The organism is Pseudomonas sp. rhizo25 (assembly GCF_031931935.1).
In the GTDB taxonomy this organism is placed as follows: Bacteria; Pseudomonadota; Gammaproteobacteria; order Pseudomonadales; family Pseudomonadaceae; genus Aquipseudomonas; species Aquipseudomonas synxantha.
The window spans coordinates 1-46970 of record NZ_JAUJXA010000025.1 but is presented as its reverse complement, the minus strand read 5'-3'; the positions used below and the strand labels follow the sequence as shown (position 1 = coordinate 46970).

At 59.9% G+C, this 46970-nt stretch carries 29 protein-coding genes and 1 pseudogene; 13 read left to right on the top strand and 17 right to left on the bottom strand.

The genetic code is table 11. The features are described 5' to 3' along the window. Positions 1–169: 169 nt before the first annotated feature. From QZR30_RS26920 to tssB, 13 genes are all read right to left on the bottom strand, one after another. The gene (locus QZR30_RS26920) at positions 170–3496 is read right to left on the bottom strand and encodes a T6SS effector BTH_I2691 family protein (protein WP_311904668.1); all 3327 of its coding nucleotides are present in this window, start codon (positions 3494–3496) and stop codon (positions 170–172) included. Continuing rightward, positions 3493–4428 (bottom strand): hypothetical protein, encoded by a 936-nt coding sequence (locus QZR30_RS26915; RefSeq protein ID WP_059398319.1) that lies wholly within the window; start codon positions 4426–4428, stop codon positions 3493–3495. Before QZR30_RS26915 ends, QZR30_RS26920 begins: the two co-directional genes overlap by 4 nt. Further along, positions 4425–6455 carry a type VI secretion system Vgr family protein gene (locus QZR30_RS26910; RefSeq protein WP_274358285.1) on the bottom strand — a complete coding sequence of 677 codons (2031 nt, stop codon included), beginning with the start codon at positions 6453–6455 and terminating at the stop codon, positions 4425–4427. Before QZR30_RS26910 ends, QZR30_RS26915 begins: the two co-directional genes overlap by 4 nt. 27 nt (positions 6456–6482) lie before the next feature. Further along, positions 6483–6740 carry a PAAR domain-containing protein gene (locus QZR30_RS26905; RefSeq protein WP_059398321.1) on the bottom strand — a complete coding sequence of 86 codons (258 nt, stop codon included), beginning with the start codon at positions 6738–6740 and terminating at the stop codon, positions 6483–6485. A 76-nt stretch (positions 6741–6816) separates the two neighbouring features. Continuing rightward, positions 6817–7338 carry an Hcp family type VI secretion system effector gene (locus tag QZR30_RS26900; RefSeq protein WP_059398322.1) on the bottom strand — a complete coding sequence of 174 codons (522 nt, stop codon included), beginning with the start codon at positions 7336–7338 and terminating at the stop codon, positions 6817–6819. A 106-nt stretch (positions 7339–7444) separates the two neighbouring features. After that, a complete protein-coding gene (gene icmH / locus QZR30_RS26895) occupies positions 7445–8290 on the bottom strand; it encodes a type IVB secretion system protein IcmH/DotU (protein ID WP_059398323.1) in 846 nt (281 codons plus the stop codon). After that, complete coding sequence (tssK, locus tag QZR30_RS26890; RefSeq protein WP_311904666.1) at positions 8283–9629, bottom strand: type VI secretion system baseplate subunit TssK; 1347 nt, start codon at positions 9627–9629, stop codon at positions 8283–8285. Before tssK ends, icmH begins: the two co-directional genes overlap by 8 nt. 37 nt (positions 9630–9666) lie before the next feature. Next, positions 9667–11016, bottom strand: coding sequence for a type VI secretion system lipoprotein TssJ (gene tssJ, locus QZR30_RS26885; protein ID WP_311904664.1), 1350 nt, complete (start codon positions 11014–11016; stop codon positions 9667–9669). Continuing rightward, complete coding sequence (tssG, locus tag QZR30_RS26880) at positions 11013–12035, bottom strand: type VI secretion system baseplate subunit TssG (protein WP_311904663.1); 1023 nt, start codon at positions 12033–12035, stop codon at positions 11013–11015. Before tssG ends, tssJ begins: the two co-directional genes overlap by 4 nt. Continuing rightward, the gene (gene tssF, locus QZR30_RS26875) at positions 11999–13765 is read right to left on the bottom strand and encodes a type VI secretion system baseplate subunit TssF (protein WP_311904662.1); all 1767 of its coding nucleotides are present in this window, start codon (positions 13763–13765) and stop codon (positions 11999–12001) included. Before tssF ends, tssG begins: the two co-directional genes overlap by 37 nt. Positions 13766–13772: 7 nt before the next feature. Then, positions 13773–14186 (bottom strand): type VI secretion system baseplate subunit TssE, encoded by a 414-nt coding sequence (gene tssE / locus QZR30_RS26870; RefSeq protein WP_311904660.1) that lies wholly within the window; start codon positions 14184–14186, stop codon positions 13773–13775. After that, a complete protein-coding gene (tssC, locus tag QZR30_RS26865; RefSeq protein ID WP_311904669.1) occupies positions 14187–15659 on the bottom strand; it encodes a type VI secretion system contractile sheath large subunit in 1473 nt (490 codons plus the stop codon). A gap of 37 nt (positions 15660–15696) precedes the next feature. Further along, complete coding sequence (gene tssB / locus QZR30_RS26860) at positions 15697–16200, bottom strand: type VI secretion system contractile sheath small subunit (RefSeq protein ID WP_057024156.1); 504 nt, start codon at positions 16198–16200, stop codon at positions 15697–15699. A 316-nt stretch (positions 16201–16516) separates the two neighbouring features. On the opposite strand from tssB, the gene vasI reads away from it, so the two are divergent. The 8 genes from vasI (at position 16517) to QZR30_RS26820 (ending at position 30527) form a co-directional block, all read left to right on the top strand. Further along, the gene (vasI, locus tag QZR30_RS26855) at positions 16517–17176 is read left to right on the top strand and encodes a type VI secretion system-associated protein VasI (RefSeq protein ID WP_231989041.1); all 660 of its coding nucleotides are present in this window, start codon (positions 16517–16519) and stop codon (positions 17174–17176) included. After that, entirely contained in the window at positions 17164–18582 is a 1419-nt protein-coding gene (tssA, locus tag QZR30_RS26850; protein ID WP_059398329.1) for a type VI secretion system protein TssA, read from the top strand. Before vasI ends, tssA begins: the two co-directional genes overlap by 13 nt. A gap of 4 nt (positions 18583–18586) precedes the next feature. Continuing rightward, positions 18587–21109 carry a type VI secretion system Vgr family protein gene (locus QZR30_RS26845; protein ID WP_059398330.1) on the top strand — a complete coding sequence of 841 codons (2523 nt, stop codon included), beginning with the start codon at positions 18587–18589 and terminating at the stop codon, positions 21107–21109. After that, on the top strand, positions 21106–22902 hold the full coding sequence (locus QZR30_RS26840) for an esterase/lipase family protein (protein ID WP_059398331.1): 1797 nt from the start codon (positions 21106–21108) through the stop codon (positions 22900–22902). Before QZR30_RS26845 ends, QZR30_RS26840 begins: the two co-directional genes overlap by 4 nt. Further along, positions 22890–24143 (top strand): T6SS immunity protein Tli4 family protein, encoded by a 1254-nt coding sequence (locus QZR30_RS26835; RefSeq protein ID WP_068966860.1) that lies wholly within the window; start codon positions 22890–22892, stop codon positions 24141–24143. Before QZR30_RS26840 ends, QZR30_RS26835 begins: the two co-directional genes overlap by 13 nt. Beyond that, the gene (locus tag QZR30_RS26830; protein WP_235577347.1) at positions 24140–25432 is read left to right on the top strand and encodes a T6SS immunity protein Tli4 family protein; all 1293 of its coding nucleotides are present in this window, start codon (positions 24140–24142) and stop codon (positions 25430–25432) included. Before QZR30_RS26835 ends, QZR30_RS26830 begins: the two co-directional genes overlap by 4 nt. 79 nt (positions 25433–25511) lie before the next feature. Next, positions 25512–29153: a type VI secretion system membrane subunit TssM gene (tssM, locus tag QZR30_RS26825; RefSeq protein ID WP_311904655.1), complete on the top strand. Its 3642-nt coding sequence runs from the start codon at positions 25512–25514 to the stop codon at positions 29151–29153. A 51-nt stretch (positions 29154–29204) separates the two neighbouring features. Beyond that, a complete protein-coding gene (locus tag QZR30_RS26820; RefSeq protein ID WP_068966862.1) occupies positions 29205–30527 on the top strand; it encodes a hypothetical protein in 1323 nt (440 codons plus the stop codon). A 135-nt stretch (positions 30528–30662) separates the two neighbouring features. Here the strand turns inward: QZR30_RS26820 and QZR30_RS26815 are convergent, their stop codons facing one another. After that, the gene (locus QZR30_RS26815; protein WP_145916462.1) at positions 30663–31583 is read right to left on the bottom strand and encodes a ketol-acid reductoisomerase; all 921 of its coding nucleotides are present in this window, start codon (positions 31581–31583) and stop codon (positions 30663–30665) included. A gap of 302 nt (positions 31584–31885) precedes the next feature. Between QZR30_RS26815 and QZR30_RS26810 the strand changes: the two genes are divergently transcribed. After that, positions 31886–36700 carry a hypothetical protein gene (locus tag QZR30_RS26810; RefSeq protein WP_068966865.1) on the top strand — a complete coding sequence of 1605 codons (4815 nt, stop codon included), beginning with the start codon at positions 31886–31888 and terminating at the stop codon, positions 36698–36700. A 434-nt stretch (positions 36701–37134) separates the two neighbouring features. Continuing rightward, the gene (locus QZR30_RS26805; protein WP_068966867.1) at positions 37135–38220 is read left to right on the top strand and encodes a sensor domain-containing diguanylate cyclase; all 1086 of its coding nucleotides are present in this window, start codon (positions 37135–37137) and stop codon (positions 38218–38220) included. Here the strand turns inward: QZR30_RS26805 and QZR30_RS26800 are convergent. From QZR30_RS26800 to QZR30_RS26790, 3 genes are read right to left on the bottom strand one after another with little or no spacing between them, the layout of a single operon-like run. Further along, a complete protein-coding gene (locus QZR30_RS26800; protein ID WP_068966869.1) occupies positions 38204–40552 on the bottom strand; it encodes a TonB-dependent receptor in 2349 nt (782 codons plus the stop codon). The genes QZR30_RS26805 and QZR30_RS26800 overlap by 17 nt on opposite strands. A 1-nt stretch (position 40553) precedes the next feature. Beyond that, positions 40554–42956 carry a hybrid sensor histidine kinase/response regulator gene (locus QZR30_RS26795; RefSeq protein ID WP_081214421.1) on the bottom strand — a complete coding sequence of 801 codons (2403 nt, stop codon included), beginning with the start codon at positions 42954–42956 and terminating at the stop codon, positions 40554–40556. After that, the gene (locus tag QZR30_RS26790; protein ID WP_046072039.1) at positions 42956–43780 is read right to left on the bottom strand and encodes a response regulator transcription factor; all 825 of its coding nucleotides are present in this window, start codon (positions 43778–43780) and stop codon (positions 42956–42958) included. The genes QZR30_RS26795 and QZR30_RS26790 overlap by 1 nt, the downstream gene beginning before the upstream one ends. A gap of 684 nt (positions 43781–44464) precedes the next feature. On the opposite strand from QZR30_RS26790, the gene QZR30_RS26780 reads away from it, so the two are divergent. The 3 genes and pseudogenes from QZR30_RS26780 to QZR30_RS26770 form a co-directional block, all read left to right on the top strand. Next, positions 44465–44908, top strand: coding sequence for a CopD family copper resistance protein (locus QZR30_RS26780; protein WP_056846078.1), 444 nt, complete (start codon positions 44465–44467; stop codon positions 44906–44908). Between the two features lie 119 nt (positions 44909–45027). Further along, positions 45028–46413: a coproporphyrinogen III oxidase gene (locus QZR30_RS26775; protein WP_311904646.1), complete on the top strand. Its 1386-nt coding sequence runs from the start codon at positions 45028–45030 to the stop codon at positions 46411–46413. After that, positions 46397–46759, top strand: a pseudogene (locus QZR30_RS26770) (oxygen-independent coproporphyrinogen III oxidase); the annotation flags it as partial. The gene QZR30_RS26775 and the pseudogene QZR30_RS26770, both read left to right, overlap by 17 nt. Positions 46760–46970 lie beyond the last annotated feature (211 nt).

Here is a 46970-nt window from a genome sequence, read left to right as displayed (position 1 = left end):
GTGAATAGCATTGGAGTAGTTCCAGTTGGGGTTGAGAGCTGTTTTTTTACCTTCGCTTCAAGCGGGCAGCAGTCAACCAATAAGCAGGCACACTGTTGATGATCAACAGCGATTGTTGCTATGGGAAAAGTAGGCAAATGCCCATGCCGAGTTCACCCAAGGCTGTGGTTTACAAGCTATCCATCAAGATGAGCTCGGCATAGGCATCGTGAATGTCGCGATCGGGCCAGTAGGTTACCGACAAGGTCGCCGCTTCAATGTTGTGCCGACGGCGGTCGGGCAACAGTACAACCGCGCCTTTGATATCGTTGACCTGCGAGGTACGGTTATCGGGCAACGAGACGGTGCGAACTTCCTGCGTGGGCAGGGTGCTGTCGGCCCGGTAGTCAGGCTTGTTCGGACGTTTGGGCACAGCCAGCGCCGCTCGGCGTTCGCTGGCGGCGGTTGCCAGGGTGGGGGGATTCAACTCGCCTTCGGCCAGCACTTCGCCGCCGGTGTACTCGTTGGCCGAGCCATCGCCGTGACGATGAACCGTTAGTGACCAACGATAGGCCGACCGGTTGGCGTCGAAGAACGGCAGAACCAGGCGATATTCGAGGTGCTGTTCATGGACCTGTGCGCCCACACTACCCATGGGGCCGCCCCAGCCATGCGACCCGCTATCGACGATTCGCAAGCGGAAGTTGACGCCAGCCTCAACGCCAATGGTCGCGGCATTTAGGTCGGCGATGGCGATGTGGGCGTGTTCTGGTTTGTTCCAATGAACAGGTGGAACTTCGTTGTGCATTCCAAAGAAACAACGGCGAGCCCAGCGGTCGAGAGGTGTTGATTCTTCTCGCTCGGCCCATTTGTACAAACCGTATCCTGCTAGGCCGAGAAGTATGGCTATGCCCATTGGACCAAGTAGCGTACTGGTACCTGCAACGGCGGCCCAAATGCTGGCCCCCGCTCCCAGACCCGAGGCAATGGCAGATAGGAGATAACCTCCTGCTGCTGGAGTATCCCCTCCGTTCCGAGTGCGATTAAAAGCAAACCCCGCTCGCGTCGCATCGTACAGCCCCGCCACAGCACCAATACTCCCCCCGGCACGTACAAATACGTTGCCCACCCGTGCAGTCGCTTTTGCGGCAGTCATCGCCTGGGCAGACAAGCTGCCCGCCTTCTGCATCTGCACCGCCCCCTTTTCCAGGACGATGCCTACGATTTCCACCCCTCCACCCAACACCCCCAAACTACTTCCATACAACGCCAACCTGGCCTCAACGGCCTTTTCACCCATGGCTTTCTCCGCTTCCTTGAGACTTTTGTTCAGCGAGTCACTAAGCAGGTACATCCCGCCCATCGCCATCAAAAACTCGCTACTGCCGACCGCCCCACGCAGCCCGGTAAAGCCGCTGCGAACCCATCCAACCGCCAGGTACGAGGACACCTTGACCCCCTGCAGCACCTTGCGCGCCTGCGGGTCCAGGGTGCTAACCCCGACTGCGATTTCGACTAGCGCAGCGTGGGCACCTTTGCCCAGCTGATCCACGCCGAGGTTGGCCTGGCGCATCAGGCTGTCCTGCAGTTGGGTGACCTGGCCTTCCACCCAAACGCTGATGGTCACGCTGAGGTTGGCTATTTTAGGGTCCAGTACCGCCAGGCTGAGCAGGCCGCCCTGAATCAACGGGCGCACCTGTTTGCGCACCTTGCGGGCCTCTTCGTCGGTTTTGCCCAACTCGTCCTTGAGGCCTTCCCAGGTGCGGTCGATGGCATCAGCGGCTTTGCGTTGCAGGTTGCGCAGGTGCTCGCATTGCAGGGCGTAGTATTCGCCTAGCTTCATCTTCACCTTGAGTTCGGTCAGATGAATACCGTTGTAGAGCAGTTGGCTGGCACTGTTGATACGCGAAACCACCCGGCCCACGCCAGGGCCGAGTGACGGTTGCAAGCGGGCGGCAGCGGCATTGAGGGCGCCTAGAAGCTGCGCCATGGCATGCTGTAGGCGGGGGCGGACATGCTGCTTGAAGTCGTCGTTGGCGATGAGCTTGGTAATGGTGGAGTAGAGCTTTTCGCTGTCGTTCCAGTCGCTATCACCTGTGGCATTGAGACTGGGCAACAGATCGGCCAGCAAGCCTTTGTCACGCAAGAGAAGGGCGCGGTAGATCGGGCTCTGTGGGTCGTTCAGCCATTCACTCCACAGGGAGGCGGTATGGCCGTCATCTTGAGTCGCGGGCGCTTCACTGATACCACCTTCCAGGCACAGCGCCATGGCCTGGCTGTAGGCCTGTCCTGATGGGCGATCATCGCCGTCGTAGTCATTTTGCTCGACACATGCAAACAGACTGGAGCGACACGCTGCCGCGTAGGCGTGTGCGCTCTGGTCGATGTAACGCTGATAATTGGCCCATTCCTGCTCATACAGTTGGTGAAACAGGGCACGGCTCTGTTCATCGTAGCGCTCTTCCAGTTTCTGGTTGTTGGCGAGTGTGCGCTTCTGGACGATCCGCTCGCGTTGCTGCTCAGGACTGGAAAATACCGGTGGGCCATCACCGGTCATGGGCTCGACAGACGCCGCTAGGGGCGTCTGGCCTTCTGCCTGTTCGCGATGGACTTCGCGAATGGCCAACAGTAACTGAGAGGTCTGGTAACGATAAGCCCGGTCCGGGTCGTTTATCCAGGCCTGGCGCTGTTGGATCCAGCGGTTGCGGGTGTCGTTGAGCTCCTGCACCAGGCCGATGATGTCATCCAGTACAAATGCAAGGACGCCGTGTTGGAGTTGATGCTGTGGGATGGCGTTGCGCAGGAAGCCCTTCAGTGCGCTCAGGCGATGGGCCCGGCTATGGAAACCATGCACGCTGTCGAATCTTGGCGCTACCTCTTGCGGCGGATGCTCATAAAAGCGCCAGTCGGTTTCGGTAGAAAGGGGCAATGGACTCTTCGGGTGTTGTTGATATTCGTAGACCTGCTTGTCTACCTGCAGGTTTTCATCCGTCATGGCCAGGCCAACGCTGGCGGGGTTGTCGCGTGCACTGGCAAGGTCGAGCTTGTGGAATCGCTCTGAAGCCTGACCGGCCTTGTAGGCGTCCAGCACACTGGCAGGCCACGGGTCATTGGCAAAGGCCAGCCACGCTTGGGTGTGTTTGCTGGTGTCGATGTTGAGGAACGATGCCGGGCAATCGTGATTGGCCGAGACGCAAGCATCGGACAGCGGGGTCTCGTTGGCGGGCGACGGAGCGTATGGGTTGAATTGACGTAGATACCCGTCCGGGCTGACCTGATAGGCCTGCCAGATTTTGCGATCCAGCAATACATACAGGTAGCCGGCGCGCAACGTGCGTAAGCCCAGGCGCGTATCAATGTGCACGGTATCCGGCCGCACCGGCTCATTCGGTGAGCGCGGCACCAGGGCGTGGCGCAATGGCAGGATGGGCAGCCCTTTACGTTGACAGGCCTTGCATTGATCGTTTGAAACGGCGGTTTCGGCTATGGCGATGCTTAGTTGAGTGCCCAAGGTCATTGAAGTGCTCCGGCATGGGTCAGATCCGACACGGCCCGCTGCCAGGCGTTGTCGTTGTAGGGGGCCAGCAATTGGCTAAGCGGCGCTTGCCCTTGGACCGCTTGTTCAATCAACGCGCGAACGCCGGTGTGCTGGTGCAGGTGCGGATGCAGCATCAGGCGATGCAAGGCTAATGTAAGGATGTCGTCCTGGTGGCTAAGCCCAAGCTGGCGGGCTTGCTGGATCTGAATATAGGCCTGTGCCGCCGCTTGGGGCGGGAGTGCAGTAGGGCCGCTCCAGCGCGCAGGGGCATACGCCAGCGGCAAGCGAAGGGCGCGTCGCCAACTGTTTAGCAAGGAGGACACCATGAGGGCGTCCAACTGCACGGCCGCCGCGCAGATACCCATGGCGGTGCGATGTTCGGGTTTGCCCACCAAAACGCTGCCGGTACCGCTGCTGGTAGGCACCAGCCAGTGACGGATCGGCCACCAAGGCCCCTCATTGCTACGGAAGGTGCCAGCCAGCAACTCCAGGCGAAGGGGCTCATGGACCGGAAAAAACGCTTGGCCCTGCTCCACGGGAAGTTGTCCGAGCGACACGATGTGGGCACTTAGGTCTCGGGATGGAGCGTTGCTACTGAGCCAGCCGCACACGTAACGTTTGTAACGGTCCAGATCTTCATGAGCGCGTAAGGCGGATAGCGTCAATAGTTCTTGCGACGGTGAGGTCCCGGGCGTGGCGAGGGCCACCAGCACTGGGCAGGCCGATGGCGTATGGATTAGATCGGGCCGATTCAGAGGCATGACGGCGTCATTGCCCAGCGTTTGACGCAATGCCTCGATATGTAACGGATCGTCTGCGGCGCAGTCGGCCAAGGGGTCGAGTAACACGTACAGCGTTGCATCGGGTGCATGCTGTTCGGCCACGAACGCTTGGACGCTAGCCGGGGTCATCGTTTTTTCTCCACACAGCTCTGACCTGATTCAGGTTGCAACTGCAGCGCCAAGGCGTGGCCATTGCCTGGGGCCGTAGAGCTCACCGGACCACGTAGGGTTATCGCTACACCATTGAGGTGGATGCCTTGCGCATCCAACGTGAGGCTGCCGCCGGGACTTTGAAAAACCACACGCTCACTGGCTTGCAGTTGATAGATCGTGGTGGTGTGGTGCATGCCTTGGCCAGCAGTTAGACGATGTTGCCCTGAGATCGTTTGCTGGCTGTGACCGCCCACTTCGCTTTGATGGTTGGCCGTGGTGGTGTCGTAGCGATTATTGCCGACCTGCACACTGCGATCCCGGCCAATAGTTGCCTCATGGTCACGTCCGGTGGAGAGCGTGTGGTCTCGCCCGATCTCGTGGGACTGGTCGTTCCCGATTGTGATCTGTTCATCATTGCCTACTTGCTCTTTGCGGTTATTACCTACAAACGTTGTGTTGTCATGATTGATATGGACGTTCTTGTCCTTTTCAGCGTGGATGTACAACTCTTCCTGCCCCAGCTCATCCTCAAAACGCAGCTCATTGAAGCCTTCGCCCTTATGCGTACGGCTCTTGATGGTCATCCGCGTCTTGTGCTTGGGCAGCTCATATGGCGGCAGGTTGGTCTCGCGGTAGGTGCGGCCCGTGGCGATCGGCTGGTCAGGGTCGCCGCTTAGGTAGCTGATCACCAGCTCCTGACCAACGCGAGGGATGGCCATGGCACCCCAGGTCGCCCCGGCCCAGCCCTGAGCCACACGGATCCAGCACGAACTCTGATCGTTGTTTTTGTCCGAGCGGTCCCACGGGAACTGCACCTTGACCCGGCCCCATTCATCGCAATAGATCTCTTCCCCTGGCGGGCCGACTACGGTGGCGATCTGCGGGCCGTCGATGCAGGGTTTTTCGCACAGCGGCGCTTTCCAGTCGGACATCCAGTGGATCGCGCTAGCCTTCATTTCGTAGGAAGTGCCGCTGTCGCTGCCGAATGCTTCCTCCTCCAGACTGCTGTGCTGTTTGCCTTCGTGGGTAACAGCAATGGTGCGCCAGCGATCATTGAAATCCTCACGGGGATGCTCGTTGAGGTCGAACGCCAACCCCGGTTGCAGTCGCGCATCGTCACCGGTCACATGCGCAAGCTTGGCGTCGTTACGCAGCGCGGTCAGGCGGGTCTTGGTAAAGGGCTTGCCAGCGATGTCGCGCTTGTAGCGGCCAGGGTAGTCGTAGCGTTCGTAGTCTTTGTGCTGGTTATTCAGGTCCTGATCGCCGGTGACGGTGTGCTGTTGGTTGTAGCGGGGGTGGGTGAAGGTGTAGTCGCGCTGCACCTGCACGGCGGTGCGCACTTGTTCGGTGTAGTGGAAGCGAGTCAGTGCCGGTTCCGTGGCGTCGCCGCCCCCCATGGGTTGGTAGATCACCGGGCAGTCTGTGTGGGTGCCGATGGTGCCCAGGCCGCCGACGCGGTCGGTGAGGACGAGGGTGTGGCCATCGGCGCGGTGTTCGAAGGTGTAGAGCAGGCCTTCTTCGGCGGCGAGACGGGCGATGAAGTCGAGGTCGGTTTCGCCGGCCTGTACGCAGTATTCGCGGGGTTGGTGCTCGAAGCAGATTTCGCTGCGGATGTCGGTCAACTGCCTCTCGGTCAGCACGCTGGTGATGATGTCGGGAACGGTTTGGCCCTGGAAGATGCGCCAGTTGGAGCGCAGGTCGAAACGCGCCAACGTCGGTTCGACCACAGCGGTGTAGCGGGTGCGGCGAAAGCCGGTGTCACCTTGTTGGAACAGGCTGACCAACCCGTGGACGTAGCGCACCGGGGTATCGCCACGCCATAGGGTAAAGAGCCCCGCCAGATCGAGCACCCGATTGAAGTCGATGGCAGCGCTGTGACTGGCCAGTTCCAGTTCCAGTTTGAACGGCCGGGACAGTCCTTCTTCAAGGGTGAACGAGACCACGTCGAAGGCGTCGCCTTTCAAGGGTTCAAAGGTGAAACGCAGGTCGCTTTGGCGGGGCATGGAGCCTCCTTGTCGAGAGTGTGAATGTCAGTCGATCAACCAGCTGATATCACCGTTTTCCAGTTTTCCATCGTGATCGGTGGTATCGCCGACACGGGCTACTGGCTGTCCATTGACGGTCATCGAGGGCGAGCCACTGGTAATCACGGCACCGCAACTCAGGGTGTCGCCGACACGGGCGACGGCGCGGCCGTTTACGGTCACACTGTGAGTACCGCTGTCGACGGTAGTGGGGCCACACATCGGGCAATCATGGTCGTGACCGACCAGAACGACGGCAGGCATAGAGCCTCCTGATAAGTATTGAGTCAGTGAAGGCTCCGCCGCTGCACGAAGAGCAGCGGAGGAGCAGGGGCCGCGCTTAGCCGGCTTCTGCCGGGCTGCGCCAGTCGTCCGAGGCTTCGGTACCGGCCGCTACGTGAACCCAGCTCACCTTGCGGTAAGACAGGCTGGTCTTGATCAGTTGGGTGTAGTTTTCGTTCTCACTGTCCTGGGCGTGAGGCAATACGGTGTGGATGTCGACGACGGTGGCCTCTTCCAATTTGGTGGTGAAGAAGTGCTCCTGCTTGCCATCGGTGGAGGTGCGGAACCACCTGACCTCGACGGTCGGCAGCATTTCGCCGGTGGCCAGGGCCTGGTAAAGCAACGGCGAGGCTTTGTTCAGCGCGCTGGTGAAGGTCAGCGGTTTATGCACGCGCTGTCCGGTGGGTTGACCGTTTTGCGGATCGGTAGGGGCACCGATCTGATGGTCGATTTCCTGGGCGAGTATTTCGTCTTCGTGGCCTTCCACATAAACGTTGCCCACCGAATCGGCGGTGAAAGCGCCTTTGGTGATATGGCCCTGGTTTTTGCCGTGGATGCTGATGTACGCGGGTGTTGGCATGACAAGCTCCTTGTCGCGATCAAGTGAACGGCCCCAGAGGGCCGCAGGTTATGGCCGATACGGCCATGGCTTTGCAGGCGCTCGGGATGAGCGCGCTGAAAATCGGTTACAGGTGAAGCACCCGCTCCAGCGACACCAGCACCTGCTGGGTGATGGCGTTCAGGCGGATGGAGTAGATCGTGTAGGCGACCGTCAGCACCACGGCGGCCATGGCCCAAGGTGTCCACAATGGCCAGGCGCGTTTGATCCGGTAATTGCGCGGCGCGACGTTTTTCAGCGGGTCGGTCAGGCGCTTGGGCGTCTCGCCGCGCAGGGGGCGCAACAGGCCGTGCAGTTGGTCGATGATCTTCTGTATTTCGTCGTCGCCCTTGATATGCGCGCCGTATTTGCCCTTGAGACCAGAGATCAGGCACTGGTACATGAACTCCAGCACATGCTGATACCGGGCCGCTTCGGGGATCATGTTGTTCATGACGGTGAAGAATTTTTCGCCGCCCTGGGTTTCCCCGTGGAACTGGCTGAGCAACGAGCGTGCGCTCCAACTTGAGAGCCGGCCCCAGGTGGTGCGCATGACCACTTCGTCAATCAACAGGCACAGGCTGTAGGAGTAGGCCTTGAGCATGCCGGCGTCGTAGTCGAGCTGGCTGACTTCTTCCATGATCGTGGTGATCTGGTTGCTGACGCTCTGGTACAGCGCGGGCACGTCGTCGTGGTGGTCCAGGCGGCGCAGACGGATCACCAGGCCGATCAGTGGCGTGGCGGCATCGCACAGCGGGTTCCAGGCCACGCCGCGCAAGTCGTATTCAGGGTCGGCGAGCAGCACGGGCGGCTTTGGCTTGGCCGGCTCCTCAACAGGGTCCGGTTCTTTGCTGCCGGTTGCCTGTTGCAAATAACCCAAGAGCTGATGGCTGTCCGCAGGTGGCGGGGTTTCGGTGGGCGTTGCTTCACTCATCTCTCTCACTCCTGATCGCCCAGAACTGCAACTCCAGCTCCGGGAATTCACCGGCAATATGGAAACCGAACCCGCTGCCGCTGCTCAGGCTTTGCCAGGCCGGGTGATGGCGGTCGAGTTCGAAGTAGCTGAAGCCGGCATGGAACGGCAGGTGGCGCGGCGCCACCGGCAGCGGTCGCAATGGGATACCCGGCAGTTGCAGGCTGACCAGTTGCTCCAGCCCTTCGGTGGAGGTGATCTTGATCTGCCGGGGCAGTTGCTGACGCAGGGTCTCGGCGGGCAGTTCGGCGCGCACGGCGAGGATGAATTCGGCGTTCTCCAACAGGCGCTTGTCGTTCAAAGCGGCGCTGCGCACGCCGTATTGCTGATCGACGATCGGCAACGACACCGCACGCGGTTGCAGCACGGTGCCCAGGGCGCGGCGCAGGGTGTGCTCCAGCATCTGGAAGGATTCACGCAAATTGTCGTGCTGGTAGGCCGGGTATTCCTGGGGCAGGTGACCTTCGTCGGTAAAAGTCACCAGTTCGCCGCAGGCCTGGGCCAGTGCGATGTAAAGCCGTTCCGGGTGAACTTGGCGTTGGCGAGCCAGGTGCTGGAACAGTGGGAACAAGCGGTTGAGGGTTTGCAGCAGGTTGAAGTCGGTGACATCAGCCACCCCCGACTGCCCCGGTGAGCCGATACGCTGGGCCAGGTTTTTGGCGCGCTCGCGCATTAACCCGGCCACTTCACCCAGGTAGCGATGCAGCGCCGGCACCGCTTGCAGGGACAGGCTGGTGGGGTAGAAATGCTCGTCCATTACCAGGCTGCCGTCCGGGCGTTTGTCTTTGATTTTACCCAGGGCGATGCCGGTGAAGGCACTGCGGTCGCTGCGTTCGAGCATCAGTTGCAGGTTGGGCACGGCCAGGGCCATGCCGACCTGATCGCCGTCATCGCTGTGGGTGTCGCGGATTTCTTCGCGGCGGGCGATGTAGCGGCTGTTGCCGTACTGGTTGGGCCAGCGCACTTCTAGGGCACCGTTGGAGCGCAGTGGCAGAGCCAGGTAGACGATCTGGCCGACCGCGCTGCTGTCAACGATCTCCAGCGGGGAGGGCGGTGCCAGGTCGTGGGGAATGTCGAAGACACTGCCGTCGGGCATGATCCCGCGTGCCCGGGTAATGGCGATTTTGCCGAAGCTCAGGTATTCGTCGTTCAACGCCAGCTCGCTGAAGCCGTAAAGGGCGTCGTTGAGGCTGTGCAGGCGCTGGTGCACGGCGGCTTCGGCGGCGCGGGCCTGTTGCTGGAAGTGCTGGGGTTTGACGAACAAACCTTCATGCCAGATGACGGGGTTGCGTGAACTCATCGGTGATTACTCGGGGCAAAAGCGGCTGAAAAAGGCGTCATCGGGTTTCTCCCTTGAGGCTGACCTGGGTGGCATCCAACTGCACCAGTACGGCGTACTGGCGACCTTTGGGCTCGACGCGCAGGCGCTGTTTCCACTGGCCGACATCGGTGTTGTGGTAGTTGGCAATCACTGCGATAAAACGGGTGTCTTCATCCAGGGCGCGCAGGTCGATGAACTTGAATTGGCCGGGGTTGAGCAGGTAGTCGTCGGCGCGGATGTAGGTGCTGCCCAAAGTCTTTTTCAGGTCTTCGGCCATGGCCTGAGGGCTGGCGTTGACCAGCAGCGAGTCGTCGGTCAACTGCAAGACCTTGAAGGCAATGGGCGTGGCAACATGCGCCAGCGCCGGGTTGCCCCAGGGCGTGGTGAGGCTGACGCCTTGGGCGTCGTAGTCGCCCAACAGCGCGTCTTCGATAGGCGACATCGGCACGACGGTTGCTGGCTCCTCGCTCAGTGGCGACTGGGCCGGCACGCTTTCGTAAAGGTGACTGAGCAGGGTTTGTACTTTGTCCGTCAGGGCTTGCGGGCTGGTTGCCTGCACGTTGAGGGTGTAGGGCGAACGGCTCGCGTCTTCATCCAGTGCCGTGCCGGTGCTGATCAGGCGTGGGTTGACGTCGTCGCTGGCGTACAGGCTCAGGGAGTAGCGGCTGGGCTGGTCGTCGGGGCCGCCGACTGGGATGGAGGGCGTCCAGATCACCTGGCCGATCTTGCCGAGCATGGTGCAGCCGCCGAGGGTGAGGCAGGCGAGCAACAGGGTGCCCAGGCGCAGGTTGCTGAGCAGGCTGACGCTGCGCTTGTGTGCAGGCGCGCGAACATCCGCCAGCGGCTCGGGTGGCGGCGCCTTATGCATCGCTCGCAGCGGGTCGCCTTGCTCGGTTAAATCCACGGGTTGGCAAAGGCGTTCGAATTCCGGGCAAGTAGCAGGTCGCTTATCCACCTGTGGCCGACTCGGCAGATCTTCCTGGTGCCACACGTGCATGCCTTCAGGGTGGTCGCCGAGAAGCTCATCGAGCGAATGCTGCCCTGGGGCGTGCTCGCCCAACTGCACCGCAACCTGATACGCACCAATCTGCAACCGATCACCGTCGTTGAGGCTTATCGCAATATGGCGCTCAAGCGGCAGGTCGTGACCGTTGACGTAGGTTCTACCGCAGCGGTCGATCACGCAGAAGCGCCCTTCGATGACGCGGATGTCGCAGTGGTTAGGGCGTACGCTGTTGTGGCGATCTTCCAGGCGCCAGTCCACCGCGGCACTGCCGATGCTGCCGCCCTGTGGGCCAAACCGGTGAAGGGGCAAATACCCGTGCAGCAACTGCGCAGGATTATTGATAACCAGGGTCAGCTTCATGCGCGCCCCCGAATCCGCACCACGGCGGGATGACGTTGTTCCTGATGTTCGATAAAGCTGGTCCAGCCCAGGTGGGTGCCGCTGGCGCGTTGCAGGTTGAACGGCGGTACATCCTCTTCGCGTAGTCCCAGTTCCAGGTCGTAGGCGGTGGCATCGCGCAGCAGAAAATCCATCAACTGGCGCAATCGCCCGAACTGCTCGCCGCTGGGCAAAAACTGCCGAAAGCGCGCCTGGGTCAGGCTGGGAATGACGAGGGTGAACTTGCTGGCGCGGGTCTTGCTGCGGTCACCCACCACGAAATCGCTTCCGAGAACACCGTTGGCTTTGCCAAGTGACAGGCGCTGGCGTTGGTCCAAACTCACCGAGCGCGCCTCGAATTCACGGATATGCACGCCGTGCAGGTCGAAACAATGTTCGACGATGCCGGACACCACCGACGGCGAGCGGCTGCGGTTGGCAATCAACCCGGCAAAGCTCAGCAGGCGGCCCCAGGGCAGCGGCGTCGCACCGCGCAGGTCGTTGTCGTTCAGCCCGACCATGGAGAATACGTAGCGCGAAAACCGGTCGCTGGCCTCGGCCTGAAAGCGAATGTAGTAGCGGTACTTGCGCCAGCTGGTGTGCAGCAGGGTCAGCAAGCGATGATTGAAAAAGTCCATGAACGCCGGGCGAATCCCGCGCTCCTGGGCCTGCTCGTATGCCAGGCGGTCCAGGTAATAACCGGGCAAGGGCGAGTCGGTACCGTGCAGGCCAAAGAAACTGGTCTGCAAGCGATAGCGCACCTCTTCGCGGTCCTCCTCAATGCGTGCCGCCTCGACCACGTCGGAGGCCGGAAAGCCCAACCCCGCATGGCTTTGCAGGCGCACACGGCGTCTCGCCGCCGCACTCAAGGGCTGCGCCTCCAGGTCATCGCCGTGCAATGCGTGCAGATGCTCCAGCAAACGGTGAAACGAGTAGTTCCGCGCGTCGGCCAGCAGCACATCGGCTAAATCACGGGTTGTCTGCCGGTCAACAGTGGCCATTCGTAGCGCTCGTTGTTAGTGGTATTGATCACTTCAAGGCGATGGAAGGAGTTGATGCTCGCGTACAGCGCGAAGAAGTGCGAAAGCACGCTGGCGAACAGGTACAACTCGCCCTCGCAGAGAAAGGCGTTCTGGTCCAGTTGCAGATGGGTTTGCACGCCGCGCACCGGCTGGCCCTTCATCAGCCAGTCGATGGGGGTGGTCACGGCATTCTGGATACCGTTGAGGCGCTTGCGCGTGGCGCGGGCCTGTTGCAGGTCGTGCAGGGCGGCGAAGTCATAGGCGCGGATCACCGCCTTGAGCGGCTCGGCCGACAGCAACGACAGGTAGTTCAGCGACAGGTTGGAAATCAGCGTCCAGTGCAGGCTGCTGTCCAGCACGGGCCGGTAGCTGCGCGTCGGTGCGATCAGGTTGGTGTAGGTGGCGAACGACGGCGTGACTTCGGTGGACAGCGATACATCTCCCACGCCCAGCAACTGCGGCAAATCGCGGTTGCTGCAGGTCAACTCGATGGACGCTGCTTCATGCTCACCGATGTATAGGCTTTCGTCGCCGCGCACGAAAGCGATGCGATGACGCAAGCCCTCGCGCCCATGGGACTCTTCGATATGCGTGCGGAAGTACAGCGCGGTGCGGCCCCGCGCGTGTTCGATCTCATGCTGGAACGACTCGAACGGGGTAAAGCGCCGCAACGGATCGCCCTTGCGCTCCTTGTCGGCGGCATCCCAACCGGCCACCTTGTCGACGCTGAAAATCTCGTAGGCTTCGGGGCGGCTGCCGCTGGGGCTGATACGCCGTTCCAGGCTGCGCCCATCCAGCGCAATCGGATTGGCGTCGTGACGGAACAGGTTGACCGCCGGCGCGCAGTACAGGTGCAGATCACTGGTACGCAGACGGATATCAGGCGGCATGGGCCGGCTGAACTGAAATTCAAAGCGCAGGCTGGTGGCGCTGACCTCGGGCCAGACGCGCGCCAGCTGGGCCAGGCTGAAAAAGTGAAAACGCTGCGGGAACACAAAATACTCCTGCAGGATCCGGTAGCCATCGAACACATTGCGCGGGTAGGGCAGCAGCGCCTCGTCGGGTGTGAAACCGGGAAAGCCGATAGCCTTGGCCGGCAGGCGATAGCTTTGCTTATCAATATGCAACGTGACGCTGTCCAAGTAGTGGGCGAGCCACAGGTACAACGTCAGTGCAGTGGCGTTATCTCCACCCAGATGAAAATCCAGCTGGTCGCAGGCCATGCTGGTCAGCGGCTGCTCGGTCAACACCTTGAGGTCGATGCGCATCACCGAGGCCTCACGGCTGTGGGCGTCACTGACTTCCTGCAAGGCCAGTGGGTACAGGTTGACGTCAGTGCAGGTGCGAAACTGGCAGGAGATGCCATCCACCGGTTTGGCAAACAACGGCGTGCCCTTTGGGATCACCTGGCGCTGGCTGATCGCATCCGGCAACGGTGTAAAACGGATGATGGTCGCGCTGGGCAACGGCCGCAGGTAGTTGGGCCAGAGCATCTGCAGCAGCGGATGGGTCAGCTCCGGCAAATCGTCGTCGATCTTCATGCCGAGCTTGGCGGTGAGGAAGGCAAAGCCTTCCAGCAACCGCTCCACATCCGGGTCACCGGCCTTGTCGCCAAGAAACTGCGCCAACTGCGGGTTGTCCTCGGCAAACTCGCGGCCGAGCTCGCGCAGGTAGCGCAACTCCTCGGCAAAGCGTTGTTTCAAGTCCATTGCATTCTCATCTCACGCGGGTGTAACCGTCGCGGCCGTGCATAGCCACCTCGATCTGCACCTGTTCTTCCTTGTGGTTGACCTGCACCTGGCAATCCAAGTGAAAGTTCAGCTCCAGCGGCAGGTCCGGGTCGGGCTGAAAGCGCACGCCCGTGACCTTGATGCGCGGTTCAAAGGCTTCCACCGAACGCCGGATATCGGTGCTGATGGCCACCACCAGATCACTGCTGGCCTGGGTGACGCCGTTGAAATCGCGCAGGCCCAGCTCAGGGTTGCTTTGCGAGCAGCCCTGGCGTGAGTTGAGCACCTGTTCCAAGTGGCGTTTGATCGCCTCGACACGCTGGCGCGCCTGTTCATCCGCGCTGTCGGGGCGGTAGCGCGGTGCGTCGGGTTCCAAGCGTTCGAACAGGCTGGCACCCACTTATTGGGTGTCCAGCCGACCGACGAGGGATATCTCGAAGTTGGCGCCCATGTACTTGAAGTGCGGGCGCACGGCCAGCGACACCTGGTACCAGCCTGGATTGCCTTCCACGTCCTGCACCACGACTTTTGCGGCGCGCAAGGGGCGACGGCTGCGCACATCGGACGAAGGGTTTTCCTGGTCGGCGATGTATTGTTTGAGCCAGTCGTTCAGCTCACGCTCCAGGTCCTGGCGTTCCTTCCAACTGCCGATCTGTTCGCGTTGCAGCACCTTGATGTAGTGGGCCAGGCGATTGACGATAAACAGGTACGGCAACTGGGTGCCGAGCTTGTAGTTGGTCTGGGCTTCCTGGCCTTCGCGGGTCTTGGGGAAGCTCTTCGGTTTCTGTACCGAGTTGGCAGAGAAAAACGCCGCGTTGTCACTGTCCTTGCGCATGGTCAGCGGGATAAAACCGGCTTCGGCCAGCTCGAACTCCTTGCGGTCGGAGATCAGCACTTCGGTAGGAATCTTGGCCTGCAATTGGCCGAGGGATTCATACAGGTGCACCGTCAGATCATCCACCGCGCCTCCGGATTGCGGGCCGATGATGTTCGGGCACCAGCGGTAGCGGGCGAAGCTGTCGGTGATGCGCGAGGCCATCAGGAACGCGGTGTTGCCCCACAGGTAATTGTCGTGATTGCCGTCGACGGTTTCGTCGTAGCCGAAACTGCGGGCCGAATTGTCGTCGGTGCTATAGGGCGCGCGCAGCAAAAAGCGCGGCAGGGTCAGTGCAAGGTGGCGGGCGTCTTCTGATTCGCGCAGACCGCGCCATTTCGTGTGGCGTGGGCCATCGAAAATGTCGCTGACTTCCTTGAGATCAGGCAGGCCTTGGAAGCCTTCCAGGTTGAACAGCTCAGGCCCGGCCGCCGACACAAACGGCGCATGGGACATGGCGCCGATGGAGGCAACGTAGCTGAGCAGTTTGATGTCCGGCGAGCTGGGGCCAAAGGTGTAGTTGCCAACGATGGCGCCCACCGGTTCGCCGCCAAACTGGCCATAGCCGGCGGTGTAGACGTGCTTGTACAAGCCGCTGCGGGTGATGTCGCCAGCGTTGTCGAAGTCGTCCAGTAGTTCCTCTTTGGTGACGTGCAGCATTTCCAGCTTGATGTTTTCGCGAAAGTCCGTGCGATCCACCAGCAGCTTCAGCCCACGCCACGCCGATTCCAGTTGCTGGAACTGCGGCTGATGCAGGATCACGTCCATCTGCTTACCCAGGGCGCGGTCGATTTCAGCAATCATCTGGTCGACGCGGCGCTTGTTGACTGGTTGCTGGTGATCACCGCTTTGCAGGATCTCGCTGATGAACGCGGCCACGCCTTGGCGGGCCACGGCATAACCTTCCTGGGACGGACGAATGGTGGTGTTGGCCAGCAGTTGGTCGAGCAACGACAGGGGTTCGTCAGCCACCAATACTTGGGCGGCGGCGCTTTCCATAGGCATGGGGAGTACTCCGTTGAGAAGGGCGTTCAAGTCAGTTGTTGGGCGCGTCGAGCACCAGGTTCAGCTCACTGGCAAGGCGTTGACGGGCGGTTTCATCGGTCAGCAGGTTTTGCAGGTGTTTACGAAAGGCCGGGACATTGCCCATGGGGCCCTTGAGCGCAACTAAGGCTTCGCGCAGTTCCAGCAACTTGTTCAACTCCGGTACTTGGCGGGCGACCGCATCGGGGCCGAAGTCATTGATGTTTTTGAATTGAAGTTGCACGTTCAAGTCGGTGTCTTGGTCGTTGTTAAGAACAGACGGAACCGCCATGTCCAGAGCAACTTCGGCTTTGCTGAGTACTTCATTGAAGGTGTCTTGATCTATTCGAACGGATTGCCGGTCCTCAAGGGCGCTTAGTTCACCGTGGCCTTTGAAATCACCCGTGATCAACAGCTTCAGTGGTAACTCGACTTCGGCTTGTTGATCACCTGTGGCTGGGACGTACTTGATATTGATGCGTTCTTTAGGCGCGACGGAACTTTGAGATTTCGACATGGGAAAAGTCCTTTTTTGAAGGTGGCGCTATTAAAAGCCCATGTTTCATAAAAAGTCATGTCGGACGAAGTCGATTCATTTCGTGGTCTCGGGATGTAAGAAAATTCCATGTTTAATGGTTTTATTGTTATGGTGAAAATTCGTACGCTATTTGGTTTTATTGTCTGAGGGGTGCATCTGATATTTAAGTGCTTTGCAGAAAAGTAGTGCCTCTGGCTTGCCTGTCCGTTATTTAATAGTTCGCGAAATTGCTGTGGTCGAGGGTGGGTTTTATCTTCGTCAATAGTAAAAGTTGAATAGTTAGAGGGAGGCGCTGATGCGCAAAGGATGGCAACGTTGGCGTTGGATTGGGGGCCTGTGTACGGTACTGATTGCCCCGCAAGTAAATGCACAAGATTGCCCGGCGATCGTGTCTCCACTCAAACGCCTGGAATGCTTTGACCTGGCTGCCGGCACGCCCATCTATCATCCGCCTGCACCGCCGCGCACCCTGAGTCGGGTGCTGCCGATTGTCGATCTGGTGCAGCGCAATGAGGCCAAGCGCCCGCCCGAGGACCAGCGCTTCTTGTTATCGTCATTCCCAGCGCCGGACAACGCTCAGCCACCCCGGCTGGTCATCTCGGCGCCCGCCTTGGGCGCATTACCGCCCCGGCCCTATTTGGCCATCAGCTGCGAGTCAAAAATTTCGCGGTTGCAATTGGTGTTGGATGAACCGGCCAAGCCCAACAAAATTCGCATTCAATTGTTCAAGGACGAACGTCCGGTTTCGGCAGCTTATCAATGGCAGGTGTTGGACGACGCGGGCCTGGTAGTCGATGCCGGGCGCGGCCTGCAGGCGATTTCCTTGTTGCGCAACATGGGCGGTGGCCAGCGCCTGCGATTGGAGAGTGACTATCCGCGGCTGCACGGCCTGGTATTCGATGCCGAGGGGCTTGGCGAACTGATCGAACAGGAGCGTCAGGCATGTCGCTGGTAATCGATGTTCCGGTCGATATTGTCGAGCGGCTGTTGGCCCCCATCGACGCCGAGCAGCCTGCTGGGCATTTCGATGTGGAGGACGAGACCTACCAGGCCATCGACCAGGAGATGGTCAAGCTGGGCGGCTTGCGCGAGAGCGATATCGACTGGCCCTACATCGACGAAGCCTCCCGCGATTACCTGGCGACCCAGTGCAAGCACTGGCGCATCGTCGGCCATTTGCAAGTGGTCTGGTTGCGTACCCGCCAGTGGGTACGCTGGGCCGATGCTCTCGGGCTGATTGCAGGTATGGTCGAACAGTATTGGGACAACGCCTACCCCAAACCCGGCCCCACCGGTTACCTGAACAAGCGCAAGCAGGTTCAACGCTTGCTGGAGGATCTGGGTCAGGTACTGCCGACCCTGGAACGCAGCAGTTTTGAACCGGCCTATCAAGTGGCGGCGCAACGGGCGCTGGCTAACCTGCAACAGTGCGTCGACAGCGCCAAGCTCGACGCCGCAGCGTTGGACACGTTGCAACGGCAGTTGGACAAATACAGCGAGCCGGCCGTGGTGAACGCGCCTGCCCGTACGCCCACTGCCAGCGGCGCTCTGGACGCGGCCTTTTTCAGCCCGCCTAAACCGCAAGCGCCAAGTAACGAACGTGAACAACGCCGCACCGTGTTGAACATGGCCGAGCAGATCAATCAACAAGACCCCTACGACCCCACCGGCTACCAACTGCGCCGCTTCGGCCTGTGGTCGCATTTGCGCACAGCGCCTCCCATCACCCGCGACCGTCGCACTGAATTGACCGCCGTGCCCAAGGACATCGTCGACGGCTATCAGGACGCGCTGAACCACAACGCCATTGAGCCGAACCTGCTGCTGCGCATCGAAAAAAGTGTCTGCGCCTCGCCGTACTGGCTGCGCGGCAGTTACCTGGCCGCCGAGGTCGCCTCGCGGCTGGCGATGGAAGAAGTGGGGGCCGCGATTCGCCAGACCTGCGAGCGGTTTGTCTGCCGTTTGCCGGCCGTGCTGGAGTTGTGTTTCAGCGACGGTACGCCGTTCGTGGATGCGCAAACCCAGGCCTGGATCACCGGCGCCGATCAGGCGCAAGCCACCGGCAGCCCGGTGCAGGAATACGCCGGGCTGCGTGACGAACTGGCCAGCCAGCTCAATAGCGAAGGCGTGGAAGTGGTGCTGCTGCGCCTGCAGGAACTGCACGCCACCCATGACGCCCCGCGCCAGCGCAGCTACGCCACGGTGATTGCCGCTGACCTGCTGGCATCCCGTGGCCTGTCGTGGCTGGCGGATGACCTGTACGCCAGTGTGGCGCGGCTGATGCGCGAGACCACGGCGCAGGGGTGGGAGCCGGAGTTGTATCGGAAAGTGGCAACCATTATCAGTGAACGTAAGGACTAGTCACGTGCCCCGCCAAAGCGATCTGCGTTTTACCTTCGAACCCCTGAAAGACGACGCCTTCGACGTTGTTTCGTTCAAGCTCGATGAAAGCCTGTCCCAGCCGTTCAAGCTCACCCTGGAACTGGCCAGCCACAACGCAGCCATTGACTTCAATAACGTGCTCGACCTGGCGGGGCTGTTCACGATCTGGCGCGGTGAAACTCCGGTACGTTACGTGCACGGACTGGTCAGCCTATTCACTCAGGGCGATACCGGCTTTCGTCGTACCCGCTACAGCGCGGTCGTCGAACCCACCTTGGCGCGCTTCAACCTGCGCTCCAACTGGCGCATCTTCCAGGCCCAGACCGTGCCCGACATCATCACCAGCATGCTGGCCGAGCAGAAACTGACCGACATTCGCAGCGAAATCTGCTTCGAACACCAACCCCGCGAATACTGCGTGCAGGCCGGCGAAACCGACCTCGACTTCATCGACCGCCTCGCCGCCGAAGAAGGCCTGCTCTACACCTTCGAACACCGCGCCGACGGCCACACCCTGGTCCTCACCGACCGCGTCGGCGGCCTGGGCACCATCTGCACGCACACCGATTGTCCCGTGATCTACCAGCCAATGGCCGGAGGTGACTCGATGGAACCGGCCTTGAGCCGCTTCCACTACACCGAACAGGTGCGCACCGCCGTACAGGTGCAGCGCGACTACACCTTCACTCACCCGCGCTATAACCAGCAGCACACCGCCACCGGCGACCAGGACCTGAACAACCAGCACAAGGATTACGAGCGCTACGACTACCCCGGCCGCTATAAGCGCGATATCTCCGGCAAGCCCTTTACCAAGACACGCCTGGCTGCGCTGCGCAACGACGCCAAGCTGGCGCATCTGGAAGGTGATGACGCCCGCCTGCAACCGGGGCTGGCGTTTGATCTCAGCGATCACCCACGCGAGGACTTCAATGATCGCTGGCGCACTATCGCCATCACCCACGAAGGCAAACAACACACCAGCCTGCAGGAAGAAGCATTTGGCAGTGACAGTGGCACGTTCTATGAACTGAAGGCCACAGCCATCCGCTGGGCCTCCGACTGGAAAGCGCCGATAGGCAACAAACCACGCATCGACGGCCCGCAGATCGCCACCGTGGTCGGCCCGCCGGGTGAGGAGATCTATTGCGATGAATGGGGCAGGGTCAAGGTGCAGTTCCCGTGGGACCGTTCGGACAAAAACAACGACCACAGCTCGTGCTGGATCCGCGTCACCCAAGGCTGGGCCGGGGCGACCTGGGGCTCGATGGCCATCCCCCGTGTGGGGCAGGAATTAGTGATCAGCCATCTGGACGGAGATCCCGATCAGCCGATCGCCATTGGACGAGCGTACCGGCAGACCAATTTGCCGCCCTATGAGCTACCCAAGCTGAAAGCTATAGCAACAACCAAAAGCCGCGAGTTTGGCGGCACCCAAGCCAATGAGTTGCGTATTGACGACACTACCGGGCAAATCAGTGCGGCATTAATGAGCGAGCACACGCACAGCGCGCTGCACCTGGGTTACCTCACGCATCCACGTCACTATGGTGGTGGCCGGCCAAGGGGCGAAGGCTTTGAATTACGCACGGATGGTCATGGAGCGTTGCGTGCAGCAAAAGGATTGTTGCTGACTGCCGAGGCGCAACTGAAGGCCGGTGCGGGCCAGCTAGAGCGCCAGGAGGTGATTGATGTATTGCAAGCCGCTCTGACATTGGCCAAACAGCTGGGAGCATCTGCCGAAAATGCCCAGGCAATTGTCCTGAATGCGCAGCCGCAGCAGTCCCTGACTGATGCCGTGAATGCGTTGGGCCATGGTGCCAATGATCAGGCCAATGGCACCGGCAATGGCGCGCAACCCATCATCGCGTTAAGTGGGCCTGCCGGCATCGCTGCCGCGACGTCCCGCAGCATCGTCATGGGCGCAGGCGAGCATATCGACAGCGTTGCCCAGCAGAACCAGCAGCTCACCGCGGGTAAAAAAGTGGTCGTCAATGCGGGCGACGAAATCGGCCTGTTCGCCCAGGGTGGCGACATGCGCCATATCGCCCATAAGGGGCAACTGCTGTTGCAGGCCCAACACAACAGCATTCAGGTGCAGGCAGACCAGAGCGTGGAAATCAGCGCCAGCCAGCAACATGTGTTGGTCACTGCCGACAAGCACATCACCCTGTTGTGCGGTGGGGCCTATATCAAGATGCAGGGCGGTCATATCGAGCTGGGCATGCCTGGCAATTTCACGGTGAAAGCCGCAAACAAATACTTCGTTGATCCAAGCCATGCCGCAGCGCAACTCAATAGCTGGCCCAGCACCTCGTTCAACGAACGCTTTCAGACCTTCTTCGCCAACGGCCAACCCATCCGCAACCGTGCCTACGCGCTGGTGCGCAAAGACGGCGCACGGTTCGAAGGCCGCACCGATGGTGATGGCTTCGTCACCCTGCAACAGGGCATGACGCTGGAAGGGCTTGCACTGCAATGGCTTGAAAACGGAGAACCCGCATGACCGACAACCCATCGGCGCCTCGTGTTGCGCCCATGACCTACAACGCTCGGGGCAATCCCGTGCATACCTGGACCCTGACGCCCAGCCACATCACCGACCCGGTGCACTGCATATTGCCGCCGGACGGGATTCTGCCGGTGATTTTTGTGCCGGGGATTATGGGGTCGAATTTGAAGAGTAAGCCTGATAAGCGCAATAACAAGGAAAAGGCCGTTCCTGTGTGGCGCCTGGATGCGGGGCTCATGGGCAAAAATATGTGGCTGGCCCTGAACTGGATCAACAAAAAAGCCGGTATACGACAAAAACTTTTGCATCCGGCCAGGGTTGAGGTGGACAACCAGGGCGCAGTGCCTGAACGTGCTGCTGGTACAGTTCTGGCACAGCCGGGGTTGGACAGGAAAAATACCCTCCAGGCCTTGAGAAAACGCTATGAAGAACGCGGCTGGGGCGAGGTCAGTGAAACCAGCTATCACGCTTTTCTTCTTTGGCTGGAAGAAACCCTGAACAACCATTTCCTGCCTCACCAATGGCCGCAATTCGACATTCGGCCCGAGCACCTGCATACCGTCGCTGTCGAGCCTGGGCCGACTCATATCACCCGGTTAAAACCCGAAACCCCCATTGCCATGCCGGGATTGGGAGCCACCCTGGCCAGCCAGTTGCCGCCGGTTATCTCGGATGAGTTGTTGGCGCGCGGTGACTATCGAATGCCGGTGCATGCGTGTGGGTATAACTGGTTGGATTCCAACAAAGTCGCTGCACAGCGCCTGGCCGAACGCATTGACGAACTGATGCACCAATACGGTCGAAACTGTCAGCAAGTCATTCTGGTCACCCACTCCATGGGCGGATTGGTGGCTCGACGATGTGCGCAGTTGCCCGGCATGAGTGCAAAAATTGCGGGCGTCGTGCATGGGGTAATGCCCGCCACTGGGGCTCCGGTCGCTTACCGCCGTTGCAAGGTCGGTATGAGCGATGAAGATCCGATTGCCGGAGCAGTGATTGGTCCGACCGGCCAGGAAGTGACCGCCGTTTTCGCGCAGGCGCCTGGTGCTTTGCAGCTGCTGCCTACACAGGATTATGCCCCTGGCTGGCTGAGGCTGATCGACAACCAGGGTATTTCGGCGATGCCGCGCCAGCCTGTAAAAGACCCTTACGAAGAGATTTATCTACGCCGCGACCGTTGGTGGGGATTACTGCGTGAAGAGTGGCTGGCACCGAAGGATGGTGATCCGATTACGTGGGGAACATTTGCGGACAACATTAAAAAGGCAAAAGCCTTTCATCAACGTATCAGCGGCTCCTATCACCCTCAAACCTACGTCTACTACGGCAGCGAAGACAAGCACCCCAGCTTCGAATCCATCACTTGGCAAATGCAGCGCGGGTCTCGCCTCAACGGGCCCCACGGCTCGCACCCCGACAGCTTCACTGTTTCCAATCTCCAGATGCATCAGGTCAGGGATGATGGCCGCAGCCCTGTGTATGTCGGCGGCCACGAGCAACCCATACCGCCCCTGCGTGGCGATCCCGATGCGCCCGTCAAAACCGTGCAGACCAGCTATTGGGAGCTGCATTGCAAGATGCAGGATGGCTCCGGCGACGGAACTGTACCGGTCAGTTCGGGCGGCGCACCGGTAAAACAGGCGCGCAACGGTGGCGTCCGCCAGCAAATCAAGGCGCCCGGCTTTGATCATGAAGCGTCCTACGCCAACCCGCTAACACAGCAGTTCACCCTCTATTCGATCATCAAAATTGCGGCGAACGCCAAGAGGCCCCTATGCGTCGGCTGATCATTCTTTTTGTCTGCCTGGTGCTGGGCTCTCTCGCAGCATGTACTGCCTTCAAACAACCCAGCGAGCAGGAGAAACGTAACGTGAGCGAAATGATTACCCACATGCGCACTTGGGCGCTGGGCCGAGGCTTGATTGATTTGCCGGCCAACTGGAGTGGCGGCGGTGACGTGAAGCTCTACTACGGGCTAGGCGCCGATCATTCGTCGGTAGAGGTGCGAGTCTTGGGAGAGGGAGTGACGCAGCAGCGGTTTGATGCCGCATTGAACGAGCGTGCGCACCGAATCGCGGCGGTCAAGAACGATGAACAGCAGAACGCATCTATGTTGGTTTCAGCAAGTCGTGAAACCCCGCAGAAGATATGGCTGCAGTACTTTGAGAGCACCGAAGTCCCAGACACCTTCGTCCACGAATTCCATCTGCTGGTGGGTGACGCCTACGTCATGCTCCGCGCCGAATCCTATGACGGTGATACAGCCCCGGTTGAGGCCCGCCTGTTAAAGCTATCCAAGGAAATATTCAAAGTCGCACCTGAGAACGCCGGTGCAGGCTTCGCCCTGGGGCCGATTGTGATCCGAAGTCATCACGACCAAGAAATCGCCAGCTTCGATTTCAGCCCTCCTGCTTCTGACGTATCGCTGAACATCTACATCAACGCGCTCTCACCTGATGACGAAGAACGCTTGCACGTGCGCACCCAAAAAGACACGAAGATTTTTCTCGCCGGCGATTACCAAAATCTGCGCTCTGGAAAAATCACACTGGCCGACATGCAAGCTGAAGAGTCCTTGATTGGTTTCAGTGACGATACTCACCGTCAAATACTCTTTGTCAGCGAGAACTATCGAGACAACCCCTCCCTGAGCCGCCCTGCCATGAGCATTCGCCTTTCAGCAGGAGGTATGAGCGCAGGACCAATAGACCCCGATGAACCAGAAGACCTTGTGCGCTGGACACTTCCCCAATTCGCCAACAAAGGCTACGACCTCCCGCTTTGGCAACAGCCCGCCAGTCCGGACCCCGTCAATCCCTCACTCACCGACTACGAAGCCATGGCCGTGTGGGACGCAATCCTCAAGTCCGTGCGCATCCGCTACGGCTCGGTCGCGCCCAAGCCGGATCCCTGGGCCAACATTCGCGGGCCCAGTGCAGAGGAAGCCGCCGAAAGCAAACGCATCCTCGATGAGTTCATCGCCAGTTTGGAAAAGCGCAGGGCGTTACCAGGGGATAGCGATCAATGAATAGCGCCCGCCGGCTTTTTTTTAGCCGCCTTCACCGTCAACCCTCCCAACTCCTTTTGTGCAGGCGGCGCCTTTTTTTGATGTGCCTGACGTTTGCGTTGCTTGCGGGATGCGCCGCTTTCAAACAACCCAGCGAACAGGAGAAACACAACGTGAGCGAAATGACTACCCACATGCGCACCTGGGCGCTGGGCCGAGGCTTGATTGATTTGCCGGCCAACTGGAGTGGCGGCGGTGACGTGAAGCTCTACTACGGGCTAGGCGCCGATCATTCGTCGGTAGAGGTGCGAGTCTTGGGAGAGGGCGTGACGCAGCAGCGGTTTGATGCCGCATTGAACGAGCGTGCGCACCGAATCGCGGCGGTCAAGAACGATGAACAGCAGAACGCATCTATGTTGGTTTCAGCAAGTCGTGAAACCCCGCAGAAGATATGGCTGCAGTATTTTGAGAGCACCGAAGTCCCAGACACCTTCGTCCACGAATTCCATCTACTGGTTGGTGATGCTTACGTCATGCTCCGCGCGTCATCCTATGACGGTGATACAGCCCCCGTTGAGGCCCGCCTGTTAAAGCTATCCAAGGAAATATTCAAAGTTACACCTGAGAACGCCGGTGCAGGCTTTGCCCTGGGGCCGATTGTGATCCGAAGTCATCACGATCAGGAGATCGCCAGCTTCTATTTTCGCCCGCCAGCTTCGGATGTATCGCTGACCATCTACATCAATGCACTCTCGCCTGATGACGAAGAGCGCTTGCACGTGCGCACCCAAAAAGACACGAAGATTTTTCTCGCCGGCGATTACGAGAATCTGCGTGCTGGGAAAATCACACTGGCCGACATGCAAGCCGAAGAGTCCTTGATCGGTTTCAGCGACGATACTCACCGTCAGATACTCTTTGTCAGCGAGAACTATCGAAACAATCCCTCCCTGAGCCGCCCAGGCATGAGCATCCGCTTATCGGCGGGTGGAAAAAAACGCTCCGCCATTGATCCTGATAAGCCAAGAGACCTTGTCCGCTGGACCCTGCCCGAATTCGCCAACAAAGGCTACAAACTGCCGCTTTGGCAGCTCCCAGCACCTGCAGAACCCGTCAACCCCTCACTCACCGACTACGAAGCCATGGCCGTGTGGGATGCAATCCTCAAGTCCGTGCGCATCCGCTACGGCTCGGTCGCGCCCAAGCCGGATCCCTGGGCCAATATTCGCGGGCCCAGTGCCGAGGAAACTGCCGAAAGCAAACGCATCCTCGATGAGTTCATCGCCAGCTTTGCGCAGCGCAAGCCATGACACTGAGAAGGCCTTTAACGAGAGCAAAGGGGACCATGTCTGTGGGTAACGAATTCTACAAACACGCTAGGAGCGATTCATGAAAACGGTCTGGGGTTACCTCAAACGCTGGGGCCTGCCGGTGCTGCGGCAGTTCAACCAGGCGGTGCCGGTACTGGTGCTGCTGGGCGTGGTGTTTTTGTTGATCGCCATCTGGTGGCTGGGCCCGCAGTGGACCTGGCGCGAGCGTCAGCCGCTGGGTGAATTGGCGATGCGCGTGTCGGCCAGTGTCGTGGTGTTGGTGGTGCGGCTGCTGATCTGGGCGTGGCGGGTGCGTAATCGTTACCAGATTCTGCAGGTTGAACGTCAACATGAGGCGGCGGTGCAGGCCGATCCTTGCCTGCCGTATGTCGAGGCGCAGGAGAGGGCCTTGGATCGGAGTCTGGGCAACCTGCTGAACAATATGGAGCGCCGCCGTTCGCTGTATCAGCTGCCGTGGTACCTGGTGCTGGGCGAGGAAAATGCCGGCAAGACCAGCCTGATCACGCGTTCCAACCAGAGCTTCGCTTTGTCCCATGTGACCAAGGCGGGGGTCAGGGCCCATCAGGAAGAGCAACTGGCCTATCCGGTGGATTGGTGGATCGGTGACGAGGCGGTGTTGATTGATCCACCGGGTGAATTTCTCAGCCACCCGACTTCACCGGCTGAACACGTCGAGCAGCAGGGCAAGGTCAAATCGGTGCTGCCTACGGGCACCCACGCGCGCCTTTGGTCGCATCTGCTTGACTGGCTAACGCGCAACCGCAGCCGTCGAGCATTGAACGGCGTGGTGCTGGTGATCGATGTACAGGCCTTGCTGGCGCAACGTCCCGAACAACGCAAGGCCCACGCCAACCTGCTGCGCACCCGGCTATTTGAGCTGACACGACAGTTGGGCACGCGCTTGCCGGTGTACATCACGCTGAGCAAGTTCGACCTGCTGGAAGGCTTCGAAGAATTCTTCTCCCGGTTATCGCGCAGCGGGCGCGAAGACCTGCTGGGCTTCACTTTCAGCCTGGATGCGGTGGATGATTTCGATGCCTGGCTGGCGGAGCTGACCCGCGAATACCAAACCTTTGTCGACTGCCTGACCGAGCAGGTTTTCAATAGCGCCAGGGAGTCGCGCACATTGGATGAGTGTGATCGCTTGCAGGCGCTGATGCATCAGATGGGGGGCTTGCGCCCGGCCCTGTTCGGCTTCCTCAGCGAAATACTCGGCAGCGATAGTTTCACCACGCCGGCGTTGGTGCGCGGGCTGTATTTCTCCTCGGTGCTGCAGCAGGGCACCCTAGGCAACGCTTTCGTTAAAGAAGCGGGGCAAGCCTATCAACTGCCGCCACCGCCACCCGAAGTCAAACCCGCTGGTGGCACGGCGATCTACTTTGCCCAGCAACTGTTCCAGCGGGTGATCTACCCCGAAGCAGGCTTGGCGGGCGACAACATCAAGGTGGCCCGCAGCAAGCGGCGGTTGCTGATCGCCGGGTTCAGCGTCGCATCCTTGGGCTGTTTGGTCGTCATCGGCACCTGGCAGTTTTACTTCAATATCAACCGCGACAAGGCGGCCAATGTATTGGCCAAGAGCCAGGAGTTCAGTGAGCGGGACATCGACGCCAAGGTCGACCCCACCGGGCGCAACCTGTTGTTGCCCCTGGACCAGATCCGTGATGCGGTGCTGGTCTACGGCGACTATCGCCAAGCCTGGCCGTTGCTGTCGGATATGGGGTTGTATCAGGGGAGGGTGATTGGCCCTACCGTGGATGAGGCCTACCTGAATCTGTTGTCCAAGCGCTTCTTGCCGGCGATTGCCAGCGGTGTATTGGATACCATCAATACCGCTCCCGCCGGCAGCAATCAGCAACTGGCGGCCCTGCGCGTCTACCGCATGCTCGAAGAACGCCAAAACCGCCGCCCGACCATCGTCGAAGAATGGGTCGCCAAGCAGTGGCAGCGCGCCTATCCAGGCCAGGGCCGGTTGCAGGCCGACTTGATGGGGCACCTGGGCTACGCACTGAAATATGCCGACGCCGACCTGCCGCACTACCGTGAACGCATTACTCAGGTACAGCAGCAATTGCGCCAGTTGCCCATGGCCGAACGGGTCTATATGAGCCTGAAACAGGATGCCCTGGAGCGCTTGCATCGCCCCCTGGACCTGCGCAATGAGGTCGGCCCCGCGTTCGATATCGTCTATAGCCCGCTCAACACCGATCAACAGGGCAGCGGCCTGCAGTTGCCGCCGCTACTCACCGCCAAGGGCTTCAAGGATTACTTCGAGCCCGGCACCGAGGGCATCATCGAACTGGCCATGATCGACCAGTGGGTGCTCGGCGAGCGACAACGCCTGGACTACTCCGACGAAGACCGCAAAGTGCTGACCCAACGCATTCGCGCCCTGTACAGCGCCGACTACGTGGACAGCTGGCGGCGGGCGCTGAATCAGTTCGCGGTCACCGACTTCGACGACCTCAGCCACGGCGTGGCGGTATTGGAACAAGTCACCGGTCCGGCCGCACCGCTACGACGGTTGCTGGAAACCCTGCGTGACAACAGCGTGATCTACCCGGCCGTGCCCTTGGCTGAAGGGCAAGCGCCGCTCAAGCTGGACAAGGTGCCAGAGGGGCAACAACAAGCAGCAGGGATTCGGCGCGCATTCTCCAGTCTGTCAGAGCTGATCACCGCACGAGGCGAGCAGCCGTCTTACTACGAAGAAACCCTGCGCTCGGTCAGTGCCGTCTACGATTACGCCAAAACCGTGCACGACAACCCCGATCCCGGCAAAGCGGCGCTGAAAACCGTACTTAACCGCTTCTCTCTGGACGGCGCTGACCCGATTGCCAACCTGCAACGCGTCGCCGTAGGCCTGCCCGAACCGCTGAACCAGCACGTCAAAAAACTCGCCGACCAGACTTCACAAGTGTTGGTCATTTCGGCTTTGCGCGAGTTGGAAAAACGCTGGGACAGCGAAATCTACAGCTTCTACCGCGACCGTCTGGCAGGCCGCTACCCGTTCAAGGCCAGCGGCGAGGACGCTTCGCTGGAAGACTTCGAAGCCTTCTTCGGCCCACAAGGGCGCCTGCAGCAGTTCCACGATCAGTACCTGAACGTATTCCTCAAGGACAACCTCGACGCCCTGTACTCCGATAGCCTCGGCGGCTACCTGGTGCGCAGCGACGTGCTGGAACAGCTGAAAAAGGTCGAGCGCATCCGCGACACCTTCTTCAACCATCGCGGCCACCTGGCCGTGCAACTTACCATCGAACCCCTGGCTCTGAGCGCCACCCGCCTGAGCAGCATGCTCAGCGTCGACGGCCAACTGATCCCCTACCAGCACGGCGCGCCGCAACGCACCGGGCTGGTGTGGCCCAACAGCCTGGGCAACACCAATGGCAGCCAACTGACCTTGGTACATAGCACCGGCAACACCGCCAGCATGAGCTATCGCGGGCCGTGGTCGTTGTTCCGGCTACTTAGCCGCGGGCACCTCAATGGCCGCACCGACACTAGCGTGGACCTGACTTTCTCAGTCGCCGATGGGCTAATGCGTTATCGAATCGGCGCGGAGAAGGCCAACAACCCGATCACCCAGCGCAGTTTTGAGGGGTTTGTGCTGCCGAGAACACTGCTGGAAGAGCGTCAAACGAAGAGAGACGTAAACAAGGTTGGGGGTGTTGCCGCAACAGCACTCAGCGATGCACGCCCATAAGTCAGCGATGACTGAATACGAAATAAATACACACAAAACAGGACTGTTTAGATGGCAATCAAGCTGCAAATGTTGACCGAAGATCCTAAAGAAATTGAGCTGATCGAGCGTTACTGGGCTGTCGATGAATCAGGGCAGTACCTTGAAAAGGTGAGTGCACTGACGGACGTTATTGAAATGGCACCAGGCGTTACACTCGCCAGCTTCATACGGCAACGTTGCAATGCATTCGATGACAATCAGGTCTGTCCTAAGTGTGCAGAACTGATCGAAATCAAAAATCGCTCCGAGGCTAAAAAGGTCCCTCAACGTTACACCAAGCTTTGTACGCTGTGTCAGAACGATCAAGACGCGATTTCGCTTGCGGCCAAAAAGGCGAAAGCCGCAGAACTTGAACGGCAGTTGGCCGAATACGTAGGCAAGCAGTTAACCCGCACGGTGGATTACTCAGCGCTACCGGATGCTCAGGTACTGCTTTTGCTGGCGTTGGACAGGGCCGTTACCCCGAGATTGACCAATGGCGGCTTCAGATTAGGTGATTGTCGAGGGCTGACGCCTCGGTATGTCGGTGACTTCATGCTGCAATTGCGTGAGGCTGGGCTTGTCCTTGATGACCCGAGTAAAGCAAGTCCGGGGACCTACTATTGGAAAGACGATGAGATTTGGGTATTGGGGGACCAGGTTGTCTATCGGTTGGCGCCAGATGCTGCATCAAGGAGTGCGGACGAAGTCATTCGTAGTCTGCCGGATAGGGTTTACACCGATGCTGACGGGCTATTCAACCTGTGGCTTGATTACGCAGTTGCTGATGTCATGCATTATTTGGGCACTGAGTGCGAACTCTATAACCATGATCTGTCGGAACAAGAGCTGGCAGAAATTAAAAGTACGATCCGCGCGGCATTGCACACCTACAGCGTTTCACAGCTCTGGTCGGTGGCCTGGAAGGTTGTCAGGGACGCTGCAAGTTTAGCGAATCGCGAGTACTACAACCGTTCCAAAGCGGCAGCAACCATCCCAGGGAAGATTCGGCGCAACTTGGAGAAGGTGCAGCGGGAGTCGATTGAACTCAAGGAGTGGAGCCGCCCGGAGCACCACCCCGTGGGCACATTGGGGATGGTGTTGGGAGAGATTTTGGGGGTTGATGAAAACACCTCTGGTCATAGAGTCTCTTCCCTTATTGCCTGGCTCACAGGGCAGGCCTGTTCACCTGCTATCGAAGCAGCGCTAGACGAGCCGATACGGGAATTGATGACCTTGGCGTTGTCCCAAGACATCGGCGCTTCAGTAATGCTGCGGTTCGCAGAGATGATTCGTGCCGGTCATGATGTCGGTTTTGCTATTGAAGAAATTGGTGAAGCGCTTCGGTCTTAAAGCGGGCAGGGTACACCCGAGAATAGAAGTGGCAGCAAGCCCTCAGCCTACATAGGGAGACGCCCAACGCAAACGAGCCCGCCAGTGCCTCTGGCTGGCGTGGCAGAGCCGTGGCGGCTGATGCGCATAAACCAATCACAAAGCATCCGCCCTACACGCGCCGTCGAAATTACCGGTTCTATTTCGAATGTACCGAGTAATGCCTTGCAACAACTGGGCAAAACGTTGGGCATAGATATCCCCCACCGATGGAAGCAACCAAGTGCTGTTGATTTCCAGCTGAACGCTGGGAACGCCGAGGGAAGAAGCAAACCGTGTCAGCGTCTGATTCTTAGTGGCGGGGAAGTAGTTGTCTGAGAAGTTCAGAAGTCCTTCCTTGCGTAGCGCTTCGCTCAGGGTGGGGACGATGTCAGTGTGCCCTAGTAAAGACGCGCCATTCATGGTGCCGAAGTCGACGTCGTAGGGGCGCGAGGTGCTGCTGCCGTGAGGGTCAATCAATAACTGCGGCTTCTGCTGTTTGATCAGTTCGGCGACTTGTGCCTTGAAGGCATTGTCGTCGTAGTAGTTGGGATCTGAGGGGCTGCGGTATTGGGTATAAATGACGGTCGCGCAGGTCAGGCTATGGAGCAGTTTGGCCAGTGCGGCGGTAGCCGCCCCGTCAGAATAGCGATAGTCGCCTTCTCGATAGGGCTGCGTAGCGTGAGGCGCGGTGATGAGGACAGGCGTCGTGCCCTTGAGCACCACATACCAAGCGGTGTCGGTGGGGGCGGCGGTGGCACTTTGAGCCTCAATCGTTGTTTCAAGCGTTATCGCTTCTTGTATCTGCGCCGGCTGGATGAGGGCGCGTTCTGCCTGCGCCAGCCCGGTGGTGGTGAACAAGCCGATAGCCAGCGTTACGCGGATGGCACGTGATAGGCCTGCGACGTTCACTGCTCGATCAGGATCAATGACTCGGCAGGCGGATTGATCGGGCACAACTGACCGCAAAGCACACGCGGGCGTCGAGCATTCATCGGCTGCTGTAGTGTCGAGATGATCTTTTCTGAGGCGAGGCATTCAGTAATCTCCATGACTGATCCTCATCGATTACGACAGGCAAGGGTGCTAGCCCAATCAGAGACCAGTGATTCTCATGTAGCGCTCATTTTTAGCTGGGCAATCGCAGGCGTCTACTGTCATACCTGACAGTTTTTCAAACGCTTGTGCGCTCCTGCCCGAATACTCCCTGCCCAAGACCTGCACGTTCCGGCATGGTAGTAGCGCATTACCGCCGCCGTATCCACCTGCGTGGTACTCCTTTTTGCCCAGCTCCCCCACATCGGGTTTCGGAGCCTCCACGGACAAAAAGGACGTTTTCCATGCCCATCAACCCACCTGACGCCATTCCCGATAACCTCATCGCCAGAGCCGTCGGCGTGCAGTTCATGCATCACCCCACCTTGATCTCCGTCGTCGGCCAATGGCTGGACAGGGGCATCAAACAAGCCTATCCAACCCTGGACTTTGACCTCGTCACCACCAAGCTTGCCGTACCCAATGCACTAGGGGGGTGGGACTTACGGGTTTTGCTCAATGTGGCGCTCGATCACCTGGGGAATGGCACTTCGCTGGATTTCTCAACGCGAGACACTCGGGATCATTTCCTGACCAACAGCGCACCAACACCGCTGGCTCCCACAGGTTCAGATGCGCCTGCCGTAGATATGAGTGTGATTGAGCAAGTCATCCGCGAGTTGCCTAGCATTGTCCCGATTGCTTTTCAGCAGGCACTGATTGCGTATTGGGACCAAAGCGCAGAAGACGGATCTACCCGTTGGCGCTGGCTCAGTGAGTTGCTGCGCGGCAACCTGATCAACACCGCCATCGCCCCATCATTCGCTAAGCCGGCCCGTGGCGTACTCCAACAGGTAACGGACTACCCGGATCGACTCGACCGTCTGGCGGCGTTGAAGGCGAAGGCTGTTCACGTCTATGTCATGGAAACGATGCTGACCCGGGCGGGAGCCTCGTTCACGCTGTTATCGCCCGACCTGTTGGTGGTCAACGCCTCGTTGGTCCTGCTGTGTTCTTTAGCGGGAGACGTCATGTCATTTGCTTCCCAGGATGAGTTTGATCGCTACTGGGCGTCGAAGATCGACGGCGCATTTGTTGCGGACCAGATCGCGTGGAAGCGTTACGAGCCCAATGGCAATGTGTTCGACGTCCAGGCGGCTGCGGTGCTTAATCAGCAGTTGCAGGACCTGGCGGCTATCCCTTTACCCTCTCATCAGGGGCTTCATAAGCTGGAGCAGCAGTATGACGCCGTGAGCGATCCCACCCTTTTATTTGTTACTCCAACGCCTACCAAAGTGCCTATGGCCGCCCAACTGCCCGACTGGTTGAAAAGCGCCTCGGATACTCAACGCCTGGCCTATCGCACCCATCTATTGGAGCTCGCCGCTGCTAAAGCTCAGGCTCAAGGGCTGTCTTTCCTGGACGGGGTGAGTGATATCAGAACCTTCGCAGCAAGCGCCCTGCATGCGCAGATGTTGATCGATCAACCGATAGCGCCCGGCTACAACCCTGACGAACTGGAGCTGACATTCGCAGTGGCCACAGGCTATCCAGGCGGTGCGGGGATTATTCAGCGCAAAACACTGTCATTGACTGATCTCGCCTTGAGCAATCTGGTTGGTAAGCCCAAAGGTCCGATGACCATAGGGCACACTGGCGGTCAATTGATCCAGGACTGGACCACCCCCGATTACCTGACTGATCTGGTCCTGCGTGTGGACATCGGCAAAACCTACCCGGAATACCTCAAGCGCCTGCTGCTGTCCGATAGCGACGAAACCCTGCAGCGCCAACGGCTGTTCGGCGAGCAGTTGCGAGCGCAGCTACCGTTGCGGGCGTTGGAGCTGGCGATCCAGGGGCAACAGGGTTTCACGGTGCAGGGCTATCGGTATGTCGCTGCGCTGATGCAACTCAGTGACGCTGAACGTGTTGTCGAGGACCGCCACATCGTTATCCGTTCGCTGGCACTGCTGCGCAAACCGGGTGCCCAGTCGGACAAGGTCGACAATATGTTCGTGATCGAAGCGCAGGACCTCCAGCCTGGCCCGGTTATTCTTTATCGTCCGCTTTATCCGCAGTTGTTGACTCAGTACGCTAACCGCGAAGCCTTGTTGGCGGCGATGGCCCTGCCTGGCGCACTGCAGGACAGCGTATTGATGTGGCTTAGCGAACCTGCGCGAGTGGTGTATGCGAACGGTGGCTTCAATGAGCCGCATATTATCCGGTTTGGCATGGGGTCTGAGTTCGACCGTCTGGAGACACCCGTTCCTGCAACGTTGGCTGCCGATGAGGGCAGTGAGGAGTTGCTGCAACATCTGCGCAATGGCCGCTTACTGCCGTACCTGTTTGGCGAACATGCACGGGCACTGGTGGACTTGGCGGATCGCGAGTCGGTGTCCAATGCTGAGAGCCGTTGGGCACTGCTCCTGGAAGGCGGCGGGCTGTTGCTCAACACCTTGCTATTGCCCCTGCTGCAAGGCTCTGCCATGTCGATCGCGTGGTTGCTGCTGCTGACCCAAAGCTTGAACCAGGACATTCCTGCACTGCAGAGCAGCGATCCCGTTACGCGAGAGCTGGCCTGGGTCGACCTGTTGAGCAGCCTCAGCCTGGCATTGTTGCATGTCACCCGGGGCACGCCGCCCAGTAAACCCTTGATCGCCGCCGGGCCCGGCGATGCGGCATTGGTGTTGACCCCGGTGCGCCGTCCCGCCGGGAGCCTACCCAGCGGGGCCAGGCCGGCGGCGAGCAGCGTAGCGTTGCCTGACGTACCGATTGCAGAGGGCCGAACGGTCTTCGATTTTGCCTTTTCCAACGCCTTGAACCACCTCAGTACCAGCCAGCGTGCTTATGTCGAGGGTTTCAAAGTGCCTCGTCCCGCCCACCTGCCGATGCCGATCATGACCGGGCCGCTCCAAGGTCTTTACCGCCTTGATGAAGGTTTGCATGCGCTGATTGGCCATGACTTGTATCGCATAGGCCAGGCGTCGAGTCGTGTGTTTATCGTTGACGCGCTGGACTCATCCCGCACCGGGCCGTGGTTGAAAAGCGATGGCGGCGGTCGCTGGACCTTGGATCTTGCGCCAAAGCTGCGCGGTGGTGCGCCGGGTGATCAGATCAAGGCACAACAAGAGAAAAATCGTAAAGCGAAGAGGCAAATGAAAGCCGAACACGTCCGGCTCGAGCTGGAAACAGCACGTGAGGCGGATGTGATGACCAGCCGCTTCGAGGACGTGAAAGCACAAAGGGATCTGTACCTCTCAGCCAGAAAAAAACTCAGAAACTGGTGGACGCTGCTCGACCAAAATAACGATGAACGCAAAGTCGCCTTCCTGAAAAAAAAACACGAAGACGAACAAGCCCACTGTCAGACACTGCTGCATACGTTCAGTCTGGCCTTGGAGGCATTCGTCGCACAGGCCGGCCGTTTGATCGAAACACGTCGGGTGCTGATCAAAGCGATCAAACCCATAACGGCGGCGCTGGAAACCAGCGACTTCGAGAAAGCCCGTTCCAACGAGTATGGCGCCATCAGCGCTACGCAATTGCTTATCCATAATCTGCATTTGGCGCTGGCCATGGACAGCAGCTTTTCACCAAAGGGTGAGTCGGCGGGGGAGATCGCCCAACGTATCGACGCGAATGCGCCGGTCCGAACGCCTGAGGCCTATCAGGATTTGATCTCCCGCCTGGTGGAGATGAACCAGAGGGAGCAGCAACTGCTTGAGGACACCTACGCCCTGGAGGCCACCCTGAATGAGCAGGCGCAGGACTCCAGCCGGGGCTTGGGTGAGAGTCGGGCGTTCATCCAGTCGCTGCCCACCCAGGAGATGGCCGACCCGTTCAACGTGGCGCTGAACAATCTCAACTTGCTTAGAACCTTAAGCATCGACAACCTCGCGCTGACCGACGCCCCTGCGGTTCAGCATTTTTACCAATTGCTCAACGAGCAGAACCTGCGATTGGCGACGTCCTCCCACATTGCACTGAGGACCTATGCGCATTTTTCGGCCAGCGAGCGCAAGGCGGTGCTGGCGACCTTGATCAACCAGTATGCGCGCTTGGCGAGTGCCTCTGACGCGCTGCATGAGCTTGATCCGGCGCTGAGCCGCCCGGTCTATCAGGCGCGCTTCCTGGAGCGGCTGAACCAGGCGCGTCAGAGTGCCGAGTCCGAGCTGGCGGCGCTGGTGCGAGAGGAGGAGGGCATCGCCGTGCCAACCCGCGCACCTTCACTTCGAGCGTCCAGGCGTTCCAGCCACCGGGCCTTTAAAACCCAGCGACGCGGTACGTTGATCGGCGATGCCCGAGCGACGCAATCGGCTGAGCAGGTGGTGATCATGGAGATTCTCGACCCGTTCAATCAACAAGCGGTTGCCAGTTTTGTCGAGCATCCCAGCGAGGGGGTGTGGAAGGAGTTGGTGGTCGCCAGCCCAGGAAGGCCGACGTCTGTGCCGCCCCAACGCTCATTGGCAAATTTGAAGCGTGCCGCCGATCAACTGACCGCGCAAAAACAGGACATCCGGCGCTCGATCCATTTCCAGATGAAAAAACTGCAGGATCCGACACGCCGCGAACACGTCGACCCAAGGGATTGGGAGGTCATGCTCACGCAACAAGCCAATAAGCTCAACGCGATCATCCAGGAAATTGAAGCGGCCCACGCGGACAAGCCCGGTGTGGCGGCGTTGCTCGGCGAGTACAGTAGCGAGGTTGCCAGCCTACTCGAAGAAGGGCGCGATTACCGCAGCACAGGCTACAAGGCGCAACGCCCGTCCCAGGAAAATGTTGACTACCTGTGGACCCACCGCAAGGTCGATATCAATTTGGTGCATCGGCGCCAACCCACTGCCAGTGGTGACTACGTCGCTGAATTTTCAGTTCGGGAAAAGCACCAGCCGCACGTGCTCTGGTATGCGCACTTTCACTATGCCGACACCGAGGTGGCGGACGATGCCTACCGCGTCGCCCACCTCAAATTGGCCCACCAGCGCTTCCTGCTGCAGAAGGATCTGGTGCGAGACTCCGGCGCCAACGACAGCGCGGTGTTGAAGGTGATCTATGCTGATGTGACGCCGCCGTTGGATCACAAGCTGTTTCTTGGGTTACTGGCGAGCGTGCGGTAGTAGTGCCTGCCTGGCCCCCGCCGCGGGCAGGGCGGACGCGGGGGCCTAGCCAGCCGCCGTGAAGCGGTACGAGGCAATCAGCTTTTGGCGGCTATCGGCGTGGCATTAACTCTGCGCGCAAACGTCTGGCAGCGCACCGCTTCACGAGCCTGTCCCGACAAGCAACGGTAGTAACGCACCAACTGCTCCTTATGATTGAACCGGCCGGGGCGCAGGGATGTACTGCGCTGAAAGCCGGAGTTACAACGGGAGTTGCCGAAACCATAATAGGCTCGCCCAGTGACTGACAGCCCCGGCTGACACCGAAGACAATCTTTTTTCAATTCATCCCCTCCCGCAAAGTTCTCATCCGTTCGCGCAAAGACCTCGGCAGCTCTGCACCTCGATAATCTCCTTTCACTCAACCCTGCCGCTGCAACCGAGCACCGCGTACCATGAACCTGCGCACCTTCATCCGTCGCTACTGCCTGAACTCCAGGCTCGCCACCCATGCACTGACCCGTCTGCACAAATCGCTCTCTTTGCTGGTCTCCTACCTGGCCCAGCTAGGCTTCGATTCCAGCACCTGGCCGACCAGCCGTGAAGAAGGCGCTTACGAGCGTCGCCTCAACAGCCTGTGCCCGGAGTTGGCCGCCACCGTGTTCAGCCACGCGCGCGACGGCATTATCCTCGTCGACCCGTTCGGCCGGGTTATCGCGGTGAACGAGGCGTTCACCCGGCTCACCGGCTACGGGCAGGACGAAGTGCTGGGGCGGGAGTTGAATGCCCATCGCCTGGTGCGTCGGCTCGCGACGTTTTATACGCCAATGAAGAACGCGCTGGATTTCCACGGGCATTGGTCCGGTGAGATCCAAAGCAGCCATAAGAACGGCCGGGAGATGACCTCCCGTATCAGCATCAGTGCGGTGCATGACCGGCACGGGAATGTGCAGCACTATGTAGCGCTGTTCAGCGATGTGACGCAGATGAAGCAGCGCCTCCAGTTGCTGGAGCGTGATGCCCGGTATGACGCGCTCACGCAATTGCCCAATCGGCTGCTGTTGGCCGAGCGGATGCGCCAGGCGCTGGGCAAGGCGCGTCTGCATCAGCAGAAAGTGGCCATCGCGTTTATTGACCTCGATGGGTTCAAGGCGCTTAACGACAGTTATGGGCATGATTGGGGCGATCGGGTCCTGGAGATTGTCGCGGCACGGATCAATGCGACGTTGCGTGAAGGCGATACGCTGGCGCGGCTGGGGGGCGATGAGTTTGTGGCGGGGCTGGTAGGTTTACAGGCCGTGGAAGACAGCGAGCCTTTGCTCAAGCGGATGCTGCAGGCGGCCAATGCCCCGATTGTGATTGGCGCGCAGACGGTTGAGATTGCGGCGAGTATCGGGGTGGCGTTTTATCCTGAGCATGGGGTGGAGATCGATGGGTTGATCAGCAAGGCGGATCAGGCCATGTACCTGTCGAAAAAGGCCGGCGGTAACCGTTTGGCGTTTTGTCCGACGCGGTTCATTTCGCTCAATAGCGAAGCCTGACGGTGGTGCCGAGGGTGCGTTCGCTGCCGGTCATGACGCCGTAGTCACCGGCGCCGAGCAGTGAATACACGGCGGTGATGTAGTGGCGATCGAAGAGGTTGCGCACCCAGCCTTCCACCTCCCAGGCACGGTCCTGGCTGCGCAGCCCCAGGCGCAGATGGGTGAGGCCGTAGCTGGGTTGATAACTGCCTTCGCCGCCTTCGAGGGTGCCGTAGTAGCCGGACCTGAAGCTGTAATCGATGCCGCTGTAGGCTTCCAGCCCATGCGGCAGCGGGTGGCTGTGGTCGAGGCTGCTGCTGAGGTTCCATTGCGGCGCGTTGTAGAGGCGATCGCCACTGAGGTCGCAGGTCCATTGGCCCGAGGCGGGTGGGCATGGCGCGTTGGGGAAGCTGCGGTAGCGCGCATCGCTCCAGGCCAGGCCCAGGCGCCAGGTGAATTGAGGCTGCAGTTGCCAGGCGGAATCCAGTTCGATGCCGCGCAGGCGGACTTTGCCGACGTTGATCAGGTTGTCGCGCAGCGGGGGCGCGAATAGCGATGTCGGCGGGCTATAGGTCAACGCTTGATAGTTGTCGACGTCGGTCTGGTAGACGGCGAGGTCGAGCATCGCGCGCTCGTCCCAGAAGCGCGTTTTAATGCCCAGTTCCAGAGACGTGGCGCGCTCCGGCTCGAAAGTAGGGGCGGTGAACGGGCCAACCACATCGAAATTGATGCCGCCGGCCTTGTACCCCCGCGACCCGCTGACATAGCCCATCACGGCATCATTGAAGCGGTAGCTGGCACTGAGCAAACTTGAGACGTTGTGCTCTTCAATCGCATCTTCACGGTAATAACCACCGCCCAGGGCGATGCCGCGCAACAATTGCCCTCCCGCTTGGAAAACCGCGGGCAAGCCATTTAGCGGGGCGAGGTTGCTGACGTCGCGGGAGATCCAGCCGTCTTTGCGATCCTGGCTGTAGCGCAGGCCGCCGGTGAGTTCCAGCGCGTCAATCGGGCGCCAGGAAAGCTGGCCGAAAATGGCCCGGCTGTCGCCCCTTTGCTCGCCGTCGTAACGTTGTCGGGCGCCTTCGAGCAGCATGGCCGGCACCTGCTTTGGATCGGTGAAGTTGATGCCGTAGAGTTTTTTCAGCGGCTCCAGTTGATCGCCGACGAACCAGGGCGCGGCGTCCTTGCCGAATTCGACGTCGATCTTACGGTCGAGCTGCTGACGCAAATAATAGAGCCCGGCGACATAGTCGATGGACGAGCCGGCGGTGCCGGACAGGCGCCATTCCTGGCTGAACTGGCGGTGACCCAGCTCGGTTTCGGACTCGGCCACCGATAGCGCAGTGCTGTCGCCGTCGCGAGCGGCGCGGTAGTCCCAGTCGCGGTAGGCGGTGATGCTGGTCAAGCGCAGCGCCGCGTCGAGGTCCCAGTTCAACTCCAGTGAGACACCGCTCTGCAAGGTGCGCGGACGCCCCGGCGCGTCAATGCGGGTCTCGCGCTTGTAGGGGGCGGGTTCTGCCAGCGGATAGCCGAGGAACTTGGCGCGCTGACGAGTCTGGTCGCTGTAGTGATTGACCAGCAGCACGTTGCCGGCCTCGTTTTGCTCGGCATGGTCAGCGATCAGGCGCGCGCTGAAGTCCGGGTTTGGCGTCCACAATAATTGCCCACGCAGGCCCTGGCTGTCGGCGTCGCCGAGGCGGGTGCCATCTTGCAGATTGTCCACTGAACCATCGACCGAACTGTTGAAGACGTTCAGGCGCCCGGCCAATACGTCGTCCTGCAGGGGGCCGGAAATCGCCCCGCGATATTCCCGCAAACCGTGCTCGCCGTAGCGTGCTTCAAAGTTGGCCTCGGGTTGAAAGGTCGGCTGGCGGGTGATGATGTTCAGTGCCCCGGCGGTGGTGTTCTTGCCGAACAGGGTGCCCTGTGGCCCGCGCAGAATTTCGAGGCGTTCGATGTCCATCAATTCAGTGAAGGCCATGCCCTGGCGCGCCTGGTAAACGCCGTCGACGTAGGTGCCAACGCTGCCTTCCAGGCCATCGTTGTAGGCGGTGGCGCCGAAGCCGCGCAGGCCGAACCCGGCGAACCGCGCATCGTGACCGGACACCACCAGGCCGGGCACCCGTTGTTGGATGTCCTGCAGCCGATGCAGGCCGGTCTCGTCCAGTTGCTCGCCGTAAAGCACGCTCATCGGAATCGGCACGTCTTGTGGGGCTTCCTCGCGGCGTCGGGCGGTGACGGTCGTGTCGTCGAGCGTGAGGGTGCTGGGCGCCTGCTGTCCGGCATTCACCGACGCCCAGGGCCAAGCCGCAAGGCAAAGCAAGAGCAGCCGATAACCCGAGCCCGGCATGCTAGAACTCCCGAGCCATTGCGCGGCGCACTGTATCCGTGCAGGCCAGCATCTTGACCCAAGCCAGCAATTCTCGGCTATCGACGGGCTTGAGCAGTACTGCATCGAATACCAGATTGTCTGGATAATCCTGCGGCCGGCGTGGCGGGACCGCGGAATACAGCATCACCGGCAAGTGGCCCCAGCGCTCGCGTACTTGCCGCAACAGTTCCCAGCCGTCCATGCCGGGCATCATCTGGTCGCTGATCAGCAGGTCGACCGATTGTCTGGCCAGGCAGGCCAAGGCGTCTTCGCCGTTCGCCGCCATGCTCACGTCAAAACCGTAGCCGGCCAGCAGGTCATACAGCCACTCGCTGTTCTGCTCGACGTCATCGACCAGCAGAACGTGCTTGCCCTGGCCATCGAGCGGCGTGGCGTAGTTGTCGACGAGGCCGAGTTCCATGTCTTGTTCCTCAGCGCATCTGAGCCGCAGGCGAAAACTGAAGTGGCTGCCGCCTTGCTCGGTGGCCTGGGGTTCGAGCCGGCTGTCCATGCGCTCCAGCAGTTGGGTGACGATCGACAAGCCCAGCCCGCTGCCGTCGTAGCGCTGCGCATTGCGGCCGCGGCGGAAGGGTTGCAGCAGTTGTTCGAACTCTTGCGGATCAACGCCAATGCCGGTGTCGATCACGCTGAAACGCAATTCCACCTCATCGGCATTTGCCCCCGGGTAACCGCTCACTTCGAAACCGATCTGGCCGTTGTGGGTGAATTTTGCCGCGTTAGCCAGCAGGTTCATGAGAATTTGCCGAAGGCGTTTGAAGTCGGCCTCGACCAGTGGCGGCAGGTCATCGGCCAGCACCGCTTCGAAGCTGTTGCCCTGACGCGCGGCGAGAAAGCCGCCTTCGTCGACGATCTCCTTGAGGAAACCGTACAAATACCCCGGCGCGAGGGCCAGTTGCATTTGCTCCAGCTCGCCACGGGAGAATTCGAGCATCTCATCGATCAGCTCCAGCTGCTGGCGGGCATTGCGTTCGATTGTGGCTGGGTAGTCGCGGTTTGGCCCGGCGTGCAACAGGCGCGCGTAGTCGATAATGCGTACCAGCGGCGAGCGCAGGTCGTGGCTGATTCGCGCCATCAACGCACTGCGAGCCGCGAGGGAGTCGCGCAATTGCGCGGTGCGCAGTGCAACGGTGCTTTCCAGGCGTTCGTGCTCGGCCTGGCGCTGTTGTTCGAGGCTGGACAGCGCGTGCTTCTCGCGGTCGCGGCTGCGGGCCACTTCCATGATTAAAGTGCACACCAGCAACGCCACGCCTGCCAACGTGGACGATAAGCTGTATTTGCTTTGCGCCGACTGCCAGGGCAGCTGTTCCTGAGGGAAGAAAATCCGCATCAGCAATTGGCCCAGCAAGAGCCCTGGCACCAGCCAGGCCATCCAGCTGTAGCTCAGGCGCCGGCGCCAGGCCATGAATAATGTCGCGAGCAGCACTGCGTAGAAGCTCATCAGCGATACTTGGACCAGCTGCGCGCCCTGGACTGCATCGACTTTCAGCCACCAGAGTCGGCCGAGGATGCAGCCCGACAGCGGCACCCAATAGCTCCAGCCAATGATGCGGGGCAGGCGGGACACCTGCAACAACACGCGCATGTAGGCCAGAAACAGAACGAACGAGACCGCGCTGGCGCAGGTCAGCAACTCGCGTGTCCAGCCCAGTGCGGTGGGCCAATAGACCAGGTAGCCGTTCAGAATGCAGGTGAGCAGGATGTAGCTCAGCACCGCGCCTGCGTTCACGGTCAGCAATCGGGAGCGCAGGATCCAGCCGACGATCAGGCCGAACGGCACGACCAGCAGGACAATGCCGAGGGTGAGTCCATCGCTCAGGTAGGTCTGTTGCTGACTGCGCAGCAGCGCCGGTTCGGACCACAGTTGAGGTTCCAGCAGCATTTGGAAATTGCTCGCCACTCGGACGAACACCGTGACGCTTTCCCGCGCCGCCAGCGAGACCGGGAACGCCGGCTGGCGCGCAGGTAGCTGGGGCCATTCGGCCAGGGGGTGAGCGCTTCCCGCATGCATATCACTCCAACGTCCGCCGGTGGACTGATAGACGCGGATGTCCTCCAGGCGCGGCGCCCCAACCACCAGCAGGCGCGAACAGGCCGCATCGCTTGAATTGGTGAGCTGCATTTTTAACCAGAACGCGGAGCGGCTATAGCCTTGGGGCGGCCAGTCTGGGGTCGGGGTGTTGAAACGCGCTGCGGGCAATCCAGCCACTTCGTCCAGGCTCAGGCTGGCCTGGGTATCCTCGAAAACTTGCAGCGTGGGCATCAGGTCCAGCTGCTCGGCCTGGCAACTTTGCACAGGGGCGGCGCGAAGCAGGCCTGCGGATAACAACGCAAGCGTCAGTAACATGAGCTGTAGAAGCCGCATCAGGTGCGTCCGGCCAGCTCTGCATCCTCAAGGCCCAGGGTTTGCCGACGAAACTGACTGGGCGTCATGCCGATTCGCTGGCGCAAGGCGGTGGCGAAGTTGCAGGCATTGCGAAAGCCCACCAGCTCGGCGACGTCTTGCACGCTCATGGCGCTTTCGCCGAGCAGTTCCTGGCCGCGACGCAGCCGGGCATCGCGTATATAGGCGAACACGGTCAGCCCCAGGTGCTCACGGAAGATCGCGGTGAGACGTTTTTCATGGGTGCCGACTTTTTGGGCCAGCCAGGGCAGGGAGGGTATATCGTCCAGCTGGTTTTCAATCAATCGCATCGCCGCCCTCAGCACGATTTCATCACCTTGTGGTTGCGGATCGACCGGGCCGTCCTGAATGGCCGGCGGCGCTCGCCAAGTCAATTGCAGGTGAATCTTGATGCGTGCCAGCACTTCTTCGGGGGCGTAGGACTTGGGGATGTAGTCGACCGCGCCGACCGCCAACCCCTCGAGGCGCTCCAGTGGCGTATTGGCCGACGACAGAAACAGGATCGGAGTAAGCCGGGTGGCCGGTGCCTCGCGTAATAGCCGGCACAGGCTGAAACCATCCATCTGTGGCATGTGAACATCCAGCACGATCAGATCCGGGCGCAGGCTGAGTGCCCGTTGATAGCCCTGATGGGCGTCGCTGGCCAGCGAAAGGCGCCAAGGCTGGGTCTTTAGCAGAACGAGCGTGGCACGGATATCTTCAGGAACATCGTCGATCAGCAGAATATGCGGCAACGCGTCGGACACCGCCGTCGCTGCCCGCCTTGCGTATTGTCCATTGTCCATTGGCCACGTTCTCTTATGGTGTTTCGCCAGGTCATTGCGGCGACATTGCCAGCGAGCCCCCCGGAGACTCGCAGCAGGAGTTCACTCAAGAGTTCTGCCTGCCGGATTGCCTTGTCGACAGTTTGCAAGATAAGGCACGTTACGGACGGCGACAAATCGATATAGCAATAGCGGCAGGTGAAGCGAGAACTGAAGCTATCAAATTTTTACTCGGCGATAAATGGTCGGCCTCGTTCGAGATGGCTGCGGTTGCAAATATCTACCATAGACACTGCGGTTTGAATCTTCAGCTCCCGCAACAGCCGGTTTCGACCAGGGCTTAGCTGCCGCCATCGTCAACGAACATCTGGCGATGTCCGGCTTGCCTCCAGCACTGATCGCGTCGGCAAACAGCCTCCCGACAGCACCCGCTGTGCTCAGGTCAGCCGGCAACGCCAAGGCTAGGGCCCCGCAATGGCCTTGTCTGGATTACTTGATTGATGTCAACCGCAGGCGTCGGCCTGCTCTGTATCCTGCTGAAACCCACTCTGCAGGCTTGAACCTGAATGTTGGCGCGGCGGTGTTGCTTGTGCATCCACCCGGCATGACCGCAAAGGTGTTGGCCAAGATCGCCGACGAAGCACGGCCTGACGGTTCCCTCGCCGTAAGTCAATCGTGTCCAGCTCAAATGAGAGCGAGTACCCCATGCTCTATCCGCTGTTTCTGACGTTGCATCTGTTTGCCGCGCTGATTTTCATCGGCACGGTGTTCTTCGAAGTCCTGTTCCTGGAAAGTATTCGTAAACAGCTGCCGGTCAAGGTCATGCTGCTGGTCGAACAGGGTATCGGTCGACGCGCGCGCACCCTGGTTCCATGGGTTTTGCTGGTGTTATTTGGGGCCGGGGCGGGGATGGTCTGGTTGCGCTATTTGCCGACCCTTGCCACACCATTGGCCTCATCGTTCGGCACATTGTTGATGTTGAAGATCGCAGTCGCCGTCAGCGTGTTGCTGCACTTCCTGGCCGCCATGTATCTGTTCAGAAGTGACCGGATGACTGCTCGATACCTGCATTTCATCCATGCCAGCCTGTTCTGCCACATGATCGTCATCGTGCTGCTGGCCAAAGGGATGTTTTACTTGACCTGGTGACCAGGTTTGCCCGGCGGTCTGTTGCACCACCGGCATGTGCTTGCGCTTGATACAAATCAAGACGCATTGATCGCCAGGCCCTGACACTGGTAGTGCGCAGCCAGTCTCGGAGACCCGTCATGCTCAATCCATCTCACAACCGCGGCGAGCTGAACGTTCGGTACGATCAAGGCGTGCTCGATCCCGACTGCCCTGTTGGCACTGAAAAGTTCCATGAAGGGATCGGTTCCCTGGATTTGCTTCGCGCTTTACGTGTCAGCCGCCAGAAATGCCGTCCGCTGTCGCTGAACGTGCAACTGCCGGCTAACCCGAGGCCTGCCTTGTGTTCCCCGGGCGATGTATCATGCGAGCACAGGGGCGGTGAAAACTACCTTCGGCGTCTGCAGCACGAGATTGACCTCGTCAGTTGTCACCTGGGCACGGGGCAGCGGGTCGAGCAGTTTCATCTGGGGGGCGGTATACCCGCAATCGCCCAGCTCAAAAGGCTGATGAACCATCTTCGTGGCCGATTCAACCTTCTGGGGCATGAGTGCGGTGAGTACAGCATTGACGTTGACCTGCACCACACCGACTGGTCGACCATGGGCGTGCTGCGCGACCTTGGATTCAACCATGTCAGCATTGGCGTTCCGGACATCGGTGCCGACAGTGATATGTCGGTGGACTGCTACCAGAACCCGGCCCCCATCCATTCGCTTATCGATGCCGCGCGTACCTTTGGTTATCGTTCCATCAATGTGGATCTGGGGTATGGCCGTGCCTGGCAGACGCCGGAAAGCTTCGCATTGAAATTGGCCACCCTTATCGAACTGGAGCCGGACCGGCTGCTGGTATTTGACTACTCACGGCCACCCCAACGCTATCGGGCGATGGCCGGGGACGAAATCAGAGCGCTGTGCAGCCTGGATGATAAAAGCGCGATGCGCCAGAGCTGTTTTGAACAGTTGCTCGGCGGGGGGTATCACTACATCGGCCTGGGGCAATTTGTCCGGCCCGACGATGATTTGGCGATAGCGCAGGAGCGCGGCCGGTTACGTCGCACCAGTGAAGGTTTTACCCGCCACGGGTATTGCGATCAAATCGGGTTCGGTTTGGGCGCCATCAGTCAGATTGACGAGCTGTACGCGCAAAACACCGACCAACTGCAACGGTATCAACAATGCCTGGACATCGACCAATTGCCGACGAGTCGTGGCTGGCGTTGTGAGCCACGCAGCCAGATCCGGCTCATGGTCATGGAACGCCTGGCGTGTGATTTGGAGCTGGATATCCAGGCCATCGAGACGCGTTGCGGACTGATCTTTCGCCAGTACTTTTACGCCGCCTGGCCTGTGCTGGAGCAATTGGCCGGTGACGGGTTGATTGAGCTGTCTGCGCGTTTCATCAGTATCCTTCCGGCCGGTCGGCCGCACGTAGATGCCATCTGCAACCTGTTTGAAAAGGACTCGAGCGGCGCGGGGCGTGAACCCTATAGCGAGTGGATTGATCATGACACCTTCATTTGATTTCAATCGCGCCCTGGTCGAAAAGTATGACCGACCGGGGCCGCGCTATACCTCCTACCCAACCGCACCGCAATTTCATCAGGCGTTCGCCGTCGATGACTATCATCGTGCCGTCACCGATAGCAACCTGGCGCCTGTGCCCAAGCCCCTGTCGGTGTACATTCACATTCCGTTCTGCAAGAGCCTTTGTTACTACTGTGCCTGCAACAAAATCATTACGCAGAAAACCCACCGTGCCGTCGAATACCTGACCTATCTCAAGCGCGAAATCGAGATGCAAGCTGCCTTGTTCGACCGCACGCGCAAGCTGACGCAACTGCACTTGGGCGGGGGCACGCTGACCTATTAAGGGATAAGCTGTGACGGCTGCACGCCGATCTCTTCATCGCTCAGATGACAGCCGGGGTCCTGGCCCCAGAGGTCGCCCTCGGCCCATGTGGGAGGGGGCTTGCTCCCGATGGCGGCCTCACAGCCGACCAGGATGTTCGGTTGGATCGAGTACATATCCATTGTTTAGGTGACGGCCGCTATTGGTTCCGCCCTTACGGCGGGTCACT

What these genes read in the sequence shown, in the direction of transcription:
- QZR30_RS26920 (WP_311904668.1), bottom strand. Translation starts at nt 3,496, where the DNA reads ATGACCTTGGGCACTCAACTAAGCATCGCCATAGCCGAAACCGCCGTT.
- QZR30_RS26915 (WP_059398319.1), bottom strand. Translation starts at nt 4,428, where the DNA reads ATGACCCCGGCTAGCGTCCAAGCGTTCGTGGCCGAACAGCATGCACCC.
- QZR30_RS26910 (WP_274358285.1), bottom strand. Translation starts at nt 6,455, where the DNA reads ATGCCCCGCCAAAGCGACCTGCGTTTCACCTTTGAACCCTTGAAAGGC.
- QZR30_RS26905 (WP_059398321.1), bottom strand. Translation starts at nt 6,740, where the DNA reads ATGCCTGCCGTCGTTCTGGTCGGTCACGACCATGATTGCCCGATGTGT.
- QZR30_RS26900 (WP_059398322.1), bottom strand. Translation starts at nt 7,338, where the DNA reads ATGCCAACACCCGCGTACATCAGCATCCACGGCAAAAACCAGGGCCAT.
- icmH (WP_059398323.1), bottom strand. Translation starts at nt 8,290, where the DNA reads ATGAGTGAAGCAACGCCCACCGAAACCCCGCCACCTGCGGACAGCCAT.
- tssK (WP_311904666.1), bottom strand. Translation starts at nt 9,629, where the DNA reads ATGAGTTCACGCAACCCCGTCATCTGGCATGAAGGTTTGTTCGTCAAA.
- tssJ (WP_311904664.1), bottom strand. Translation starts at nt 11,016, where the DNA reads ATGAAGCTGACCCTGGTTATCAATAATCCTGCGCAGTTGCTGCACGGG.
- tssG (WP_311904663.1), bottom strand. Translation starts at nt 12,035, where the DNA reads ATGGCCACTGTTGACCGGCAGACAACCCGTGATTTAGCCGATGTGCTG.
- tssF (WP_311904662.1), bottom strand. Translation starts at nt 13,765, where the DNA reads ATGGACTTGAAACAACGCTTTGCCGAGGAGTTGCGCTACCTGCGCGAG.
- tssC (WP_311904669.1), bottom strand. Translation starts at nt 15,659, where the DNA reads ATGGAAAGCGCCGCCGCCCAAGTATTGGTGGCTGACGAACCCCTGTCG.
- tssB (WP_057024156.1), bottom strand. Translation starts at nt 16,200, where the DNA reads ATGTCGAAATCTCAAAGTTCCGTCGCGCCTAAAGAACGCATCAATATC.
- vasI (WP_231989041.1), top strand. Translation starts at nt 16,517, where the DNA reads ATGCGCAAAGGATGGCAACGTTGGCGTTGGATTGGGGGCCTGTGTACG.
- tssA (WP_059398329.1), top strand. Translation starts at nt 17,164, where the DNA reads ATGTCGCTGGTAATCGATGTTCCGGTCGATATTGTCGAGCGGCTGTTG.
- QZR30_RS26840 (WP_059398331.1), top strand. Translation starts at nt 21,106, where the DNA reads ATGACCGACAACCCATCGGCGCCTCGTGTTGCGCCCATGACCTACAAC.
- QZR30_RS26835 (WP_068966860.1), top strand. Translation starts at nt 22,890, where the DNA reads ATGCGTCGGCTGATCATTCTTTTTGTCTGCCTGGTGCTGGGCTCTCTC.
- QZR30_RS26830 (WP_235577347.1), top strand. Translation starts at nt 24,140, where the DNA reads ATGAATAGCGCCCGCCGGCTTTTTTTTAGCCGCCTTCACCGTCAACCC.
- tssM (WP_311904655.1), top strand. Translation starts at nt 25,512, where the DNA reads ATGAAAACGGTCTGGGGTTACCTCAAACGCTGGGGCCTGCCGGTGCTG.
- QZR30_RS26820 (WP_068966862.1), top strand. Translation starts at nt 29,205, where the DNA reads ATGGCAATCAAGCTGCAAATGTTGACCGAAGATCCTAAAGAAATTGAG.
- QZR30_RS26815 (WP_145916462.1), bottom strand. Translation starts at nt 31,583, where the DNA reads ATGCCTCGCCTCAGAAAAGATCATCTCGACACTACAGCAGCCGATGAA.
- QZR30_RS26810 (WP_068966865.1), top strand. Translation starts at nt 31,886, where the DNA reads ATGCCCATCAACCCACCTGACGCCATTCCCGATAACCTCATCGCCAGA.
- QZR30_RS26805 (WP_068966867.1), top strand. Translation starts at nt 37,135, where the DNA reads ATGAACCTGCGCACCTTCATCCGTCGCTACTGCCTGAACTCCAGGCTC.
- QZR30_RS26800 (WP_068966869.1), bottom strand. Translation starts at nt 40,552, where the DNA reads ATGCCGGGCTCGGGTTATCGGCTGCTCTTGCTTTGCCTTGCGGCTTGG.
- QZR30_RS26795 (WP_081214421.1), bottom strand. Translation starts at nt 42,956, where the DNA reads ATGCGGCTTCTACAGCTCATGTTACTGACGCTTGCGTTGTTATCCGCA.
- QZR30_RS26790 (WP_046072039.1), bottom strand. Translation starts at nt 43,780, where the DNA reads ATGGACAATGGACAATACGCAAGGCGGGCAGCGACGGCGGTGTCCGAC.
- QZR30_RS26780 (WP_056846078.1), top strand. Translation starts at nt 44,465, where the DNA reads ATGCTCTATCCGCTGTTTCTGACGTTGCATCTGTTTGCCGCGCTGATT.
- QZR30_RS26775 (WP_311904646.1), top strand. Translation starts at nt 45,028, where the DNA reads ATGCTCAATCCATCTCACAACCGCGGCGAGCTGAACGTTCGGTACGAT.